Annotated in this window: 48 protein-coding genes, 4 tRNA genes and 1 pseudogene (1 of these 53 only partly in view); 20 read left to right on the plus strand and 33 right to left on the minus strand. The window is 34.1% G+C overall.

The genetic code is table 11. The features are described 5' to 3' along the window. Window positions 1-58: 58 nt before the first annotated feature. The 4 genes from J3U13_RS06405 to J3U13_RS06420 form a co-directional block, all read right to left on the minus strand. The gene (locus J3U13_RS06405) at window positions 59-958 is read right to left on the minus strand and encodes an endonuclease/exonuclease/phosphatase family protein (RefSeq protein WP_267340911.1); all 900 of its coding nucleotides are present in this window, start codon (window positions 956-958) and stop codon (window positions 59-61) included. Between the two features lie 768 nt (window positions 959-1,726). Continuing rightward, entirely contained in the window at window positions 1,727-2,557 is an 831-nt protein-coding gene (locus tag J3U13_RS06410) for a MetQ/NlpA family ABC transporter substrate-binding protein (protein ID WP_267340912.1), read from the minus strand. A gap of 326 nt (window positions 2,558-2,883) precedes the next feature. Continuing rightward, the gene (locus J3U13_RS06415) at window positions 2,884-3,846 is read right to left on the minus strand and encodes an aldo/keto reductase (protein WP_267340913.1); all 963 of its coding nucleotides are present in this window, start codon (window positions 3,844-3,846) and stop codon (window positions 2,884-2,886) included. Continuing rightward, entirely contained in the window at window positions 3,818-3,994 is a 177-nt protein-coding gene (locus tag J3U13_RS06420) for a hypothetical protein (RefSeq protein ID WP_267340915.1), read from the minus strand. Before J3U13_RS06420 ends, J3U13_RS06415 begins: the two co-directional genes overlap by 29 nt. A gap of 14 nt (window positions 3,995-4,008) precedes the next feature. On the opposite strand from J3U13_RS06420, the gene J3U13_RS06425 reads away from it, so the two are divergent. From J3U13_RS06425 to J3U13_RS06460, 8 genes are all read left to right on the plus strand, one after another. After that, window positions 4,009-4,890: a LysR family transcriptional regulator gene (locus J3U13_RS06425; protein WP_267340917.1), complete on the plus strand. Its 882-nt coding sequence runs from the start codon at window positions 4,009-4,011 to the stop codon at window positions 4,888-4,890. 843 nt (window positions 4,891-5,733) lie between these two features. Further along, a tRNA-Cys gene (locus J3U13_RS06430) sits at window positions 5,734-5,807 on the plus strand. 250 nt (window positions 5,808-6,057) lie between these two features. After that, entirely contained in the window at window positions 6,058-6,903 is an 846-nt protein-coding gene (locus J3U13_RS06435) for a MurR/RpiR family transcriptional regulator (RefSeq protein WP_267340918.1), read from the plus strand. 292 nt (window positions 6,904-7,195) lie between these two features. Further along, entirely contained in the window at window positions 7,196-7,627 is a 432-nt protein-coding gene (locus J3U13_RS06440; protein ID WP_267340919.1) for a PTS sugar transporter subunit IIA, read from the plus strand. 10 nt (window positions 7,628-7,637) lie between these two features. Then, window positions 7,638-8,111 (plus strand): PTS system mannose/fructose/N-acetylgalactosamine-transporter subunit IIB, encoded by a 474-nt coding sequence (locus tag J3U13_RS06445; RefSeq protein ID WP_267340920.1) that lies wholly within the window; start codon window positions 7,638-7,640, stop codon window positions 8,109-8,111. A gap of 41 nt (window positions 8,112-8,152) precedes the next feature. Next, window positions 8,153-8,959 (plus strand): PTS mannose/fructose/sorbose/N-acetylgalactosamine transporter subunit IIC, encoded by an 807-nt coding sequence (locus J3U13_RS06450; RefSeq protein ID WP_267340922.1) that lies wholly within the window; start codon window positions 8,153-8,155, stop codon window positions 8,957-8,959. After that, window positions 8,956-9,771, plus strand: coding sequence for a PTS system mannose/fructose/sorbose family transporter subunit IID (locus J3U13_RS06455; protein ID WP_267340923.1), 816 nt, complete (start codon window positions 8,956-8,958; stop codon window positions 9,769-9,771). The genes J3U13_RS06450 and J3U13_RS06455 overlap by 4 nt, the downstream gene beginning before the upstream one ends. 14 nt (window positions 9,772-9,785) lie before the next feature. Further along, on the plus strand, window positions 9,786-10,850 hold the full coding sequence (locus J3U13_RS06460) for a tyrosine-protein phosphatase (RefSeq protein WP_267340924.1): 1,065 nt from the start codon (window positions 9,786-9,788) through the stop codon (window positions 10,848-10,850). Between the two features lie 80 nt (window positions 10,851-10,930). On the opposite strand, the gene J3U13_RS06465 is transcribed toward J3U13_RS06460, so the two are convergent. From J3U13_RS06465 to J3U13_RS06510, 10 genes are all read right to left on the minus strand, one after another. After that, window positions 10,931-13,999: an FAD-binding and (Fe-S)-binding domain-containing protein gene (locus tag J3U13_RS06465; RefSeq protein WP_267363393.1), complete on the minus strand. Its 3,069-nt coding sequence runs from the start codon at window positions 13,997-13,999 to the stop codon at window positions 10,931-10,933. Window positions 14,000-14,810: 811 nt separating this feature from the next. Further along, window positions 14,811-15,518, minus strand: a complete 708-nt coding sequence (gene truC, locus J3U13_RS06470) for a tRNA pseudouridine(65) synthase TruC (protein ID WP_267340926.1) — start codon at window positions 15,516-15,518, stop codon at window positions 14,811-14,813. Window positions 15,519-15,528: 10 nt separating this feature from the next. Continuing rightward, window positions 15,529-16,347 (minus strand): pyridoxal phosphatase, encoded by an 819-nt coding sequence (locus J3U13_RS06475; RefSeq protein WP_267340928.1) that lies wholly within the window; start codon window positions 16,345-16,347, stop codon window positions 15,529-15,531. 68 nt (window positions 16,348-16,415) lie between these two features. Next, the gene (gene recR / locus J3U13_RS06480; protein WP_267340929.1) at window positions 16,416-17,021 is read right to left on the minus strand and encodes a recombination mediator RecR; all 606 of its coding nucleotides are present in this window, start codon (window positions 17,019-17,021) and stop codon (window positions 16,416-16,418) included. A gap of 204 nt (window positions 17,022-17,225) precedes the next feature. Continuing rightward, the gene (gene plsY / locus J3U13_RS06485) at window positions 17,226-17,828 is read right to left on the minus strand and encodes a glycerol-3-phosphate 1-O-acyltransferase PlsY (protein ID WP_267340930.1); all 603 of its coding nucleotides are present in this window, start codon (window positions 17,826-17,828) and stop codon (window positions 17,226-17,228) included. A 52-nt stretch (window positions 17,829-17,880) separates the two neighbouring features. Continuing rightward, window positions 17,881-20,712, minus strand: coding sequence for an excinuclease ABC subunit UvrA (uvrA, locus tag J3U13_RS06490; RefSeq protein ID WP_416380646.1), 2,832 nt, complete (start codon window positions 20,710-20,712; stop codon window positions 17,881-17,883). Between the two features lie 213 nt (window positions 20,713-20,925). After that, the gene (locus J3U13_RS06495) at window positions 20,926-21,861 is read right to left on the minus strand and encodes a sugar kinase (RefSeq protein WP_267340934.1); all 936 of its coding nucleotides are present in this window, start codon (window positions 21,859-21,861) and stop codon (window positions 20,926-20,928) included. Window positions 21,862-21,882: 21 nt separating this feature from the next. Beyond that, entirely contained in the window at window positions 21,883-22,353 is a 471-nt protein-coding gene (locus tag J3U13_RS06500; RefSeq protein ID WP_267340936.1) for a YhcH/YjgK/YiaL family protein, read from the minus strand. A gap of 1,016 nt (window positions 22,354-23,369) precedes the next feature. Continuing rightward, on the minus strand, window positions 23,370-23,702 hold the full coding sequence (locus J3U13_RS06505; RefSeq protein ID WP_267340937.1) for a DMT family transporter: 333 nt from the start codon (window positions 23,700-23,702) through the stop codon (window positions 23,370-23,372). Window positions 23,703-23,907: 205 nt separating this feature from the next. After that, window positions 23,908-23,983: transfer RNA gene (locus J3U13_RS06510), tRNA-Lys, on the minus strand. Window positions 23,984-24,257: 274 nt separating this feature from the next. Between J3U13_RS06510 and J3U13_RS06515 the strand changes: the two genes are divergently transcribed. Continuing rightward, entirely contained in the window at window positions 24,258-24,932 is a 675-nt protein-coding gene (locus J3U13_RS06515) for an OmpW family outer membrane protein (RefSeq protein ID WP_416380292.1), read from the plus strand. Between the two features lie 58 nt (window positions 24,933-24,990). Here the strand turns inward: J3U13_RS06515 and J3U13_RS06520 are convergent, their stop codons facing one another. The 6 genes from J3U13_RS06520 to J3U13_RS06545 form a co-directional block, all read right to left on the minus strand. Beyond that, complete coding sequence (locus tag J3U13_RS06520; protein ID WP_267340940.1) at window positions 24,991-27,849, minus strand: valine--tRNA ligase; 2,859 nt, start codon at window positions 27,847-27,849, stop codon at window positions 24,991-24,993. A gap of 196 nt (window positions 27,850-28,045) precedes the next feature. Next, on the minus strand, window positions 28,046-28,894 hold the full coding sequence (gene panC / locus J3U13_RS06525) for a pantoate--beta-alanine ligase (protein ID WP_267340942.1): 849 nt from the start codon (window positions 28,892-28,894) through the stop codon (window positions 28,046-28,048). A 4-nt stretch (window positions 28,895-28,898) separates the two neighbouring features. Continuing rightward, entirely contained in the window at window positions 28,899-29,753 is an 855-nt protein-coding gene (panB, locus tag J3U13_RS06530; protein ID WP_267340944.1) for a 3-methyl-2-oxobutanoate hydroxymethyltransferase, read from the minus strand. Further along, window positions 29,750-30,592, minus strand: coding sequence for a Rossmann-like and DUF2520 domain-containing protein (locus J3U13_RS06535; protein WP_267340945.1), 843 nt, complete (start codon window positions 30,590-30,592; stop codon window positions 29,750-29,752). Before J3U13_RS06535 ends, panB begins: the two co-directional genes overlap by 4 nt. A 305-nt stretch (window positions 30,593-30,897) precedes the next feature. After that, window positions 30,898-31,353: a DNA polymerase III subunit chi gene (locus tag J3U13_RS06540; RefSeq protein WP_267340947.1), complete on the minus strand. Its 456-nt coding sequence runs from the start codon at window positions 31,351-31,353 to the stop codon at window positions 30,898-30,900. A gap of 17 nt (window positions 31,354-31,370) precedes the next feature. Further along, the gene (locus J3U13_RS06545) at window positions 31,371-32,852 is read right to left on the minus strand and encodes a leucyl aminopeptidase (RefSeq protein ID WP_267340949.1); all 1,482 of its coding nucleotides are present in this window, start codon (window positions 32,850-32,852) and stop codon (window positions 31,371-31,373) included. 137 nt (window positions 32,853-32,989) lie between these two features. Here J3U13_RS06545 and lptF point away from each other — a divergent pair, with 137 nt between their 5' ends. Together lptF and lptG are read left to right on the plus strand one after the other, a co-directional pair. Continuing rightward, entirely contained in the window at window positions 32,990-34,090 is a 1,101-nt protein-coding gene (lptF, locus tag J3U13_RS06550) for an LPS export ABC transporter permease LptF (protein WP_267340951.1), read from the plus strand. Between the two features lie 11 nt (window positions 34,091-34,101). After that, complete coding sequence (lptG, locus tag J3U13_RS06555) at window positions 34,102-35,166, plus strand: LPS export ABC transporter permease LptG (RefSeq protein WP_267340953.1); 1,065 nt, start codon at window positions 34,102-34,104, stop codon at window positions 35,164-35,166. A 219-nt stretch (window positions 35,167-35,385) separates the two neighbouring features. Here the strand turns inward: lptG and msrB are convergent. The 3 genes and pseudogenes from msrB to msrA all read right to left on the minus strand — a co-directional run. After that, window positions 35,386-35,826: pseudogene (gene msrB, locus J3U13_RS06560) on the minus strand (peptide-methionine (R)-S-oxide reductase MsrB); the annotation flags it as partial. Window positions 35,827-35,870: 44 nt separating this feature from the next. Next, entirely contained in the window at window positions 35,871-36,398 is a 528-nt protein-coding gene (locus J3U13_RS06565) for a cytochrome b (protein ID WP_267340956.1), read from the minus strand. Window positions 36,399-36,413: 15 nt separating this feature from the next. Continuing rightward, window positions 36,414-36,947 (minus strand): peptide-methionine (S)-S-oxide reductase MsrA, encoded by a 534-nt coding sequence (gene msrA, locus J3U13_RS06570; protein ID WP_267340957.1) that lies wholly within the window; start codon window positions 36,945-36,947, stop codon window positions 36,414-36,416. Window positions 36,948-37,115: 168 nt separating this feature from the next. Between msrA and J3U13_RS06575 the strand changes: the two genes are divergently transcribed. After that, a complete protein-coding gene (locus J3U13_RS06575) occupies window positions 37,116-37,388 on the plus strand; it encodes a DksA/TraR family C4-type zinc finger protein (RefSeq protein ID WP_267340958.1) in 273 nt (90 codons plus the stop codon). A 55-nt stretch (window positions 37,389-37,443) separates the two neighbouring features. On the opposite strand, the gene J3U13_RS06580 is transcribed toward J3U13_RS06575, so the two are convergent. Then, complete coding sequence (locus tag J3U13_RS06580; protein WP_267340959.1) at window positions 37,444-38,106, minus strand: DUF421 domain-containing protein; 663 nt, start codon at window positions 38,104-38,106, stop codon at window positions 37,444-37,446. Window positions 38,107-39,223: 1,117 nt separating this feature from the next. Between J3U13_RS06580 and J3U13_RS06585 the strand changes: the two genes are divergently transcribed. From J3U13_RS06585 to J3U13_RS06600, 4 genes are all read left to right on the plus strand, one after another. Continuing rightward, complete coding sequence (locus tag J3U13_RS06585; protein WP_267340961.1) at window positions 39,224-39,457, plus strand: hypothetical protein; 234 nt, start codon at window positions 39,224-39,226, stop codon at window positions 39,455-39,457. 10 nt (window positions 39,458-39,467) lie between these two features. Next, the gene (locus J3U13_RS06590; RefSeq protein ID WP_267340962.1) at window positions 39,468-41,078 is read left to right on the plus strand and encodes a T6SS phospholipase effector Tle1-like catalytic domain-containing protein; all 1,611 of its coding nucleotides are present in this window, start codon (window positions 39,468-39,470) and stop codon (window positions 41,076-41,078) included. 16 nt (window positions 41,079-41,094) lie between these two features. Further along, window positions 41,095-41,826 carry a DUF2931 family protein gene (locus J3U13_RS06595; RefSeq protein WP_267340963.1) on the plus strand — a complete coding sequence of 244 codons (732 nt, stop codon included), beginning with the start codon at window positions 41,095-41,097 and terminating at the stop codon, window positions 41,824-41,826. 125 nt (window positions 41,827-41,951) lie between these two features. Then, a complete protein-coding gene (locus J3U13_RS06600; protein ID WP_267340965.1) occupies window positions 41,952-42,683 on the plus strand; it encodes a DUF2931 family protein in 732 nt (243 codons plus the stop codon). Window positions 42,684-42,955: 272 nt separating this feature from the next. Here J3U13_RS06600 and J3U13_RS06605 read toward each other — a convergent pair whose 3' ends face one another. From J3U13_RS06605 to J3U13_RS06615, 3 genes are all read right to left on the minus strand, one after another. Beyond that, window positions 42,956-45,088, minus strand: a complete 2,133-nt coding sequence (locus J3U13_RS06605; protein WP_267340967.1) for an ATP-dependent helicase — start codon at window positions 45,086-45,088, stop codon at window positions 42,956-42,958. Window positions 45,089-45,105: 17 nt separating this feature from the next. Further along, window positions 45,106-47,340: an AAA family ATPase gene (locus tag J3U13_RS06610; RefSeq protein ID WP_267340968.1), complete on the minus strand. Its 2,235-nt coding sequence runs from the start codon at window positions 47,338-47,340 to the stop codon at window positions 45,106-45,108. Window positions 47,341-48,822: 1,482 nt separating this feature from the next. After that, window positions 48,823-49,395, minus strand: a complete 573-nt coding sequence (locus J3U13_RS06615; RefSeq protein ID WP_267340969.1) for a TetR/AcrR family transcriptional regulator — start codon at window positions 49,393-49,395, stop codon at window positions 48,823-48,825. 176 nt (window positions 49,396-49,571) lie between these two features. On the opposite strand from J3U13_RS06615, the gene J3U13_RS06620 reads away from it, so the two are divergent. Continuing rightward, a complete protein-coding gene (locus tag J3U13_RS06620; RefSeq protein ID WP_267340970.1) occupies window positions 49,572-50,123 on the plus strand; it encodes an HPP family protein in 552 nt (183 codons plus the stop codon). Between the two features lie 365 nt (window positions 50,124-50,488). Here the strand turns inward: J3U13_RS06620 and J3U13_RS06625 are convergent. The 3 genes from J3U13_RS06625 to erpA form a co-directional block, all read right to left on the minus strand. Further along, window positions 50,489-50,564, minus strand: a tRNA-Gly gene (locus J3U13_RS06625). A 17-nt stretch (window positions 50,565-50,581) separates the two neighbouring features. After that, a tRNA-Leu gene (locus J3U13_RS06630) sits at window positions 50,582-50,669 on the minus strand. Window positions 50,670-51,048: 379 nt separating this feature from the next. Next, complete coding sequence (erpA, locus tag J3U13_RS06635; protein WP_267340971.1) at window positions 51,049-51,387, minus strand: iron-sulfur cluster insertion protein ErpA; 339 nt, start codon at window positions 51,385-51,387, stop codon at window positions 51,049-51,051. Between the two features lie 154 nt (window positions 51,388-51,541). Between erpA and hemL the strand changes: the two genes are divergently transcribed. Together hemL and bcp are read left to right on the plus strand one after the other, a co-directional pair. Next, a complete protein-coding gene (gene hemL, locus J3U13_RS06640) occupies window positions 51,542-52,840 on the plus strand; it encodes a glutamate-1-semialdehyde 2,1-aminomutase (protein ID WP_267340973.1) in 1,299 nt (432 codons plus the stop codon). Window positions 52,841-52,936: 96 nt separating this feature from the next. After that, on the plus strand, window positions 52,937-53,413 hold the full coding sequence (bcp, locus tag J3U13_RS06645; RefSeq protein WP_267340975.1) for a thioredoxin-dependent thiol peroxidase: 477 nt from the start codon (window positions 52,937-52,939) through the stop codon (window positions 53,411-53,413). A 22-nt stretch (window positions 53,414-53,435) separates the two neighbouring features. Here bcp and J3U13_RS06650 read toward each other — a convergent pair whose 3' ends face one another. Both J3U13_RS06650 and J3U13_RS06655 read right to left on the minus strand, forming a co-directional pair. Further along, window positions 53,436-54,524, minus strand: coding sequence for an AI-2E family transporter (locus tag J3U13_RS06650; RefSeq protein ID WP_267340976.1), 1,089 nt, complete (start codon window positions 54,522-54,524; stop codon window positions 53,436-53,438). 50 nt (window positions 54,525-54,574) lie between these two features. Beyond that, window positions 54,575-56,104 carry a helicase HerA-like C-terminal domain-containing protein gene (locus J3U13_RS06655; protein WP_267340978.1) on the minus strand — a complete coding sequence of 510 codons (1,530 nt, stop codon included), beginning with the start codon at window positions 56,102-56,104 and terminating at the stop codon, window positions 54,575-54,577. Window positions 56,105-56,269: 165 nt separating this feature from the next. Between J3U13_RS06655 and J3U13_RS06660 the strand changes: the two genes are divergently transcribed. Next, on the plus strand, window positions 56,270-56,500 hold the full coding sequence (locus J3U13_RS06660; RefSeq protein ID WP_267340979.1) for a YdcH family protein: 231 nt from the start codon (window positions 56,270-56,272) through the stop codon (window positions 56,498-56,500). 349 nt (window positions 56,501-56,849) lie between these two features. Here J3U13_RS06660 and mgtA read toward each other — a convergent pair whose 3' ends face one another. Further along, window positions 56,850-57,671, minus strand: the end of a protein-coding gene (gene mgtA / locus J3U13_RS06665; protein ID WP_267340980.1) for a magnesium-translocating P-type ATPase. It continues 1,887 nt past the right edge of the window; the window shows 822 of its 2,709 coding nt (coding positions 1,888-2,709); the start codon falls outside the window, past its right edge; its stop codon occupies window positions 56,850-56,852.

Consider the following 57,671-nt stretch of genomic DNA (forward strand, 5'->3'; position numbering starts at 1 on the left):
GCTAAAAATAGCCATGCTATTGCAGCATGGCGTATTGACAATTTAAATGGACTTAAGATTATTTATTAAAAATTGTCATTTGTACTGGATAATGATCGGAATAAGTATCAGTAAATTCATCTTTCAAAACGTTCACATCAATGACATTATTTTTAAGTTTCTCAGATACATAAATATAATCATAGCGCAATGGTGTTGATGCCTGATCATAAAATACTTTAGTTGGCGCAGTTGAAATGAATGATTTGTTTTTCAATTTTAAAGCATCAATAAAACCCGCATCAAGTAGATTTTGTTGCACAGTGTAACTTAATTGACCATTAACAAGATTATCTAAAATTGGACGTTTCTTTTGTTTCTCTTTGATATCTTCCAATAAATGACTGTTGTCATATTCAATTTTGTCTGCCGGTGAAAACGAATTTAAATCGCCAGCAATAATCCAGTTTCCTTTAGGATCGGAACTGTATTTGATTGAATCAATAATTAAATTGATTTCATCTATTCTTTTTGAAGTCCAAAATGGATTCATATGCGTTATGACAAAATGATAGTTACCCACATCCGCATACAAAGCACCATGCCATAGATTATCAACAACTTTATTGACGTTAACAATTGGGTATTTTGAAGTGATCGCTACAGGGAAGACAGCAGGATCATTAGGTGATTCTTTTAATAGTACGGCGTAATTGTGTCCATAACTCGCTGCAAATTTTTCCAATTTTTCACGAGTAAAAAAATTCATCTCTTGCCAAGCAATAATATCGGCATTTTGCATTTTGACCCAATCAATGAATTTTTGTTTCCCTTTTGACTCATCCAATTTCATGCCATTATAGACATTATAGCTAATGATTTTTAATTCTTTTGCTTCTTCAATTGATGCGAAAGCTGCCGAAGAACTCAGAATAATAGCACCGATAATAGCCGCGAATTTCAATTTAATGTTAATCATACGTTATTCCTTTCATTTATTTATACTTTTCATAGATATTATATTGAATGATTTATAAAGGAATCTTTTTTTATAATTTGTGTGATACAGTTCAATAATTTTATTCAAAATACATCGGATTGGTTGGATTATTTAACTTTCACTTCAAGCCTTAAATTCAGGAATACTGTAAACCTATTTTTTAAATATTACTGGATGATTATTTAACGGACTGGGATTTAATAAGGTTAAATAAACATGGGCATAAATTTAAACTGATTTATGCCCATTGAGTGAATTCTGATCGCCAATTGAAAACTGTGTTTAAGGTCTTCACCTCCAATTGAACAACTCCTGATTATTTTAGGATTTATGGAAAGTATCGCGTGAAGTTAACTGTGAATAAACATTACCGGATTGACGATCTGTTGTAGAATAAAATTCATGATAACCATTTGGTTGCAAAATCATAACTTCGCAACGCTCTTTAGATTCAATTTTATCTAAATCAATTGTTGATAATACCTGTTTTTTTGATTTCGGAAAACTGTCTAGGAGTATAGAAAAATCATTTTTTCATCTGTCTTTTCAAATTCATTGTAGCAAGGAAATCCTAGTCACCATTTAATTTACTTGTTTGCGCATGATAGGACTTTTCACCTCTAACCTTGACAAAATCAGGTCATTCTTAAACGATTGAAAAAAAACAAAATAGATAAAAAATGATTCAGTCTCTATTTTACTATTAATCATCACGCAACTTCTTCAAAAAAGTTTCAATGATCTAATCTACTGCTGAGGCCAAATGAATCGACCTTTAGCATCAGGATCTTCATTGATAAATCTTTTTAAAATCTCTGATTGATAAAGCGCTTTAACATCTTTAGCCCATATCGCGTTTACATTGTCTTTTTTTACAACTACCATTAATTCCAAATTAGGGGATAACTGTTCTTGAAATAAAACATTCTCAGCGGGTATCTTACTTAACCATGCTACACCACCAGGCATAATGGCATAATCCACTTCACCTAAGGTTCTCGGTATGATTTCGGATAATAATAATTTAAATCTCAAATCATACTTATTTTCAGCGATATCATTAATCGTTGCCGTACCAAATTTTGTGTCAGGTTTAAGTGTGATCCAATTTAACTTTTGCAATAATAATAGCGCTCTCGCTGTATTGGAGGGATCATTAGGGATTGCAATGATTTGATTTTGTGCAATCTCATTAATTGAATCATGCAATTGTGAAAACAGTGCAGCTGAAATGGATGGAATATGCACTAATGATACTAAATTGTTATTTGTTTCTTGATTATAAACATCTAAATACGCTTGATGCTGAGCCGCATTCATATCAATACTTCCCTCAACTAAAGCCGTATTTGAATCTCTTAAAGAACTGAAATTAACCAGTTTAACCACGTAGCCTTTCTGTTCGAGCTCTGGTTTTACTACTCGCTCCATCAAAATATTGTGCATACTCGGCGGTAAACCCACTGCAATTTCTTTTTTGTCAATATTATTGGTTTGCTCAGTAATTGATTTTTGCTCACAACCAAATAAAAAGAAACCAATCATCATTGAAATGACCAAATTAAACGGTATTCGCATTATTAATCCTTATATTTCCGTAGATTAAATCTATACTATGATATTTATTATTTCTATAGCTGACATTATAATGAGTAATACAGCAATAAGTTAATACCAAAAAATGATATGTTTATGCGAATTGGATATATAGGAACTAGAACTGGTTTAGATAAATAGAGTCACATTTCAACAAACGCTACAGCTATCAATAATTTATAATTGTACCCAAAACCCTTTAACCCTTGTCCAATGACTTTTCTTACTTATTTCAATTCAGTTAATCATTACCCCTAAAATGATATCAGACCCTGATAGGGGTAACGCATTGAATCAATTGATTCGAATTATAAAGCGCCTACGATAGGATGTGGCACATAAAGTTCCTCAAGATAAGTGACATCTTCTTGAGTTAAATTAATCTTCAATGCTCCTACTGCATCGTCTAGATATTGAGTTTTCGTTGCACCAATTATAGGTGATGCGACGCCTTTAGCAAACTGCCATGCTAAAGCCACTTGTGTCATAGTGACATCATAATTTTCAGCAATTTTATGTACTCTTTGTACAATGTTGGCATCTGTTTTTTGGTAACGGTCATATTTAGCAACCGCGGTTTTATCGGTTTTGCTGCGTAATGTATCAGTCTGCCATTCTAAACGTGATAATCTGCCCGCGGCTAAAGGGCTATATGGCGTTAATGAAACATTAAATTGTTTGCAAACGGGAATGAGTTCACGTTCATCTTCCCGGTACAATAAATTATAATGATTTTGCATAGAAACAAACTGCGTCCAGTGATTTTGCTTAGCCACTAATTGCATATTATGAAATTGATAACCATACATCGCTGACGCACCTAATGCACGAACTTTTCCTACTTTAACCAAATTATGTAATGTTTCCATGGTTTCATCTATCAGCGTGCTGTAGTCAAAACGGTGGATAATATACAAATCCACGTAATCGGTACCAAGACGTTTAAGTGATCCATCGATCTCTGTTTCGATCGCTTTTTTGGAAAGGTGACCTTCATTAAAATAAACTTTTGTGGCGATAACGACTTTGTCTCGGGCAATATTTTTTTTAATTGCACGTCCTACATATTCCTCACTCGTACCAGCAGAGTAAGTATTTGCGGTATCAATAAAATTGATGCCTAAATCAAGGGCATGTTTAATAATGCTCTCACTTTGATCAGGATTAAGTGTCCATGCATGCATTTGACTGGCCGGATCGCCAAAACTCATACACCCTAAACAAAACCGAGACACTTCAATGTTAGACGTGCCAAGTTTTATGTAATCCATAACTTCCTCCTTTCTTGCTACTAAATTGACTGAGGTAAACGTTAGCTTCAATAAAAGCCAATAATATTGTGTTGATAAGCTGATTGTAAACAGTAATTTTATTGAGATAAACAGGGTATTGATTTATAGTATCATGAATAAAATTCATTAATTCTGCCCAATATGTATAACTTTAATGAACTGAATTATTTTATCACCATCGCCCAGACAAATAGTTTTGTAAAAGCGGCAAAGTCTCTGCATGTCTCATCATCGGCACTGAGTCATAGTATACGTAATTTAGAAAACCGCCTTGATTTACGATTATTTAATCGTACAACCAGAAGTATGTCATTGACCGAAGCAGGTGAACAATTATTTAAACAAATTGCACCATTATTCAAGTCCATTAATGATGAAGTCAATGCTTTAGCGAATTTTCTTGATACACCCTCGGGAACCATTAGAATTAATGCAACCAATCTTGCAGTAGAAACGATTCTATATCCCAAATTACGCGACTTTTTAATTCAATATCCTCAAATAAAGATTGAAATTCAAGCTGACAATAATTGGGTGGATATTGTTGAGCAAGGTTTTGATATGGGGTGCCGTATAGGTAACGATCTAGCTAAAGATATGGTTGCGGTAAAAATATCAGAACCGTTGAAAATGGCATTAGTTGCCAGCCCAGATTATTTAAAAAACACAACAAAACCCAAAAAAATTAATGAATTAGATTGCCATAAATTGATAGGATTAAAGATCTCTTCTCATCATGGTGTAGAATTATCATGGGAATTTAACGACAATGGCAACACTGTGATTTATCAGCCTTCTTCACAATTAGTTCTTAATAATCATCTTCGCAAACAGGCTGCATTAGACGGTTTAGGTATTACTTGGGTCGGTCGGCGAGAAGTTGAGAAAGAATTAGCTGAAGGAACTTTAGTTGAATTATTAACGGATTTTGCCATCACCTATGAACCTTTTTATATCTATTATCCCAGTCGAAAAGGTCATTCAAATGTATTCAAACTTGTGTTAGAAGCATTGAAAGACTAAATCATGAGCGTTAAATACAAAAAAATCCAATTTTTTACTAAAACGTATATATAATCTGAAACTTTTTAACAAAACAATCTTAATACAACTCTATGATTTTTCGATGATTTAAATAAACCATCAATAAAGTTTAATTGTTCATAACCCATTAGGCAAGGATTTAAACTAAACTACTCCGGTAACAAATAAATCTGTAAAAAATATTTAGGAGTCTATACCGTTTCATTTTATTTTTTTTACATTCAAGTTGTAGATATACGCTGTTTTTAAATTTTTTATATAAAAAAATTGCTGATTTCATCACATGAACAAACAGCCCTGAATCATTTATATTGCAGTCAGTTTAACTTGACAAGTTGGGGGATTATTTTTTATTTTCAATTTCACAGAGTGACATAAAAAGATTTTTAACAATATTATGTTCAATCCTTAAACTACTCACTTCTGATTCGTATTTTTGACTTAAATCTAATCTACCAATCATTATAAAATGGATATCAGGGCTTACTATTGAAAATTCAGATGAACCAGAAAGCGTATATTTATATCTTCCTATTCAATAATTTTACTTTGACTATCTCAATCATCCATGTTTGCCGTAAAAGAATGGGTGAATTTATTTGAAATAAACGGAAAAACCATTTTTTGATTCGGTAGGATAACAGCCATTAGGGGCTCAAACTTGATTAATTAATGAAACGTTGGCATGACCTGAAGTTTTTTTACAAAAAAAACCTTCATTTTAAATCAATTTATTATGACTGCTGTAATTATAGCCTATTTAGCCTTGACGATTAATGAAGCCAATGCTAATATTTGCAGCCTGTTGAGACAGAGCACTACGGCGCGTTGGCAGAGTGGCCATGCTGCGGATTGCAAATCCGTCTACCTCGGTTCGACTCCGGGACGCGCCTCCACAAACATCTCAAAAGAGCATATCACTAATACCCACTTCCTTCGAGTTATTATTTATTTTCTTTATTTAGATGAAGGAACCGAATCAAACTGAGATAAACATCAATCAATTTTGTTACTCTAAGTATTATTAGGGTCAATAACAGATTCAATGTTGATTCTTACCTTCTTTGTAGGCAATTTAAAATATTTTTCAATTTTAGAACTTATTTACTATACTGACGTTTAAATATTTCAATTTCGAGGTGAGCTATGATTAATTTGAAACTCAGGGAAGTAAAAAATGATCTGTCGTTAAAAGAATTAGAAGTTGCACAGTACATTATGATCCATTCTCAAGCTGTAAAAAATATGAGTATTCAAACTTTAGCAAAACTCAACCATGTTAGTACCAGCACAATTTTAAGATTATGCAACAAACTGGGTTACAGTGGATTTAGCGATTTTAAAATTGATCTTATTTCGTCATCACCTCAAAAATTAAGTTCCGATATTTTACAAGATGATATTAATCTTAATGACACCTTGCAAGATGTGAATAGAAAAGTTCAGGCTATGGAAAAATCCTCTATCGATGAGACACACTCAATGGTAAATCTTAAAGCATTCGATAATGCTATTGATTTGATTATAGCAAGTAAAAAAATCGTTATTTTTGGTGTGGGCAGCAGCGGTTTAGTTGGAAAAGAATTGGAATATCAACTCATTAAAATCAAAAAAAATGTTAACTGTCATTTTGACGCGCACATCAGCCGAAATATTGTCAGCACACTTGGTAAAAATGATTTGATCATTATTATTTCTCATTCAGGCGAAACACCTGAATGCGTGGAATTATTAAAACTGGCTGAAAATTTAAAAGTGGCATCCATTGCCATCACTAAAATGGGGCAAAGTCAGATATCGTCCTTAGCGAACATTGTTTTACATACTACCTCAATGGAGCATGCTTCTCGACTGATTCCTATTCGCTCTAAAATTTCGCAAATATCGGTTATGAATATGTTACTGACCAATTTATTTATCAGAAAATACGATGAGCATTTGCTTGAGCAAACGCAAAGTCGCGAAAAACGTAAATATCCCCATCATAAATAATGGTTTTAAAGCAGAGTTTGACCATGACCATTTGAAAATACATTAGTGCTATTTACTGTATCGACTTTAATGTTGTTTCTTTTCCCTTCTCAATAAATCATATCATTAATATAACATTATGTTATTCAATAATTTTTCAAGTCAAACATGATCCAGTTCACAAATTCCTAAAAATTTTTAAAAAAAAGATGACTTAATTTGCACTTCGATGTAATTTTATTACTAAATAATAAATAATTTTAAGTAACATTATTACATCTTATTAAATGTGTTTGAATGAAGGAAATTTAAAATGGAACGACAATTACCCATTATTTTAGCCAGTCATGGACCCTTTGCTCAAGGCGCGCTTGAGTGTGCTCAAATGCTTATGGGACAACAGCAAGACATCGAAGTAATAACAGTTTTCGTCGATAGCAATATCGATCTTCTTCGGCAACAGATGGCAGAAAGTTATCAGCGCCTAAATAAAGGTGACGGTGTTATTATTCTTGTAGATCTCATGGGCGGCACACCATGTAATCTTGCTGGTGAACTTTTAATACAACATGGTAATGTACTACTCTTTAGTGGATTCAACATTCCAGTATTGCTTGAAGTTCTAAATCATCGAGCAGGCTCCCTTAACGACGTTAAATCTGCCATTGAAGAAGTTTTTTCGCAAAGCTGTGTTGACGTTGCGCAAGTACTGAATTCACAACGTGAACAATTTGCTGATTTGTAAGGAGAACAATATGCCAATTCATGTAGCAAGAATCGACGATCGTCTTATTCACGGACAAGTTATCACCACTTGGGTAAAAAACTACAATATAGAACAAGTCCTGATTATTAACGATAAAGTGGCTAACGATAAAGTTCAACAATCGGTATTAACCATGTCTGCCCCACCAGAATTAAAAGTGTTAGTTTTTGGCGTTCAACAATTTATTGAAATCCTCAAAAAAACGCCTATCAAAAAACGGACTATGTTATTGTTCACCAACAGCATCGATGTCAATACGCTTGTATCAGAAGGATTAGAGATCGAAAAGCTCAACGTGGGAGGTATGCGTATGCAAGAAGGACGCCATCAATTATCACGAGCTGTTTCCGTCACACCTGAAGAAGAACAAGCATTCAAAAGTCTCATTGAAAAAAATGTGATTGTTGAGGTTCAAATGGTTCCCAAAGATCCAGTTGTTTTGCTCAATACACTGATTAATTAATCTTAATTAGCTATTTATTGATTATATTTGGAGGTTAACCTATGTTAACACAGGCTATTTTTGTCGCCATATGGGCGGGAATTTGTTCATTGGATGACGTTGGTCCACAAATGTTACGTAGACCATTATTAACAGGAACTATAGCTGGCATTATTATGGGCGATCTGATTCAAGGACTTGCAATCAGTGCCACACTTGAACTTATGTGGATGGGTATTGGTAACGTGGGTGCTTATTCAGCACCCGATATTGTTGCAGGCTCAATAATTGGTGTATCGTTAGGCATTGCGACTCAAGGTGGAATTGCTGCGGGTGTTGCATTAGCGCTTCCTGTTTCAATACTTTGCCAACAGTTGTTAATTGTTTGGCGATCTTTTGCCTGTTTCCTAAATCCATGGGCAGAAAAAAGTATACAAAATGGCAGTTATAAGGGATTGGTCAAAATTCATTACTTTTCTTCACCAGTTTGGTTTCTAATTCGTGCTGTACCTTGCTTCTTAGCAATCTATTTTGGCAGCGATCTTATCAAAACCATTTTAGACGCTATTCCAAAAGATATCATTACTGGCATGGGCGTTGCGTCAAAATTAATTCCTGCTGTGGGTATCTGTATTTTATTACTGATGCTTTTAAAAGGCACCATGTGGTTTTTCTTTTTACTTGGTTTTGTATTAACCAGTTATCTTAAATTACCGATTATCCCGATTACATTTATAGCACTGGCGTTTGCGGTTTTGTATGACATGGCGTTTATGGCTGGTAAAAAGAATGAAAATTCAAGTAGTAAAACAGAGGATAAATCTACAGTCAATAATAATATTGCAGTTGAAGAGGAATACGATCTATGAATAACGACAAGAAAATTACTAAAAAAGATCTTAATCGTGTCTTTTGGCGTATACAAACCATACCTTTTTCTTTTAATTATGAAAAATTACAAACCATCGGTTTTGCTCATTGCATGATCCCTATTTTAGATCGACTGTATAAAGATGCGGATAAAGAAACACGCATCCGAGCTATGAAACGTCACTTTGAGTTTTTTAATACCCAAGTTAACGCAGGCGCATTGATATTAGGTGTTACCGCTGCCATGGAAGAAAAAACTACAGAAGAAGAAAAAGATGCGGTGATTTCTTTAAAAGCGGGTTTAATGGGACCTTTTGCAGGATTGGGCGATAGCTTATTAAAATTCACTTGGATGCCAATTTGCGGCAGCATTGGTGCTGCCTTTGCTTTACAAGGTAACGTGATTGGGCCGATCTTGATGTTCTTTATTTATAATTTAGTCAATATTTTTACCAAATATTTCTTTGTACATTATGGCTATAATAAAGGGGTTGATCTTATCGAGCAATCCAAAAATTCAAATATTATTCAAAGAATTAGCAATTTAGCCAATGTAGTTGGTGTTATGGTGCTCGGATCCTTAATTGCCACAACAGTAAAAGTATCAACGCCCCTATTAATAGAAGTGGGGGAACAAACAATCAAAGTACAAGATATGTTTGATAAAGTTATGCCAAATTTATTAACTATCCTTTTTGCATTAGGGGTGTTTTATTTGGTCAAAAAATTCCAAGGAAAATATACCGTTTCATTGATTATAGCGGTGATGGTAATTGGGGTCATTCTTTCGATGTTGGGTATACTACATTAATTAGGTAAAAAACAATGGAAAAACAAAATAAAGAAGCGGTATCAGCGGTACGAAATCATCAAGGACAAATTATTATAACTTTTGATCCATCAGATCAAAAATCCGTTGATCTTTATTGGACTGAAGAGACTGATGCCCATACCGAAAATAAAACATTGATTAGCAAAAATGTACAAAGTCCGGTGATTTTTGATGATCCGTTACACGCTAAAAAACGTATTTATTTTATTTTACATAAAGAAGGTAAATCTCCGTTAATATTTGGTGAAAGAACTCTACCAATAACAGGCTTAAACAATTTCCGTGATTTTGGAGGATATGTCGGAGCTAACGGTAAACGTGTTAAATGGGGACAATTATACCGCTCCAATCATCTTCATGGTTTGAAGCCAGATGCACAACAATACATTACTGCATTAAAAATTAAAACAATTATTGATTATCGCAGTGATAATGAAATTAAAACCAGTCCCAATTCATCAATTGGCGAAATAAAGACCTATCATTTAGATGCATCTGCGCAAACGGCTGAACTTGCTGCTCAATTTGCTGCTGACCCAAGCAATGAAGATCAAGCATTAATTGAAAGCGTGTTAAGAGATATTCCTCGAGAATTCGTCAACGGAGAAGGCGTACAAGTCCTTGAACAATATCGAGGCTTTGTATTGAGTGAAAAATCCAAAAATGCTTATCGACAAATGCTCAGAGTCGTTTTAGATGCCAACAACAGCCCAAGCCTTCAACACTGTCGTGGCGGTAAAGATAGAACTGGATATGGTGTATTATTGATCCAAATTATGCTAGGTCTATCGGAATCGGATATGATATATGATTATATGTTAACTCATGAGAATCGTTTAGAACGAAATAAAATCAAAATGGAAGCTTATCGTAAAATTACCGATGATGAAGATGTACTGGGTTATTTATTAAGTTTAATTGATACCCGTGTTAGTTTTATAATCGAAATTCTTAATACAATGAAAAAAGTTGCTGGCTCACCAGAGAATTACATTAAACAAGAATTAGGTTTTACAGATCAAGATTTTAAAACCCTGCAAGATATTTATTTGGAATAACAATTTTTATATTCATCATTTCAAAAGCGCAAATACCTTGCGCTTTTGCTTTAAAACTTAGGAAATTTTGACTCAATTAATTATTGATAATTTACTTGCATCATCGTTAATAATGCCTGGATAGGATGCTTTAAAATAAACTTATCAAATCGTTTAACCTGACTGCGACAAGAATAACCAGTTGTCAAACAACGTTCTTTAGGATAATGAGACAAGGCTTTTTGCCATGATAACTCATATAACTGTTTCGATGCAGCAAGATTATTAACTTCATGCCCATACGTACCTGCCATACCACAACACCCAACTTGGATGGGTTGCAAATCAACACCAAATTGCTTGAAAATCTGCTGCCACTGCTGATTACTGGCGGGTAATTGTGTCGTTTCACTACAATGACCAAGCAAATACCATTTTTCCTTATCTATTGTTCTTAATTGCATGCTGTCTGATAGGCGGACAGCAATATTGATTAACCATTCATGTGAAAGCAATACTTTAAAATCACTGTCGTTATCCCCAAGTATTAGTTTATATTCATCTCGATAGCAAAGTACCAATGCGGGATCGACCCCAACCATGGGTATGCCCAATTTAGCAATGTGTGATAAAACTCTTGACGCGGTTTGTACCGTTTTAGCAAATTGTTTTAAAAACCCTTTAATATGCTGAGCTTTACCGTTTGGTACAAAAGGTAACACAACGGGTTTATATCCTAACATTTCAATTAGACGGACAAAATCATAAACCACTTTGGCATCATAATAGCTAGTAAACGGATCTTGAACAACTAGAACATATTGAGATCGTTCCTCTTCTGAAAGAGTTTGTAATTGTTCAAGTTTAATATTTGCAGTGTTATGATTCACCATTTGTTTTTTTAGCGTTGGCACCGACAACATAGGTAAGCTGACCATGCCAACGGTTTTATTGGTAACATATTCGGTGAAAGGCATCTTGATAAAAAAATTAAAAAAACGTGGTGCTTTCGCCATCAAAGGTAGGTAAGATTCAATATTTCCAACCAAGTAATCGCGTATTGGTCTTAGATAACGGGTGTGATATAACTGCAAAAAACGCGCTTTAAAATCAGGTACATCAATCTTAATTGGACATTGTGTTGCACACGCTTTGCATGACAAGCAATGATTCATTGAGTCTTTGACCTCGTGAGAAAAGTCATATTCCCCAAATTTTGCTTTGACGGTGTAAGCCATTTTTTTTGCAAAAACAACTAATGTGCTATGTTTCGTAGGTAAAAGTGAATTAAGTTCCTGTTCTGTCATACCTGATTCAATCATTAAACGTAGCCACTCTCGCATTAAAGTTGCTCGACCTTTTGGTGAATATACACGGTTACCTGATAATTTCATCGATGGGCACATGGGGCTATTCACATCAAAATTAAAACAAAGACCATTACCATTGCATTCTGTTGCTCCATGAAAAACCTCTTTAACTCCCAGTGGAATTTGGCGATCATAAAAGCCTCGCGTAATCGAGTCGACCTTTAACATGCCATCGTTGTTGTGTAAAGGTTGACAAATTTTTCCTGGATTTAAACGATTATGAGGATCAAAAGCAGTTTTAATTATTCTCAGCCCCTGATATAACGCTTCACCAAAAAAAGCAGAACTGTATTCACTACGAAAACCTTTACCATGTTCACCCCATAATAATCCACCGTATTTAGCGGTTAAAACGGCAACTTGATCAGAAATGTTTTTCATCAATTTTTCTTGTTCAGGATCACACATATCCAATGCTGGGCGAACGTGCAATACTCCTGAATCGACATGACCAAACATCCCATAAGTTAAATGATAACTATCGAGTAAAGCACGAAATTCAGTTATATAATCTGCTAAATGTTTTGGAGGCACACAGGTATCTTCAACAAAGGGAATCGGCTTTTGCCTTCCTTTAGCATTACCAAGTAATCCCACTGCTTTTTTCCGCATAGCATAGATCTTTTCAATCTCATCTAAGTTTTCACACGTTTGATAGCCTAGGATACCTAAGGAATGATTAATTATGAGTTTGTCTATTTGTTTACCTAATTTATCCATTTTACCTTTAGTCAATTCATAATCATTACCAGCAAACTCAACAATATTGATACCTTGCATATCATGCCCGCGAACATCGGTAATTAACTCTTTAATCGATTGCCAGATAATATCTTCTTTAGCCAGTCCTAGAACCTTTGAATCAACAGTTTCAACAGACAATGCTTCAGCATTAACTAAAAAAGGAGCATTACTTAATGCAGATTGAAAAGAGTCGTATTTAATATTCATTAAAAAACGATATCTTGGTTTGGGCATAATGTGCAATTTAGCTTCAGTAACAAAGGCTAATGATCCTTCACTGCCGGTTAAAATACGTGTTAAATCAAATTCAGTTAGATTATCATTAAAAACATTTTTCAAATCATAACCCGTTAAAAAGCGATTTAATTTAGGAAATTTATTTAAAATAAGTTGACGATGATTTTTACAATATTCATATACCGTACGGTAAATCATTGATTGAGTTGCCAGATCCTCAACTTCAGCAATGCTTTTTTTACTCGTTTCAAGGATCTCACCATTGACTAATACGGCTTTAATGCATAAAGTATGATCAGAGGTTTTCCCATAGATCATCGATCCTTGTCCTGATGCATCGGTATTTATCATTCCACCAATAGTTGCCCGATTACTGGTGGATAATTCAGGTGCAAAAAAGTAATCGTACTGTTTTAAATATTCATTGAGTTGATCTTTAATCACTCCAGCTTCAACTTTGACCCAGCCTTCTTCAATATTGACCGCTAATATTCGATTCATATAACGAGAAAGATCAACCACAATACCACTATTTAAAGATTGTCCATTGGTTCCTGTACCTCCCCCTCTTGGTGTAAATTTCAGAGTTTGAAATGGTTCTTGGTTGGCTAACTGCATGATTAATTGAACATCATCAGTTGAACGAGGAAACACTATTGCTTGTGGCATTAATTGATAAATGCTGTTATCAGTCGACATGGTCAAACATGAAGCATAATCACTTGCTATATCACCCATAAAGCCTGAATCGTTAAGTGCCATTAAGTATGTTTTTGTGACCTCATCGAGTTGAGGCGAATTTGATAATCGAGGGATCATATTGAATCAAGTTAATAATAAATTTTACGCTTAGTGTAATCTAAGGGTTAAGCATCGTCAAAGTTTATTCAATTAATATTCAATAGTTTGTAAAGTCAATTTATTGTAAAATAATACCTCAATTTCATATTGGATATTAATAGTCTCATGTAATATCAAATGATTAGCACTAGCATTTGAAAATGTTAATCGCCAGTCAAAAATAGGCAAAGATTGTATTTCCTTTTATTACCTTTGCTGTTAATCAATATTCTTCAAATAAACGTTCTAGTTAAATTTCAATAATCTTTCATTGTTGTTTTCAACTGAAGTGCAATCTTCTATTTTTTAGGACTATTTCTGATACTAGCCTTTTTTTAACTATTGCTTTTATTTTTCTCCATTGGTATTGTGCACAAAAATACATTCAACTTTTTCATTTCAGCCTTGCTGTTTGACATCTTATGTTGCTTGACCTAAGGCTAATTATATGTTGTTTTTACTTATCTTTATATAAATCTCTCTCAGCTAACCTTCATTTGAGGAAACTTCAGCGGGCTGGTAACTTTATCAATATTTACTTTTATACAGAGCGTAATAAATTCTTTGATAATTACTGAGGGTGATTTTTCTATAGAATATGCAGTTGCCATAAGCACTAATAAAAAATGCATTAAAAAAATTTACCAACAATCGCATTTTTATTTCCAATAGGATTGATATAAGTTCATGCAATTCTTACTTGCTATACAATAAAAAATCACAATGAAGTATAAAAATCACACTATTTATTAGAATATTAGCAAACGACTTTGATGGTGATGTGATCTTATTATATAAAATTCTCAAGGATATCTTGCCATTGTTGATCAAACTTGGCTTCAATGACAATAGATTTATGATTAATTGGATGAATCATGTGTAACTTACTTGCATGCAACATTAGCCGTTTTATAGCAAAAAATTCGGCAAAGGCACGGTTTTGATGTAAATCTCCGTGTTTACTGTCGCCTAGAATTGGATGAAAAATGTGTTTCATATGCCGACGTAATTGATGCTTACGACCAGTTTTAGGTTTCAATTCAACAAAGCTGTAACGGGCTGTATCAAATTTGCCGACTTTAATTGGCACTTCAATTTTACTTATCCCTCGATAAGTCGTTACGGCGTCTTGAGCAACTTTATTGCTATCAGAAAATTTATCCGCAATTTTATCCAGTTCTTTAACTAAAGGATAATCAATAACAGCTTCACCTTCAACATAACCGCGCACAATGGCATGATAAGTTTTTTCAATCTGCTTTGTGGCAAATTGTTCGGACATTAAACGAGCAATTTCACTGGATAGAGCAAAGAGTAAAACACCCGAAGTCGGTCTATCAAGTCTATGTATCGGAAATACATGCTGACCAATTTGATCACGCAATGTTTGCATCACCACTACTGTTTCATGTTTATCTAACCAACTGCGATGCACAAGCCAACCACTTGGCTTGTTTATCGCAATTAAATCATTATCGTAATATAGAATTTCAAACATCGCGTTTTATTTATAAAAACAAATTTTCAAGTTCGGATGCTATACTTGGACGGTTGTTATCGCCTATAGCATAGCTGGCGTTGGCTTTGACTTCTTCATCGGCATTACCCATCGCAATCCCTAATCCAGCAGCAGATAACATAGTAATATCGTTATAGCTATCGCCAAAAGCAACGATTTCGCTTAAATCGATATTTTCAAGCGAGGCCCAATGTCTTAGACCATTACCTTTCGTATTGCCTTTTATTGCAATATCGGCACGATTTGACCAAGACCATTCGCATGAAAAACAACCAATCTCATCAACTGCCTTAGAAAAAGCTTGTAAAACTGGAATGTTATGACTACTGGTTGCAAACTTGTAAACGGCTTTAGCTTCGTCAATGACTTTTTCAAAACTCTCTACTTTGTCAATTTCGGGTTGTAAAAAATCGGGTAACGAATGAACCCATTTAAAAAATCCTTCAAGATGATCGTCAAGCACTTCATATGTCATCACTCTATCGGTATAAATTAAGGTATGAATACCAAATTGATGAATCAGTTCAAGTAGAGTTTTAGCCTGCTCTTTGGTCATTGGTTTGGCCGCTAATGATTGTTGTTTTTCGAAATCGTAAAGATAAGTGCCATTACAACAGATCGCCGGTGTTGATAATTGAAGTTGATAATAGTAAGGATAAATAACACTATGGTGACGACCAGATACTAATATCACTTTTACCCCTTTGGAACTGATTTTTTTGATCATGTCTGCTGTTTCAGGTAATACAAGCCGATCTGTAGTTAATAATGTACCATCCATATCGAACGCAACCGCTTTATACTTCATATAATCCCTCTTCTATCTTTCTTTTCTATCAAACCCGCTAAACATTTTATTGATAATTAATCATTCAGTTAAAATTCAATTTTTTGACGTCCAACAAATGAGTGCGATAAGGTTGTACCATCAACCATTTCAAGTTCACCACCAACTGGTACACCATGGGCAATTCTTGTTGCCACAACGTTAAATTCACCACACATTTGCGCGATATAATTAGCAGTAGCATCGCCTTCAACAGTTGGATTCGTAGCTAAAATCACTTCATTAATTGCTTCCGATGCTAATTTTTTTTTCAATAAATCCAGACCGATATCGCTTGGACCAATGCCATCTAACGGTGAGAGATGGCCTAATAGGACAAAATAACGCCCACTATACTGACCAGTTTGTTCAATAGCAACAATATCAGCAGGTGTTTCAACTACGCAAAGTTGTCCACTGCTTTGGCGACGAATATTTGCACAAATTGTACAAGTTTCTTGTTCAGTAAAGGTTCGACAATCATTACAATGACCAATATTAATCATTGCTTCATGAAGTTCATGAGCTAATTTAATACCACCTTGCCGATTGCGTTGTAATAAATGAAAGGCCATTCTTTGTGCGGATTTAGGTCCAACTCCTGGTAAACAGCGTAATGCTTCCATAAGTGAGTCTAATAATGGGCTAATTTGCATGAATCTATTTTGTTACCATATATTTTATTTAATATTAATGATACCTTGTTTCAATAATCTATAAAACAAGAAATACGCTATTATTTCAATTTAATTATGATTTGTTATGAAAATCCGTTGAAATAAAATTACATAAATTAAGTAAGTTGTTACTTGCAACATGACATAAAAAACCGTGACTCATGCTAATTGACAATAACTTCATTATTTTTTTTTGCTTTTGAAATGCAAACTTTTCGGTTCCTGCCCTTTGAAAAGTCGAATAATATTGCTGCTGTGACGAATTATAATAACACATGAGAGCATGGTAACGGGTAAAGTCAATTCTGGTTTAAACAGCCAAACAAACAATGGCGCAAAAAGAAATCCAACAATAGAAGCAACGGATGAATAACCCGTTACCAACAGTGTCAATAGCCAAGTTAAAATAAAACAACCAGTGAAATCTAACCCTATTGGCATCATCATGCCCAATGCGGTTGCTACTCCTTTACCGCCACGAAAATCAAAAAAACAAGGAAAAATATGACCAAGGCAAGCTGCAATTCCAACAATACCAAGGAAAAAAGGCGAAATTCCGATACGATAAGCAATGTAAACCGGTATTGCGCCTTTTAACATATCAAACACTAATACAATCATTGCCGGTAACTTACCATTGATGCGCAACACATTAGTTGCGCCAGGATTATGTGAACCATGCTCCGATGGATTGGGCAAATGCATTATTCGACTAATAATTAAAGCGCCTGAAAGTGAACCACTGAAATAGGCGATGATGACCATCAATAAAACTTGTAATGTCAAACTGCTCTCCTATGATTCACTTATTTTCTAATAACAATAAAGTTGATTTGCATTATTGTTTTTCAAGTAACGGTTTTAAATATTGTCCTGTAAAAGATTTTTTCGATTTTGCCACATCTTCAGGGGTTCCTTCAGCAATGATTTCACCGCCACCATTTCCCCCTTCAGGACCTAAATCGACAATCCAGTCAGCCGTTTTAACTACATCCAAATTATGTTCAATCACAACAATAGTATTGCCTTTATCGCGTAGCGAATGAAGTTGTGCAAGCAATTGTTTTACATCAGCAAAATGTAAACCTGTGGTCGGCTCATCTAAGATGTATAACGTACTACCAGTATCGCGCTTAGATAGCTCTTTGGCAAGTTTTACTCGCTGAGCTTCACCACCAGATAAAGTTGTGGCTGATTGACCAATAGTAATATAAGCCAATCCTACATCAATCAACGTTTGTAATTTGCGGGCAATCATGGGTACGGCATCAAAAAATTCACGACCTTCTTCAACCGTCATATTTAAAATTTCATTAATTGATTTGCCTTTATATTTGATTTCAAGGGTTTCACGATTGTAGCGCGCGCCATGACACTGATCACAAGGCACATAAATATCAGGTAAAAAGTGCATTTCTACTTTGATTAAACCATCGCCTTGGCAAGCTTCACAGCGCCCACCTTTAACATTAAAGCTAAATCGTCCTGGATTATAACCTCGAGCTCGAGCTTCGGGCACGCCTGCATAAAGTTCACGAATAGAAGTGAAAAAACCCGTATAGGTTGCTGGGTTCGAGCGAGGTGTACGCCCAATAGGACTTTGATCAATCGCAATCACTTTATCAAAATAGCTCAGTCCTTCAATGGCTTTATAAGGTGCTATGTCACTTTTTTCTGCGCCATTAAGTTCATTTTGTGCTAATGGATATAACGTGTCATTAATTAACGTTGATTTACCCGACCCTGACACCCCAGTAATACAAGTAAATAATCCAACGGGGATATTTAATGTCACATCTTTAAGATTATTACCCGTTGCACCAATGAGTGATAACATCTTTGTCTTATCGACTTTAGTACGATTAGTAGGAATTTCAATTTTTTGCTTTCCTGACAAATACTGTCCCGTCAATGATGATTTACACGCCATAATTTGTTTAGGCGTACCTTGTGCAACCACTTCACCACCATGTACACCTGCTCCAGGTCCGATATCAATAACATAATCTGCTGCCAAAATGGCTTCTTCATCGTGTTCAACCACAATTACGGTATTACCTAAATCACGTAAATGCATTAATGTATCGATAAGACGGGTATTATCACGTTGATGTAAACCGATAGACGGTTCATCAAGCACATACATCACCCCAACTAAACCCGCACCAATTTGGCTAGCTAATCGTATGCGTTGTGCTTCACCACCTGATAACGTTTCAGCAGAACGTGATAGGGTTAAATAATTGAGTCCAACATTGATTAAAAACTGCAAACGGTCGTTGATCTCTTTTAAAATCTTTTCAGCTATTTGTGCACGTTGCCCTGTTAATGATAATTTATCAAAAAAGTCTTTTGCTTGTTGAGTACTTAAATCACTAATAGTTGGCAAATTGGTGTCATTAATAAATACATGTCTTGCCGTTGTACATAACCTTGACCCATGACAGCAAGGGCAAGGACGATTACTAATATACTTTGATAACTCTTCTCGAATGGTTTGTGATTCGGTTTCTTTATAACGTCGTGCTAAATTATTAATAATTCCTTCAAATGGATGAACTCTTTTAACAACATCACCACGATCATTTGAATAGGTAAATTGAATTTCAGTTTTACCTGATCCATTTAATAAAATATCTTTAATTTTTTCAGGCAATTTTTCGTATGGCTGATCGATATCAAATTTATAGTGTTCAGCCAGTGATTTTAACATCTGAAAATAGTAAAAGTTACGACGATCCCAACCTTTAATTGCGCCTGCTGCTAATGAAACTTCAGGCATTTGAACGATGCGTTTAGCATCAAAATATTGTTGTACACCAAGACCGTCACATTCTGGACATGCACCTGCTGGATTATTAAATGAAAATAATCGAGGCTCTAACTCTGAAATACTGTAACCACAAATTGGACAAGCAAAATTAGCCGAAAACAGATGTTCCTCTGCATGTGGGTTATCCAAATCGGCCACTTTTACAATCCCATTGGTAATAGAAAGTACAGTTTCAATTGATTCTGCAAGGCGCAGTTTTAAATCATCACGAATACGAAAACGGTCAACAACAACTTCAATAGTATGCTTTTTTTGCAGTTCAAGTGTTGGCGGATCAGACAAATCATAGACATCACCATCGACTCTAACGCGTATGTAGCCACTCGCTGATAATTGCTCAAACAACTTAACAAATTCACCTTTACGCTCAGTCACTACAGGTGCAAGTAACATATAACGATTTTCAACCGGTAGTGCCATGATGCTATCAACCATTTGTGATACTGTTTGGGCAGCTAAAGGTAAATCATGTTTTGGACAGCGAGGTTCGCCAATTCGGGCAAAAAGCAGGCGCAAGTAATCATAAATTTCGGTAATTGTTCCCACTGTTGAACGCGGATTATGCGAAGTGGATTTTTGCTCTATCGAAATCGCTGGTGATAAACCTTCAATATGATCAACATCCGGTTTTTCCATTAAGGATAAAAATTGACGTGCGTAAGCCGATAATGACTCAACATAACGTCGTTGCCCTTCAGCATAGAGAGTATCGAATGCTAACGAAGATTTACCCGATCCCGAAAGCCCAGTTATCACTACCAGCTTATCTCTTGGAATGGTTACATTAATATTTTTTAGATTGTGCGTTCGCGCACCACGAATATCGATATCTTTGATTGACATAGATCTCTTCTTGTGTGTTTTAAACGAATTGAATTGGAAATAAACTGTATATTATACCAGTAATAATCGATTAAATATACCACATATGTACTACTACAATATATTTGTTATTATATACTCAAACGTATCGATAACCTGAAACTTTTTGACAAATCTACTTGCTAAAATAAAAACGGTCTTCAAAGACCGTTTTTTAGTTATTTGATATTAATCGATTAATTTTGGAGTTGCTTCTAAAGGAATAATTGCACCACGATATTGGATTACCGTACCGGCAACTAAATGCCCTTGTAATGCTGATTGTGAAGGGTTTCGACCGCTTAAGCGTGCTCCAAGGTAACCCGCACTAAATGAATCCCCTGCTGCTGTTGTATCGATAATTTTATCCTTAACGATTTTATTAGCGGGTATGTCAAAGCGACCCTCAACACAATCAACAATGCAGCTATCGCTACCTCGTTTAATGATGATTTCATTCACACCAAAGTTTTTAGTGCGCTCAATCACTTGCTCATAAGGTAATTTACCCCACAGCAAATCTTCATCATCTAACGTTAAAAATGCAATATCGGTATAGCTCAGAATATCACGATAAACGCTTCGAGCTAAATCAAGGCTACTCCATAAACGTGGACGGAAGTTATTATCGAAAATCACTTTACCACCGTTAGTTTTCACTCGTTTTAAAAGATCGACTAATTTAAGAATACTTTCCGCATCTAAAATCGCAATACTGATACCACTCAAATAGACATAATCACAATGAGCAATTTGTTCAGCTATTTTTTCTGTTTCGGCTGTTTTCAACCAAAACTTTGCCGCAGCATCATTACGCCAATAATAGAAAGAACGCTCACCCTGATCATCTGTGACAATTGAATAAAGACCTGGCATCTTATCCGGCATTCTTTGTACTAAATCAGTTTTAATGTGCTCTTTTTGCCAACTGTCCACCATCTCTTGACTAAAAGGATCAGTGCCTAATCCCGTTACATAGTGAATTATAAACTCTTTACCTTGTAATAAACGTGATAAATAGACCGATGTATTAAGTGTATCACCACCAAAACTGCGTGTTGTCGATTCTTGCTTCATCGACAATTCAATCATACATTCGCCAATAACAGCGATATTTGTAGCCATATTGTTGTATCCTTGACCTAATTATAAATAATCCAATGCGATTTTAACCACTACTTTACGAACCGTTGTAATCTGATTATTGATAGAACAAAGCGGTTTATGAACTTCGTTGGGTATAAAGACAATAAAATCGTTCGACTGTAATATTATCATGGTTTCTTCTGATGGTGTCTCGATAAAAGCAATATCATTATCAGCTAATTTATCGTCTAACACCTTAGTATGAGGTGGTAATGTACTTACTGCGATTCCCTCTTGTCCTTCCAATACAATTTGAACATCAAGGTATTTTTTGTGAAATTCAGGATTAGCCTCGTATATATGGCGTAAAGTACTATCAGACACCATAAAAAACACATTATCGCCATCAATATCATAACGTCCTACTGGTGTGTTAATGTTAACATTATCTTTAATGTATTCAATTGATTGCTTAATTCTGTCGGGTAAATATGGGACTAAATCCAAATGGTTAATATTACCTAAAATCATACTCAATGATCCTTTACAAATTGATGAAAACAAATATGGCTAATTGCATTACGCCAACAAAACAAGCCAAGATAAAGCAATTAAATTGATAAAGAGTATATACTTAAGTCGAGCTTTTTTGTAGAGCGAATAAATAAAAAAGAGTTTATTCTCTGCTAAGTTTAAAAATTCCGCTATTTTTTAATGAAGTGAAATCATTTTCTAAATGCGGTAAAACAGACATGTTTTTTCTGACAATAGGACGTTAGTCTGCAATGCGATTGAAAAAAGTTTGATGAAGATGATTGCCATTTAAGTTTCATCTTGAATTTTCAACTCTAACTTAATTAACTCATCATCTAATCAGAAATGTTTTATTGCTTTTATTACGAATTTAAGTACAACATTACTAAATAATTTTATCATTACAACTTATTTATAAGTTTCATTGGTGTTATATTATGCACTGCAAAAATAAACGATGAAAAAACCTTAGCAGTTTTTTTTACTACAACTAGCAGTAATACTGAAAAAACGTATTGATCACTGGTCTTGATAACCATCACGCATGACCCGACCGTTAATTGATTATTCCCGCATTTTTATGATGGTGAAATTGATGATTCAACTGATGCTAAAACCAACAATTCAACAAGGTAAATCGCTAATGCAATTAATAGTCTGTTCTTCAAAAAATGCCTTAACGGTAAAATAAAACCGGATAAATAACAGTCTGCCGGTAAGCGAAATGAGAATGGGTTTAGATTTAATGAATTTGCAGCTTATATCCATAGCTCTATCATATTGGTCATGTATTGATTTTTTGTACAATGACCAATCGCTTTTAGTTCTGTACACTGAAAGGTAAGCCATTAAAATTAATTCAACGTGAAAAATTACATCATGATCAACCAGATCTAATTCTGTATACCATTACCAGCATGTTCATATTACCAATATGAGACAACTGACACGATTATTCTACAAAATAATGATGAACATTAACAACTGTGCGATTAAATTACTTGTTTAAAAATTTAATGCCCAGACACATTCGAAAAAAGATTAATGATCACAACACCAAACATAATAAATCCCATACCAATTAAGGCGGCAAGATCTAAAGTTTGTTTCATAAAAATCCAAGCAATTAAACTAATAAGAACGATCCCGATTCCTGACCAAATCGCATAAGCAATTCCAACAGGGATAGTTTTTAACGCTAGTGACAGTACATAAAAAGAAGCACTGTATCCAATGATAGTAATGATAGAAAAAACCAAATGAGTAAAGCCATTGGATAACTTCAATGAAGAAGTCGCAATCACTTCACAAATTATCGCCAAAAAGAGAAAAAAATATGAGTTCATTCAGATACCTACATTGTTTAAAATGGTAGTCTTAATCCTAACTTTCAACAAATCAGATTTAAAAGCTTAAATTGTTCAATTTGATCACCCTAAAGGGTATAAAATCAAAACCTGCTAGAGTTTTACAACTATATTGTTATTTTAAATGATAAGTAAACTAGATAGCTGGTTAATTTTGAATATCGCTGAAAAGGAAGATTTTTAATGGTGGGTTGTGAGGGGATCGAACCCGCGACCAATTGATTAAGAGTCAACTGCTCTACCGACTGAGCTAACAACCCACTAAATATTTTTTTATTTTATCTAAGCTTTAAGATTAATGCAACCCATAGATTTTATATAAACTTTGATCTAACTCTCAGATTTATCGAATATTTTGTGATATTATCAAAAAATTGAATAGGTTATGATCTCCAAATCTATTCTTTATTTAGCTTAATATTAGCTTAATATGACATCAACCAAGTTATGAATGGACAACGAGTGAATAAAATTTTATAAAAGTTTCATTTAACGATCATCAAATTGTGAATTATAAGATAACATTAGGGGGAAATGGTGAAAATATCATCTATTGCAATGCTTATTTCAATGGGATTTGCCAGTTCAATGGTTTATGCCCATCAGGCGAATGAAATTATTATCCGTGGTGGTCCTGTTTATGTTCATCCAGAAGATAAGAGCGATCATGTAAAAGTCGGTGGAGCAAAAAGCGATTTAAAAGCAAAGGTCGATAATGACACGCAAATTGGTTTAAATTTTCAATATATGATAACCGATAACATCGGTATCGAGCTATTAGCCGCAACGCCTTTTAGCCATCAAGTTAAACTTGGCGGTGGTAATTCAACGGGGTTGTCAGGTGCTCATCTTGGTAAAATTAAACATTTACCACCCACATTAAGTGCTGTTTGGTATCCCCTTGATTCAAAATTTGAATTTCAGCCTTATGTTGGTGTTGGGGTAAACTATACTTTCTTCTTTGATGAAAAACTCAGTGGTGAAGCTAAAAAAGCAGGATTCCATGGTTTAGATCTTGATAACTCTTGGGGTTTAGCTGCGCAAATTGGGGTTGATTATTCCATTAATCAAAATTGGCTTATTAATGCACAATTACGTTATATTGATATTGAAACTAAAGCAACAACGCATTTAGGTAATACTAAAGTAACGGCTAATTATCAATTAGACCCATGGGTTGCAATGTTTGGTGTGGGTTATAAATTTTAGGCTTTTGGTAGAAAAATCTCTCGCTAATAAAATTAACGAGAGATTTTGTATTCCTAAATTATAGATTCTTGATTGCAGAATACTGCTCTTGCAGTTTTGCTTTATCCTCAATATAACCTTGTTGTTTTTCTTTTTCCTTAGCAACCACTACGGCAGGTGCTTTGTCAACAAAGTTGGCATTTGATAATTTATTCGCAATACGGGCTATTTCATTATCAATGCGAGTAATCTCTTTTTCAAGACGAGCTAATTCATCTTCTTTGTTGATTAATCCCGCCATTGGTATAAGTAGTTCTGCACCATCGACCAATTTAGTTACGGATAATGGACCATTTTCACCTTCATCAAGTAAAATGATTTCAGAAAGTCTAGCTAACGTTTTAATGAAACTAATATTATTACCTACAATACGATGAACTGTTGGTGAAGCTTGGCGAATCAGTAATTGCAATGGCTTACTTGGTGCAATGTTCATTTCAGCACGAATATTACGTACAGCAATCACAACATCTTTAATCCAATTAATATCAGCAACCGCTTCTTCATTAATATGCTTTTCATCGAATGCTGGTATTGGTTGTAGCATAATCGTATCAGCTTTGATATTCATTATCCCTTTCACATTTTGCCAAATTGCTTCAGTAATAAATGGAATAATTGGATGCGCAAGGCGCAATAACGCTTCAAGAACAGTAACCAAAGTATGGCGAGCAGCACGTTGTGCAGATTGTTCACCGTTAGCTAATACTGATTTAGTGAGTTCTAAATACCAGTCACAGAACTGATTCCAAGTAAATTCATATAAAATATTAGCGGCTAAATCAAAGCGGTAGGTATCAAATGCTTCACGATATGCTTTAACAGTTTGGTTAAATTCCGCTAAAATCCATTTGTCTGACAGTGAATAGTCTAAATCCCCACCTTTAAAACCACAATCATGTTCTTCGGTATTTATTAATACATAACGGCTTGCATTCCATAATTTATTACAGAAGTTGCGATAACCTTCTAAACGCTTTAGATCCCAATTAATATCACGCCCAGTTGAGGCCAGTGCCGCTAATGTAAAGCGTAGTGCATCAGTCCCATGTGCTTCAATACCATTTGGAAATTGCTTTTCTGTTCGTTTGGCAATTTTTTCAGCTAACTGTGGTTGCATCATATTGCCAGTACGTTTTTCTAACAGATTGGCTAATGAAATACCATCAATCATATCTAAAGGATCAATCACGTTACCTTTAGATTTAGACATTTTTTGCCCTTCTTCATCACGAATTAAACCTGTGACATATACCGTTTTAAATGGCACTTGTGGTTTACCATGCTCATCTTTAATAAAGTGCATGGTCATCATAATCATTCTAGCTACCCAGAAGAAAATAATATCGAACCCAGTTACTAATACATTAGTTGGGTGAAAGGTCGCTAAATCATCGGTATGTTCTGGCCAACCTAAAGTTGAAAATGTCCATAGTGCGGATGAGAACCAAGTATCAAGTACATCTTCATCTTGCCATAATTCAATGTCGCTCGATAAGTTGTTTTCACGCCGTACTTCTGCTTCATCACGACCTACATAGACATTACCTTGGTCATCATACCAAGCTGGAATACGGTGCCCCCACCATAATTGACGAGAAATACACCAATCTTGTATATCATTCATCCAAGAAAAATACATATTTTCGTACTGCTTTGGAACAAATTGGATATCACCATTTTTTACAGCATCAATAGCAGGTTCAGCAAGCACTTTCGCTCGAACATACCATTGATCTGTCAACATAGGTTCAATAACCACACCACCACGATCGCCATAAGGAATAGTGAGATCATGTGGTTCAATTTTCTCTAAGATATCTAATGCTTCACACTGAGCAACAATGGCTTTACGTGCAGCAAAACGTTCTAAATTTTGGAATTCTGCTGGAATTTCCGTCGTGTAAACAGTGCTTACCTCACCATTGGTATCAAATACTTCTGCTTGTGTACGAACATCACCATCAAAAGTGAAAATATTGATCATCGGTAATTGATGACGACGCCCTACTTCGTAATCATTAAAATCATGAGCTGGTGTAATTTTTACACAACCTGTACCTTTAGTCATATCGGCATGTTCATCACCAATAATCGGAATACGACGATTTACCAATGGTAATAAAACATATTTACCCACTAACTCTTTATAACGTGGATCCTCGGGATTAACTGCAACGCCTGTATCACCTAATAATGTTTCTGGTCGAGTTGTGGCAACAACTAAATAATCTTTGCCTTCTGCTGTTTTGGCACCATCAGCAAGAGGATAACGTAAATACCACATTGAGCCTTTAACGTCTCGGTTTTCCACTTCAAGATCCGATATCGCTGTACGAAGCTTAGGATCCCAATTTACTAGACGTTTACCACGATAAATTAAATCCTCTTGATATAATCTCACAAACACTTCTTTTACTGCATTGGATAAGCCTGTGTCCATAGTAAATCGTTCGCGATCCCAATCTACAGAATCACCTAACCGACGCATTTGTTTGGTGATACTACCACCTGATTCTGCTTTCCATTGCCAAATTTTATCAATAAATGCTTCACGACCATAATCATGACGAGTTTTGTTTTCTTCAGCAGCAATTTTACGTTCAACAACCATTTGAGTAGCAATACCGGCATGATCAGTACCTGATTGCCAAAGAGTATTATTACCCTGCATACGATGATAACGAATCAACGCATCCATGATAGTTTGCTGAAATGCATGACCCATATGTAAACTACCCGTTACATTCGGTGGTGGTATAGCAATACAGTAGCTTGGTTGAGATTTGTCGCCATTGGGTTTGAAATAACCGCTTTCTTCCCAATGTTTATAGATAGGTTGTTCAATTTCTTGTGGATTGTAAGTCGTGTTTTTCATAATTGATGCATAAATCCTAATTCAAGGCATAAAAATGCTTTATATTCTACAGTAAAATAGCTAAACAATAAATTAGCAGAATAATAAACTCGTTGATTTAATATATGATTAAAACTTTATCCAATTGATAATTGATATAAAAAACCGCTTATTGAAAAGCGGTTTTTTATATATGAATTTTAAAGTTAATATTGAATTAATCATGTTGATAAATCAAATTATCAATTAATCGTGTATTACCAATATAAACTGCTAAAGCACATAAACTGTCTTGAGCAAGTAAATCAATCGATTTCAGGGTAGCGAGATCGACAAACTCAATATAATCAACTTTTGCCAAAGGTTGTTTGCTTATTAGCTCTCGCATTGCTTGGATAAGGAGGCTAACGGATTTTTCACCTTGGTCAATCATCGCTTGTGCACATTCAATTGCTTGGTAAAGGCAAATCGCCGCTGCTCGTTCACTTTCAGACAAATAACTATTACGAGAACTTTTAGCCAGTCCATCAGATTCACGAACAATAGGACAGCCGATGATTTCAATATTAAAATTCAGATCCATTACCATACGTTTAATTACAGCTAATTGTTGTGCATCTTTTTGTCCGAAATAGGCACGATCCGGTTGAACAATATTGAATAATTTGGTTACAACTGTGCAAACCCCTTTAAAATGTCCTGGGCGTTTTTTACCACATAAAGATTCCGTCAATCCATTTACATCAACATAACTATCAAAATTAGGGGAATACATTTCACTGACGTCTGGGAAAAAAATTAGATCAACGCCCATCTGTTCACAGGCAATTTTATCTCGGTCTAAATCGCGTGGATAACTGGCAAGATCCTCTGAAGGTCCAAATTGAATAGGATTGACAAAAATCGTCACAATCACTTTTTGATTATGCTGTTTAGCTGCTTGCATTAAGCTTTGATGACCTTCATGCAAAAATCCCATTGTCGGCACCAACCCTATGCTATTCCCAGACTGTCGCCAAGTGTTAACTTGCTTACGAACCTCATTAATCGTTGTTACAACTTTCATCATTTTATCCTTTTTTGCTATTCAAAAATTCACTTTTCAAATTTTGCATAATTTCATCATCAATCGCAAACTCATGAATCGATGCAGGGTATTGTTGTTGTTTTACTTCTTGGCAATACTCACCAAATGCCTTCTTCATTTGTTCACCTACCGGTGCAAAGGTTTTAACAAATTTTGAAGATACGCCATCATACATTGACAACATATCTTGATAAACTAACACTTGTCCATCACATCCGACTCCCGCGCCAATACCAATGGTTGGAATATTGACAAGCTCTGTGATGAACTTAGCCAACTCAGCAGGGACACATTCTAACAAAAGTGCAGAAGCACCAGCTTGTTCAACAGCTAAAGCATCGAGCACAATATTTTTAGCGTCTTGATAATCTTTACCTTGAACTTTATAACCGCCTAAAGCTAAAACGGATTGCGGCATTAAACCGATATGAGCAATAACAGGAATAGAAGCTTGAGCAATCCGTTTGATATGATCACAAAACGCTTGCCCTCCTTCAAGTTTTATGGCTTGCGCTTGACCTTCTTTAATTAATCTCCCTGCATTATAAACAGCATCATAGGCGGATGTATGATAAGACATGAAGGGTAAGTCCGTAACAACCAAAGCCGTTTTAGCCGCTTTTGCCACCGCTTTTGAATGATGAATCATATCTTCCATGGTAACAGATACTGTACTTTCATAGCCCAGCATAACCATCCCTAAAGAGTCACCTACAAGTAAACAATCGACTCCACTTTCATCCATAAGTTTGGCCGTTGTGTAATCATATGCTGTTAGCATGGTAATTTTTTGTTGATTTTCTTTACGTTTTTGTAAGGTTATAATAGTATTTTTCACGAAAACAGCTCCAATTCTAGTTGTCGATAATCTTTATTAGGATGTTTTTTTCGACTGATATTAAGTAAAATGATTGATAATTGTTTATAAATCGGTCTTAATTCATCTGGCATGACCATGATATGTTGTTTAATAGTATTAATATCACCACGTTCAATCGGTCCAGTTAAAGCATTAATTACCCCTTTTTTGCAAGTACTCTTTGCATTACCCAAAAATAAAGGATGCCATGCTTGTTCGCTAAATTCACTCTTGAGCTCACATTGATTCAGTAATTCTATTCCTATTTGTACTAAAGCAATGACTTGGTTGCTGAGCATGACACAGGCTGCATGATAAAGAGGTTTTTTACTGGCAGAAAGGATTGCCAAAGGATTTTTCAACGGTGTAAACAAAGCTTGTAATTGCGGAATGATACGGGGATTGGCTTCCAGTGTAAAAGAGACACCCGGCATTGCAGAGTAACAGCCAAATCTATCATAGATAGCATATAAGGGGTGTAATGAAAAAGCAAAGGGATGAACAGTTTTATTTTGACTAAAGAGATGGGATGTGAGTAAACCGCTACAATGACCAATCCATTTATTCGCTATAGGTAACTGACAAAGCTCTTGCCATACACACAATATTTGACCATCAGATACAGTAACAAATAAGCAATCACAATCTTTAACTAAATCACTTATCGATAAATAAGCCTTACTTTGCGTGAAATCACCAGCTTTTTTTGCATCTTCATAAGATCGACTATAAAAACCAGCAAGATTAAAACCACATAATGAAAAGTACTTCGCTAAAGTACAACCAACTTTACCCGCACCTATAAAACCGATAATCATTATTATTCTATCTTTTTAAAAAAGATTGCATTATAGCCTAATCAGATTGATTTTCAATCCGATTAATTTTAATAAAATTAATGAGATTTAAACTTTAAAGGTGATTATGATTTTGTTGAGATGAAATAAAACTCACTTTTTTAAATGGCTCTTGATCTTTTTATTGGCTTCAATAAAGAATAACGTTATGTCGCCAATAAAACGATTTTATAAGCTTACTCTCATCGAACCAGCATGTACCATCACCCTTTCAAGTTAACCAATTTTATACCATCGCCTTTAGATTTAAAGGCAATGGTATAAAATCACTTGCAAGTAACAGGTATCGTTTTTAAATTGAATCCAGCTTCTTTATAAAATTTATACCTTATTCTTGCCAAATCCTTCAACTTTTCGTTTACTGGTACAAAATCCACAATATCAGAATACACAGCAGCAAATTCAGGAAACTGTTCTTGTAAATTAATCAATATATGTCGATGACCATTACTGCGTTTTTGCGGCCAACAAATCTCGACAGGAGACCCCCCTTTCAATCCTTCACCAGCTAAGTTATGTGGTACAAAATGATCAGTATCAAGTTGCCAAAGGTATTCATCTATACGTTCAGCCTGTTGCTGATCTTGGCAAGCAACTAAGATTCTTTTGTTAGCTTGCCAGATTTCAGCAATTTTTTCACAAGCGAGTTTTTCATGAAACAAAACACCCGATTCACTTGCCGGTTTTTGGTTCTCTAAAAGATAAAAAATCACTTTTTTCATAAAAATGAAAGATCAGTCTATTGCGTTAATAAATATTCAATTAACATTGCTACCGGACGACCTGTTGCACCTTTTTTTGCACCTGATTGCCAAGCGGTACCTGCGATGTCTAAATGAGCCCAATGATATTTTTCGGTAAAGCGTGATAAGAAACAAGCTGCAGTAATCGTTCCGCCATCACGACCTCCGGCATTGACAATGTCTGCACAAGTTGAGTTAATCTGCTCTTGAAAATTATTATCAATCGGTAATTCCCATGCTTTATCACCAGCTTTATTGGATGCTAAAACTAATTGGTTAACTAAATTTTTGTTATTACCCATAACCCCAGTATAGTGGTGACCTAATGCAACAATGCAAGCACCGGTTAAGGTCGCGATATCAATAACAGTTTTTGGATTATAACGTTCAACATAGGTTAAAGCATCACATAATACTAAACGCCCTTCAGCATCAGTGTTAATGATTTCGACCGTAGTTCCAGACATGGTTGTTAGAATATCACCTGGTCGATAACTGTTGCCATCAGGCATGTTTTCACAACCTGCCATTACCCCTACAACATTAACTGGAAGTTTTAGCTCAGCAACGGCCTGCATAACACCAAAAACGGTCGCAGCTCCACACATATCATACTTCATCTCGTCCATACCTGCAGAAGGTTTAATTGAAATCCCGCCAGAATCAAATGTTAATCCTTTACCCACAAGCACATAAGGCTGAGCTTTTTTATCTTTAGCGCCATGATATTCAATGACAGTCATTATCGATTCATTTGCAGAACCACGACCTACAGCTAAATACGCATTCATGTTTAATTTAGCTAACTCTTTCTCACCTAAGCATGAAACTTTTAAAGATGAGTGCTTTTTGCCTAATTGCTTGGCCTGATCAGCTAGATATTGAGCATTGCAAATATTTGATGGCATATTGGCTATCGTTTTTGTGGTACTAATAGCATTAGCAATAATTTGTCCTTGTAATAAACCGTTTGTTAAAGATTCATTTTGCTTTTTATCATTGCATATTAACGTAATTTTATCCAAACTTGGAATCGGTGATTTCTTTGATTTGAATTGATCAAAACAATAGGTCATATTATTAATAATTTTAGGTAGTTGTCTAATAATTTCAGGATTTGAAGATGATTTAACTGTTAACAAATCCCAATTCACACTTTTGACTTTTTTTGCTAATAATTCTTTAATTACCGATTGGATAACTTGTTTCGATTGGAAAGTATCAAATTCTTTTGACTTTCCACAACCAACAAATAAAAGCTCTTGGTTTAATTCAGATGAACAGGAATATAAAAAAGTAGTTTTACCGAGTTCAGCACTTATATCACCTGATTTGATCAGTTGACTCACTAGTCCTTTAGTCGCCGCATCAACTTCTTTTAATGTATCCAACTGATTTTTATCTGAATTTACGGCAATGACTAAACATGCTGATTTTGGTTTTGTAATTGAATTACTATTTTTGATGATAATTTCCATAGATTTTCTCTTTTATGAAATTTACGATGATGAGTAACATTCTATCCGTTCATTGAGCTATAGCAACAAAAAGATAACTAAACAAAGCAATTCCTATTATAATAGTCCAATTTATAAAAACTGAAGATAGGTAAAATGTGATAATTCGTCGATATTTAGTCAAAGAAACATTAAAAACACAAGGTGCAATATTATTTATATTATTGCTAATTTTCTTTTCTCAAAAGTTAATTAGAATTTTATCTAGTGCTATAGAAGGAAATGTTCCACGTGATTTAATCATGCCTTTGCTGGTATTAGGCGTATCAAATATGGCAGATTTAATTTTGCCATTAAGCTTATTTTTAGGCGTTTTAGTGACCTTTGGGCGTTTATATTCAGATAGCGAGATGGTCGCTATGCATGCCTGTGGCGTAAAAAAGAATTTGAACTACCAAGTGGTATTTTTTCTTTGTATTCTCACTTGCACATTAACCACAATCAATTGTCTTTGGTTTGGACCTTGGTCAAGCTTAAAACAAGACCAATTAGTTGAAAATGCTAAAATCAATCCGAGTTTAGCTGGTTTATTATCGGGCCAGTTTCAGCAAACCCCTGATGGAAATTCGGTGATCTATATTGGTAATGTCGATAAAAATAATTTGGAAAATATCTTTATTGCTCAAATTAATCCGAAAAACAATCAGCGACCTTCAATCATTATCGCCAATAAGGGGAGAACAGCAAATGATGCAGAAGGCAATCAAGTTATCACTCTTGATGATGCTAATCGCTATGAAGGTACGGCGCAACTAAAAGATTTTCGTATATCGAACTTTCACAATTATATGGGTATTATTAAACCTAAAGAACTCGATTCTAATAATGATGAAATCAGCAATGTTCAACAATTTGGTTTAACTGACTTATACAAAACAAAAACACAAAAAGCTCAAGCTGAGTTTTATTGGCGGCTAACCCTTATTATTTCTGTTCCGCTCATGGCATTTTTGGTGATTCCTCTTAGTGTATCAAATCCAAGACAAGGGCGATTAACACAAATTCTTCCTGCATTATTGCTCTATTTGGTCTATTTTTTATTAGCCAGTTCGATTAAAGCCAATGCAGGTAAGGGACGTTTAGATCCAGCCTTATGGTTTTATATTATCAATCTAGGGTATTTTGTTCTTGCCATAATGTTAAATTGTTGGGATAACTTATTTATGCGTAAACTTCGTTTAAAATATATTGCATCATAAAGGAGAAAAGGATGTTTTCGATTTTAGATCGCTATATTGGTAAAACCATTATCAGTACTATCGGCATTAGCCTGTTTTTATTAATTAGCCTATCAGGCATTATCCGTTTTATTGATCAGTTAAGAAAGATAAAAGTTGATTACGATGCTTTTGCTGTAGGTATTTATTCTCTATTGATGGTACCGAAAGATTTAGAAGTTTTTTTTCCAATGGCTGCATTGCTTGGTGCTTTAATTGGATTAGGAATGTTAGCTTCTCGTAGTGAATTGATAGTTATGGAAACGGCAGGATTCAGTCGTTTCAAAATTGCCCTAGCAGTCATGAAGACAGCGTTACCACTAGTACTTCTCACTATGGCTATTGGAGAATGGGTTGCACCTATTAGTGAGCAAACAGCACGAAATATGCGTTCAGAAAAACTCTATGGCAGTTCATTAATGGCACAACAAGGTAGCTTATGGACTAAAGATGGCAATGATTATATCTATATAGGTCATGTCAATGGCGACAGTTCAATATCCAACATTGATATCTATTCGGTAGATAATAATAAATTATTATCAATAACTCATGCCGATAATGGTGTATTCAAAAATAATGTTTGGATATTATCCCAAATTGAAAAAAGCGATTTAACTCAACAGAATAAAATTCAAACAAGCAACATTCTTTCCATGGAATGGAAAACCAATATTACCCCTGACAAGTTAAGCATTGTGGCATTTGATCCCGATTCTCTTTCTGCTTCTGGGCTATACCAATATTCACAATATTTAAAAAGCTCAGGTCAAGATACTAAAAATTATGATTTACTTTTTTGGAAGAAAATAATTAAACCGCTTTCGGTTGCTGTTATGATGTTGCTTGCACTGTCCTTTATTTTTGGGCCTTTGCGTAGCGTTTCGATGGGAGTAAGAGTGATCATTGGTATAAGTTGTGGCTTTATCTTTTATATTGCTGATAATCTTTTTGCCCAAGCTAGCATTGTAATAGGCATCTACCCTATTATCGGCTCAATGTTAACTAGCTTAGTCTTTCTTTTGATCAGCTATATTTTGTTTAAAAGAAAAAATTGAGCATATCATTAAATACTAGGGTATTTTATATAAACAGATAATTAAATATCTAAAATTTTATATGGGCTTTCTTGATTGAATGATTAACAATGCCGAATTGATAATCACAATAGCACTCAATATCAATGATATAGCTATGTTCCGTTTATTTAATCAACAAATATTCAGATAACAAATATTTAATGCATCCTAAACAATCTGTAGTACTGAGTGGATGCATTAAGTATTTTCAAAAAGCTCTAAATATTGACCATAACCGGCAGACTCGAGTTCTTCCTTAGGTATAAAACGTAAAGCCGCTGAGTTGATACAGTAACGCAAACCACCCAAAGCTTTTGGACCATCATTAAATACATGACCAAGATGAGAGTCACCTTTTGCTGAACGTACTTCAATGCGATTCATTCCGTGACTGTAGTCATGTTTTTCAATAATATTTTTGTTATTTATCGATTTAGAAAAACTTGGCCAACCACATCCAGAATCGAATTTATCAAAAGAAGTAAATAAAGGTTCGCCCGATACAACATCCACATACAACCCTTCCCGATGATTATCATTGAATTCATTATCATGGGGCGGTTCGGTTCCATTTTGTTGAGTAACATAGTATTGCATTGGTGTTAATTGTGATATCGCTTTTTCTTTTAATGTATTATTCATAAATCACCTTACCTATTTAATTAAGAATTTTTCAACAATAACTAATTTACTTTTAGCATGGATTGAAGAACTTTATCTTTAATCCAAAAGTAATGATATAAAGCACTTACAATATGTAAAATAAGTAAAACAATTAATAGATATGAACTCACTTTATGCAAAATATGAAACAATTGATACATTGCATTTGACATATCAATAGCTGGAATTGAGATAATCCCAAAAAAATTGAGCGATCGGCTGCTCATTAAGTAGCCTGATAAAGGTATCATTATCAATAAAATATAGATAAATCCTTGTGTTGATTTGGACAAAATACGCTGTAATTTTTGTTTTTTTGGTAAAACTTCGGGTACCCCATCTTCCTTGATAACAATGAAGCGCAAGATGGTTAACATAAATATCACCACTCCAAAGGATTTATGAAAGAGATAAACCATAAACATCCCGCCCAAATATTGTGACATCGTCACTTTGAATATTAACAAGATGAATTCCAAAAACACGAGTATAAAAGTTAACCAGTGGATCCATTTTAGTTTGCTATTATATTCTGGGTAGTTTTCCATAAAGTATGTATCCTTTTATTTATTTTTGGGCCAATGTTGAGCAATAAACTGGCTTCGCCCTGATCGTTGATAATACTGATTATAGTGCATAGGTTCTTTTGTGTAATAATTTTGGTGATAATCTTCTGCAGGATAAAAAGTTACCGCAGGTTCAATTGCCACTTCTATCTTTTTGCTAAATCGTCCACTGTCTTGCAGCGCTTGTTTTGATGCTAAGGCTTGTTTATGTTGAAATTCGTTGTGATAAAATATGGCAGGTCGATAAGAATCGCCCCGATCAGCAAATTGCCCTTGAGCATCAGTAGGATCGATTTGCTGCCAAAAAATATCAAGCAATTTTTTATAACTGATAACTTTAGGGTCAAATGTTATCTGTACAGCCTCGGTGTGACCTGTTTTGCCCGAACAAACTTGTTGATAGGTTGGATTTTCAACATGTCCGCCTGTATAGCCTGATATTACGTTTATTACTCCTTCGTACTGATCAAAGGGTTTTACCATACACCAAAAACAGCCACCGGCAAATGTTGCTTGTTCGAATTGTTGCATAATAACCTCCTGATTAAATTATTTTTGGCAAATTTATTCACTTTTATTTATTCTGTTTCAACACGTTGGATCATGCATTTTTTATTATTTATTACTCATATTACTTGAAATAGATTAAAAAAACACCATATTTTCACTGTATCGTAACAGTTTTAGGGGGTCTATTTTATGGCAAGTGGGTGGGCATCAGACGATGCTGTTAATCAACAAATCGAAGGTACTATTGCAGATGCCATCGAAATTGCAAGACGGCAATTAAAACATGGCACAATTAGTGCTTATTTTTGTAGTGAGTGTGGCGAGCCGATTGTGCAAGCAAGACGAGAAGCATTACCAGGTGTACAATTTTGTCTGTCTTGCCAACAAGAGATTGACAAGCAATTAGCTAAAACGGCTAGTCTGTATAACCGCCGTGGCAGCAAAGATAGCCAACTTCGATAATCTTAATTTGAGGGAAATTTCCGTTCCCTCTCATTGCATTTTACTGAATAATGATTTATGACTTTCGAGTTTTATTATTTTTACGAACATCATCATAAGGATAAACCAGCAGTTTATTATCAAACCATTCCGCACAAAAAATATCCTCGATATTATCATATCCCTGCTTTTTGATTTCATGCTTAACCCATGTCTCGCTTTTATGTAACTGTTCAAGATTATCCTCACTAATCGCACCATTTTCTATAATTAGCACAGCGATATCTTTATCCCCTTTTTTGATAATTGTTAATGAACCATTCAATTCATACCATACTTGCTTTAACTGGCTAAAAGCACATATACCTTGAATATTGATCAGCGTTTCAAAATCTCTGACAGGCAAATTCGCCTTAGCAAAATTGTCAGTAATTAAGTCACCATTTTTAACGAGTTGAATCGGCTCACCGTCTATGGCATCTCGTAATCGTGAGTTTTTGGATTTGATGAATCGAACCAATATGAGCAGCCCAGCCCAAATAGCAACTAACCCCGCGGATTGCCATGCAGAAACATTAGAATTAAGAAGTGCCCCACCCACTAATGCACCAATCACCATACTACCAACTTGATCCAATTGCGACATAGGGGCTATTTGGCTTTTGCCCGATAACTTAACATAAATAAGTAAAATGATAAGAGCGACTAAAAATTTTGGGGCCATTTCGAGTAAATACATGTCCAACCTCCAAGAATCTATCCGATTAAAACAACCAAAAGTTTTGTAAAATGAAATAAGCAGATAAATGACAGTTAAAAAATGAGTATCACGAACTAACTAAATTTTATTGAGTTGAAATCAATTTTAAAAATAACTTGAAGTGTAATTAAAACCACAATAGTTTACTCTAAAATGCATTTTAAAAAAATGTTAATTGAAAATTAAAAAAACTGTCTGATTAATAAAATTTTTTTATTTTATTAATCCGATTACTGATAAAATTAAGTCCATAAAATCCATTATTTACGCATATCAAGCGAAAGTTATTTTCTTATCAATCAAAATGATTTGATCAATATCGATTTTTGCCCTTCAATCTTACTGCTAACATCATTTAGCAACTATTAATAAAATGATAAAAAAGAAAGATGTTTTTTTTATGTTTCTTCTATTAAACATTTAAAACTTATTATTATGCTCATTTAAAAGCCATTTTCCGAGATAATCAACAAATAACAAACTGACTGATAATAAGAAAGATGCCGATGCATACAACACTTTACCAGACCTTTTGTTAACCGCTTCGTCTTTGATGATTGAAGGTAAGAACAAAATTGAGATGGTATACACTCCTAAATATTTTTTACAAATTAAATGATCATTCACTTATAAAACTCAATTTTCAAACAATCGATCGATCACACTAAAATTTCATTTATTGGCTTATCTTATTGGTCGGTAAAACCCATTTTTTATCACTTTGCCGTCCGTTATTTTGTCAAAAAGTTTGAGGAAAAGGGTATGTTTCAGTAAAAATGATGATTCAGTTTTTAAAACTGAATCAACGTTACGTGCAAAATGTTCAAAAACAATCGGTAAAATTTCAATTCGGTTTCTCCTTTTTTGATCATGCTCAGGCAACAAATCACAAGAGAATTTTATTGATTTATTAATGATATCAGTAAGTTATACTCCTAATTCAGAATTAAAGAATTTTAAAAAAAAAGATTGCAAAATATGCGAAACAGGGTATGTTATATTCTTTTTTAGATTATTTATTAACGTGAATTCAACTCAGGTATGACTCACGTTTATACATAAAACAAGCCATCATATTTTGTCAAAATAAAGTTAAATGAGTATTGATAACGATAAAGTATTATTAGCAAGCATGAAACCTATCTGGAATAATATGAATAAAGGATCCCCTCATCGGATAAATTTTTTAACGAATGGTTTAGCGCCCCATATTACCGTACGACCCGATAGTCACAAGCAGCAGGGTGTAACCGATAAAAACGGCCAAACCAAAGTCTTTTATGCAAATTCACCTAACTCAATTTATCTACAATTAACCCAACTGGTATAAGGAAATTTTTATGGACAATAACCAACCAGGCCCATTCACCACCGCCAGGACAAAAAAAATTGGTCCTAATGGGGAAGTTGCTGTACATCAACTAATCATTAAACGACCAGTTGAAGTCATATTGACCATTGGAATATTTTTTGACGGTACCGCCAATAACTCATTTAACATTAGCATGCGTGAAGAATATCAACAGGCGCTTGCCCGAGGCGAAACACCTGAAATCGCTTTTCCTGTATTCAGCACCAGTTACACCAATGACCATTCGAATGTCTACAAATTATATCAAATGTATGATACTGATGAGGATAAGGATTTTTCATTATTATCAAAAGATAAAAATGGTACGGTACATTATCAACTAAAAATCTATATTGAAGGTGTCGGTAGCCAAACCGGTAAAAGTGATAGCAATATTGGTTTTGGTACGGGATTAGGCTCGACTGGGATCAAGGGCAAAATTAATCGGGCAATCACCGAAATTGAAAAACAATTAAAGATTTTTTTAAGAAAAGCCCAGAAAATACGGATTCAGCAAATTCGCTACGACGTATTTGGTTTTAGCCGGGGGGCAGCCACCGCCCGTTATTTTACTAACTTTGTTGCCGATACACTCAACGATGGCAATAAACAAGGTCACAATAACCCGTTAACCCAAATGTTAAATCAAGCCTTAGACGGGAAAAAAAGCAACCATTGGCAAGGGACAGCGAATGGTCGAGTCCATTTTTTAGGGATTTTTGATACCGTAGCTGGGATTGCCCGTCCTGAAAATTTATTTGATGCGGGTGATGCCAACACTTTTGATATTGATATCCATATTCACCCCGATTCGACCGATGCCGGTTTACACATTCAAGCGGCACACGAATATCGGCATAATTTCTCGATGAACGATGTGCCTGATGATTTTAAAAAAATCAGCATGCCCGGTGCCCATTCGGATATTGGTGGTGGTTACCCCAATAACGATATTGAAGAAAACCTTTATATTACCGATGTGTATCAACATACTGACCTTCATTTAGGGCAACCAACTCATATTCAGCAAAAACTGCAAAAAGCCTTGGTGAAAATTCAGCAACATCCTGATTTACACTATCTATTTTATGGCTTGAACGAAGAAAACTTTTACCAATGGACCACCGCCGTGAAATACGATAACAGTAACTATACCAATGCTTATGGGGCGATTCGTGTCAAACGGCAAATTAAATTTGGTCTTGATCGCATCGCTTTAAGGGTAATGTATAACGAAGCGGTCAAACAAAATTGTAAATTTATGCCCTTTTTAGATGGTTATGCTATACCAAACGAACTGCAAAGTGTGGCAACGAAAATTATTAACGCCGCCGACCGTTATCAAACTTACCCATTAACCGATGCTGAAAAGCATTTAGTGTTAAATCACTATACCCACTGCTCGGCCGAATACGAACGCTTTTTTTACAGTAAACCGGCGGAAAAAGAACTGATTGAAAAAAATACTGGTCAAATAGTGAAAATTAGCTGGCCGGCAAAAAGTGAAAAAGAGTTCGTCAAAACACGTTTACTGCAAGTGCACCAACCGCACCTTAACCAACAGGGTGATTGGCAACGGCTCATTCACCCCGAACATTAACATAGAAGGACTGCTTATGTTGAAACACATTATTACCGTCGTCAGTTTGGTAATGCTTATCACCGGTTGCCATACCTCACGTAACACTAACCGAGTTGACCCCAATTTACCCAAAAAACCTTACGATGAATGGCGTATTGGTGGTCGTTATCCACTCTATTTTCAATCAACAGTTTTTTCAACCATGGTAAAAACCCAATCCAATAAATATAAAATTATTAATATCGCTGCTGGGGGTAATTACAGTCGGGATCCGGGTAAATGGAACACACGTTTTGGTATCAATGACCTGCCTGTGTATTCTGATTTACCGGAAGAATTTTATATTTGCTGGTCCTCTTTTGCCGATCAAACCTTTTATCGCACTAAATTAGTGGTGCCATTGTGGGCACGGCAAGAAATGGTAACGCCACATCACTACTATTCTGAAGCCTACGATCAAAATGAGATTGGTTATAATGACACGGTTATTATTGGTTTTGCCCCGGGTGGCAGTGTGACCGGTTGGCTCATAGGCGTTGCTCACCCTGATGCACCGTCAATAGAGTTTGGTAAAGGGATCACCGAACGGATACCGCAAGGATCTGATGTGTGTCCCAATCCTTACCCGAACGGAAAAATAACTGAAATCACTCCCGAAGCTAAAGCCTGGTTAAAAAAACACGGCATGCCTAAAGCGTGGCAAGAAAAGTACAATAACGTCACCATGGGACAATACCTGAAACTGAAAAATCCACCCAATTTTTAGGCTATGAGCAACCAGTCAGGGAAAACAATGGCTGATTTGCTGATCAATTGGGCATAAACTCGTTGCCAACTAAAGCGATTGGCAACGGCTCATTCACCCCGATCATTAACATAGAAGGACTGCTTATGTTGAAACGCATTATTACCGTCGTCAGTTTGGTAATGCTTATCACCGGTTGCCATACCTCACGTAACACTAACCGAGTTGACCCCAATTTACCCAAAAAACCTTACGCTGAATGGCGTATTGGTGGTCGTTATCCACTCTATTTTCAATCAGAGGTTTTTTCAACCATGGTAAAAACCCAATCCAATAAATATAAAATTATTAATATCGCTCCGGGTGGTAATTACAGTCGGGATCCGGGTAAATGGAACACACGTTTTGGTATCAATGACCTGCCTGTGTATTCTGATTTACCGGAAGAATTTTATATTTGCTGGTCCTCTTTTGCCGATCAAACTTTTTATCGCACTAAATTAGTGGTGCCATTGTGGGCACGGCAAGAAATGGTAACGCCACATCACTACTATTCTGAAGCCTACAATAAAAATAAGATTGGTTATAATAACACGGTTATTATTGGTTTTGCCCCGGGTGGCAGTGTGACCGGTTGGCTCATAGGCGTTGCTCACCCTGACGCACCGTCAATAGAGTTTGGTAAAGGGATCACCGAACGGATACCGCAAGGATCTGATGTGTGTCCCAATCCTTACCCGAACGGAAAAATAACTGACATCACTCCCAAAGCTAAAGCCTGGTTAAAAAAACACGGCATGCCTAAAGCATGGCAAGAAAAGTACAATAACGTCACCATGGGACAATACCTGAAACTGAAAAATCCACCCAATTTTTAGGCTATTCTTGCATATGAACATAATGATTTCTCAGGGTCATCTTATACAATTAGGTAAGTGAGTTTGAAGGTTTTAATTAAAAAAATCATATATAGCGTATACGTAAGAAATCATAATGCACTTGATAATATGGAATCTCTACAATACGCTAAAAAGTACAATCTATTTAACCTAAGTCGTTTGTTTGTTATTGAGTAGTATATGTCAGTTGCTTGCTTTTTTTTCAGTTCAAAACTCAAATGTGCCAATGGCAGTCAATGATTATTTTTATATTAATTAAATTGATTTATATCACCAAATACCATTTTAATACCTTCACTAATATCACATATATCATCCAGGTATAAAATATGTAGATTCTTCTTCGCACGAGAACAAGCCACGTAAATTAGATTCTGAGTATTTTCTATTTGTCCTTTATAGTTGATATTCCCCAATTTTTTATTTTGTTCCTCTGGAGTAGATTGAATATGTGAAAAATAATTTTTAAACTTATCTTTTCCAGGACCAGTACTGCCGAAATTATGTTCCATAATAATAGCTACATTATCATATTCGGATCCTTTAGTTCCATGATAGGTATGATAAATGACCTTCGTGTTAGTATCTCTATCTTCATTAATAAATGAAACCCATTTTAACCATTCAGTTAATTCAACGTTGAGAATTGTCTGAATTTTTTTGTCATTTTCGTGTTTTAGCTCTTCAACTTCGTTAGATTCTTCAAACATTGTTTTATAAATCATATCTCTGATATATGTATAAAATGAATTATATTTTTTGATTTCGGAATAAAGTTTTGAAAAAATGTTATTGAGACAATATTTAATTGCCAAATTAGTATCATCAACGTGATGACTTTGAATAATTTCCGATATATTTTTTAGTAACTCTTCCAAAGTATTCACTTTCATACCAGAAAATAAATTAATTACTGTTTTAGCATTATCAAATGTAATATCATTATTAGTCTTTCCAAACAGATCATAATATGTTGTATTCTCATCATTTAACTTTTTATAAAACATTACTAAATGATAAAAAATAAGCACAGCAGGATGAAGTTTTTCTAGTTGATGTGACAGAAGTTGAGAATTAATATCTTTATAGTAAATAATTTTAGAATCACTAATTGATTTATAAACATTTTCAAATCCTCCAAGACTGGCTAATGAACGATTTAGAGGAATCAAACAGTCAATTTTTTCATCTTGCGGAATTGTTCTATGATATTGGTCTATGAATTCTCGTATTTTACTAGTTTTATTTTCTTCATCCGTTTTCTTTAAATAGAAAAACTGGATGTCCCCCTTGTTACGGCTGGGATCTATCGGTTTTTGTTGGATACTGTCATTTCTAATTTTATTAATAATATCAATTACTTGAATATTGGATCGTCGATTAAATATCTTATCAATATTTTCAATTCCTAAATGAATTTTCTGAATATTACTACCGACGCCATCATCATAGATATTTTGTTTTGTGTCTCCAAAGTAACCAACTAGCCACCTTTTCATGTTTTTGAGCACATAATAGTGCAATATTTGAACTAACTTTATCACATTCTCGTGAGAATCTTGATATTCATCAATAAAAATATAGGGGTATTTATCCACAAGAATTCTTCTAAGCATTGGATGTTTATTAATCAACGACAGGCTATATTCCAATAATGTATCATGACTAAACCTCATAGAGGCTAATTGATCTGAATTAAATTTACTGTCATAAAGGATTGTAATCTTTTTTCGTTCTAGAGGATCATTAATTCTATCTAACGCATTTGTGTAACGCTCTTTTTTATAAAAAAGCTCTACAAGTTTTTTAAAGTTACTTACATTGTTTAAAGCTGAGGAGAGATAAGCGTGTTTAGATTGATAGCTTGTATAACATTGCTTAAATTTATCTGCAGAATAATCTCTATTTACATAAAAGCAATGTTTTGTTTCTTGAATTAGGGATAAAAATAACTCTAAGTTGTCATTAAAAATGGCTGATAGATTTTTATCCTTTTTATATTCTTCTATTTTTTTTTGAATATTAGTTAATTCAATTTCTAGCTTTTCCTTATGTAAGTCGATTAATTTGCTCTTTTGATATAATTTTATCTGTTCCCATAACATTTCATGAATAGTTGAAACTAAAACAAATTGTGTATTGCCAAGACGTTCTTTAATCTCATTAACGGCTACATTGGTATACGTTATACATATGATTTTTTGATTATTTTTTCTCAGTTCTAATTGTTTTGTATTTAGAATATATTTTATAGATTCGATAAGGGCATAAGTCTTTCCTGCACCTGCGCCGGCATTGAATCGAAAACATTTAAACTTGTTAATTGAATCAAAAATTTTATCTTGTATTTCACGCTCTTGTTTAAGATTTTGCTCTAATGTCATAACTTATACCTTATACCTTATACCTTATTGCTTAATTTATTTTCCAACCATATAAAACCATCTTTAATATATTTAGGTAATTCGCGTTTTAAACTGTTATCAGAGGTAATGAGTTCATAAAGTAACTGACTCGCAAATTCAGATTTACCATCATTATTGCTAAGACTTCGCTGTAATCTAAATGAATTCTGTATTAAGTTTTCCATTTTTTTTCCGTCTTCAGTAATGTCTTTATAAATATTTGGTCTAATATTAGATATTACTTTATGCAAAAGAGCATTTTGGTAATGAGTTAATATGATGGCTTCTTCTAAACTTGTTGCAAATTGCCCCTCGATGGGATCTTTTTGATAGACAGCATAGAGCAAACCTTCTTCGAAATAATCTTTTAACTTGTTGAGGCAAATGGTTTTATCAGATGTATCAGATGTATCTGATGTATCTGAGTTAATTAAATTTTTTAATAAATAAATTAATGTTGGATTAGTGGTATGTCTATTTTCTAGAGACGTTATTTGTGCATAATTTATTTGATCAGAATCTTGGTTAAAACAAATAGGGCATTGTTGATCTTTTTCTTTGTGTTTTTTATTTTTCTCGCAGCTATATCTTTTGATATCTAAATCAGTAATGATTAGGCAAGGAATATTTAATTTTCGAATTAAAGGCAAATAGACTTTACTATGAGCACCATCGATTCTAAATATTGAGATATAGTAATTATTTAATATCTTATTTTGTTCTAAATAATAATATAACAATGTTTCTTCTGTTACTCCTTCCACAAGGATAACCGCATCTGAAAAGAACAATTCAGATACTTTGTATTTAATATGTTTTTTTAAGAATAAAATATCATTCTCTCTCGTTGGGCTATCTTCTTCAAAAATATTCGTGTCATCTAAAGGTATCGAAACTGAATATTGATTTTTAATTGTTAAATAATTAATATTATTGAAAGAATTTGAACCATGAATTTTACTATTTACAATATGAGAGGAGTGCGTTGTTACTATGATTTGACATTGAAGTGTTTTCTTATTTTCTGACTCCTTATAAGCTAATTCTAAAGCTTTTTGAACGGCATTATCAATTCGAGAAATAAAAAACTCTTGCATTTGCGGATGCATGAATACTTCTGGTTCTTCAATAAATAATAAATTTATTCGACTTTGATGGCAATTTTCTTCATAAGTATCAATATAATGAATTATTTCACCGATGATATTAAGTAAGTTTATATAACCTAAACCAAATTGATCTTCGGGTATGAAATCATCACCATCAGTAAAGCTATATTTAATTAAATTTTTTAGAATACTTTTTTGTGTAACATTTCCTCTTAATTGCATGCCAACGTGATTTTCATGTTCGATCTTCTGTAAAATTGTAGAAACAGATTCATTTTTGTCTTGAACTCTTTCTGTAATGGTATCATTGATGGTTTTAATATCATTCTTAAATAAATCTTTATATCTCTCATCGTCGAATTGAGAAGAGACAATTCGTTGAAAAACACTTGTAAGTACATTTTCATTTAGATGACGATTCGCTCTGATATATCTAATTGAAAATAGGTTATGCAATGAAAAAGAATTAATATCAGTATCATTTTTATTTTTGTATGTAACTTTATATTCAATAACCGATTTATCATCAAGCAGCTCACATAGTTTTTCTAACAGTATATTATTTTTTGAATTAGTATTAATTTGATCTTCTTCAGTTTCGGTTTCTTTAATTATTTTTTTAATATGATCATGAAAAAGTTGGGTATCTTTTAATTCATATATAACTTTTATTTCAATTGCTTCTGCTATTCCATTATGACTTAATGTGATAAATTGGGAAAGGTTTGTAATAAGATCTTGACATCCATTAAAGTCGATTTTTACCCTAAGTATGAACTCTAACTCAGGAGTAGGAAGGTTTTCGAATGGTTTATCTGCTTTATAAATTTCTAGATACCTATTAAGTAATTTTTTTAAATAATAGATATTGAAATCAGACGATTTAAGAGATTTGTTTCTTTCTTCAGTAATGAAAGCTAACGCATTAGTAATTGTTGATTTTCCAGCATTGTTTTTACCAATAATTAATGTACTTGATGGAGAAATTAAAGGTTCTGATTTTCTATCTTCATCTTGATGATTGGATGAATGAGCGATCTGACTGGGATTGACAAAATATACTGTATTATCCTCTTCGCCAAACTTTCGATAATTTTTTATCGTAAAGCTCTCTAAATACATTATTTATCTCCTTATATACACTTATAAAATCAGTATGGGAATCCAATCTATCTTCACATGAAATATTTTTGTTTTAATTACGTAAAAAATTAGTTAACAAAAGGTAGATAGAGATTCTTTTAAATGAACAGATATTTTGCAGCTAGACCATGTAATCATTGGTTCATTCATTATTAAAACTCTTCCTTCCTATTTAAGAGTGTTATCTTATTAAATAATATCAGAAAATTTTCTAATTTGAAATTGATTATTTATCTTCACATTCTATTATTTTTTTAAAACGCTTCAAATATCTGCTGTTCGGTCAGTAGAGTCGAAACGAATTTTTGCTCGAGGCAGAATTCTTTATTTGCTCATATTTTGCAACAAAAATAATTGGAAAAAAAAAATAATATTCGACCTACTCTTTTTTCTTGCTCGTCCAATCTAGTTGCCTTAAATATCCCCGTTGAGCTTACTGAACTATCCTACACATATTCCCCAACAGTATCATGATGTGTAGTAATAATGCCTTACTTGCAATTCATTGAGTGCTATAGATGACATAAGATAGAATACCATGCTCAAATCCCTAGAAACCTGTGCCAAAACTTTCTGGTTTGTAAAACTTTGATTTTGATAATATGCTATAGCTTCTTGATCAAAATTATACCCGAGACTATGCGGTGAACGTTGAACTTTAGGATCAATGGTTTAAGAAGGATTGCACAGTAGTGCATTCCTACTGTCGATGAATAGGTTGGTATTAGTCAACATCATTCTTAAAATAAGGATTAACTTTGCCTTGCTGCCTATATCAATTTAAAGTAGTCGTTTGTAACTAGGTTTTTAACTTACAGATGAGTAATTAATCACTTTTTTATTAGGAACGATTAACCACATATTAACGCAGATGATTATTTTTAATTAATAAAGCACGTTGATTTGAAGAAGCACAATGCGTTTCATAATGTTATGATACTATTAATAAAAAAGGGAAAGTTGGTTAAAGATAATCTCCTTCCAAAAGACGGTTATTGTTGACGCACAAATAATAGGAAAGTCAATGTCGAAGCGAATTTTACGTCGTTGAAGATATTTTTTTAATTTCTATTTACTCTTACTGTAATAGGATTATGACAGTATCCCCCCGCTAGAGCGATAACTTATGTGGATTGTCTGTCTAACTGAATAGAGACGAAAACCTACCTCAGAATTAAAGAAGACCGGTCTAAATGTGGCACATTTTATTATGTAATAATGGATGATAGTCTTGTTGAATCAAACTACCTCAGGTTATGCTTAACAAGTCAGCGAATCATGCCTTGTTTATCCCGTCATCTTAAATAAAATCAACCTTTATTTTTGCTACCATTATCTGTTAACAAGAAAATAGGATATCAAGGAAGATATCTATAAATTTCTTTATTTTTAATGGAGATATTCGAAAGCATGATGACTTATTTTTATTAATTGGCAAGACTGTTGATTAATTAGAATAGTTTAAGTATTTATAGCATCAATATTGTTGATCAAGTCGAAAATGTATTTTTTATCATGTGCAAAATTGTGATTTTCTGTACCAAATAAGGAAGTGTAAGAAATCATCCCCTCTAATGCCAACATGATAAAATGAGAAACTTCTTCGCATGATTGTGTTTTGCCTAAACATTCTTGAATCGTAGTTTGAATCCAATATTTATGTTCTCGTGCAATTGTACAAATTTCTTCATTTTTATTTTGATATTCAGCTTGAGCACGAACAAACATGCAACCATGAAAATTATCACTATGAAACCATCGAATATACCATGAAATAATGGCATTTATCTTGTCAATTTTATCCGAAAAGACAGCCACCACATTGGTAAGAGACTCTCTAAAGAAAGCATCTCTTCTCAATAGCACTTTACATACTAACCCATTTTTATCACTAAAATATTTATAAAGTGTTCTTTTAGAGACACCTGCACGGTTTGCCACTAAATCTAAACTTATAGCACGATAGCCTTGTTCATTAAATAATAATTCAGCAGAATCCAATATATTATCTACAATCTCAGGTTTAAGTTTCATTACTCTACTCATTTCAAATTGGTTCGAAAACGACCTCAATTATATCACGATTATGATTATAGAATATTTTAAGAATAACATTTGATCATTTCTGACTAAATAACTACACTATGTAAACGATACAGTTTACATAGTGTAGTTATTTATCTTTTTTTATATAAATATAAGGAGCAGGCATGTTTAAAAAAATCGTTGGTGGGGAAGTTTTACAATCTAGACCCGATGTAAAAACAATACTGAGAGGTTTTGCAGGTGGATTTTTGGGGATTATCGTGTTACTTTTAATTACCCGTTTATATGGTGTTGTTTCAATTATGGCGCCATTAGGAGCGACGTGTGTTTTGTTATTCGCTGTCCCTAAATCTCCATTAGCTCAACCTAGAAATATTATTGGAGGGCATTTAATTTCTACATTAATAGGATTATTAACAATGAATCTATTTGGTGATGGAATGCTCCCTATCGCATTCGCTGTTGGTGCTTCAATTGCATTAATGCAACTACTGCGTGTTGTTCACGCACCTGCTGGAGCTAATCCACTCCTTATTATAATGTCAGGAACGACTAATTATTCATTTTTACTTACACCTGTACTTATTGGATCAGTATTGTTAGTTATTATTGCATTAGTGATCAATAATATTGGTATTGGTACTCGCTGGCCTTGTTACTGGTTTGGATATCAGCTAAGTATAAGTAAAAGGAAGATAAAATCAAAAAAGGAATAATCCACCCATTTTATTTCTAACCATTTCAACCGTTTGAGAATTAATTTCAGTACAACAAAGAGTTAAATTAATTAATTAATCGATTCATACTCATATTATCTTGATAAGAAATAAAATAAAAAACAAAAGGAATATAAAATTGAAAGCATAAAAAGGTCCACCTACTCAAAACAAGATAGCATCAAACTGAATCAGAAATGAATGTATCAATGTTCAAATTGCAAAGTAAGATACTTAAAAGTGTAAGTATAAGCCGGTATTTTAAATTCTCATCAATAGTTTGGTTTATAAAGATAAGTACGTAACGCTTTGATTACTTAGTATCTACTGGCATTATACGATGTTAGTAAATTAATAATTAGAATTGGAGCGGGAAACGAGGTTCGAACTCGCGACCTCAACCTTGGCAAGGTTGCGCTCTACCAACTGAGCTATTCCCGCATGAGAAGTGTTTTAAATGGTGCCCGGGGCGAGACTTGAACTCGCACGGCCAAAAAGGCCGAGGGATTTTAAATCCCTTGTGTCTACCGATTTCACCACCCGGGCTCAAAACTAATTACTAAATGTAATTGCGTTTTGGATGCTGTGCATTTTACTCATTTGAGAAATATCGTCAACTAAAAAATGAAAATAATTGTTCGATTGCTCAATGTTTATCACATTTGCGAGTTTATTAACCTTTTTTACTATTAACGATGTTTTTTAGATCCATAATCGGTAAAATTCAAATAGGCATAAATTTTCTTGAGCTAAATTAGAATATAGTTTTTAACGTCAAATTTTTCACGCTTGAAGATCAGAACATAAAAATATTTAGGTTTATTGTACATAAATTTATGTTCTGAATAGTGGCATTAGCAAAACGCTAGTTAACAATACGACGATTTTGCTACTACGAATGGATGATAAAAAAACGGTAGTTTAATTAAACACTAAAAGATGAACCACAACCACATGTGGATGTTGCATTAGGATTATCTACTACAAAACGTGAACCCTGTAAGCCTTCAACATAATCAATAGTGCCTCCAACTAGATACTGTAAACTCATTGGATCTACAACAAGTGATACACCATTTTTTTCGATAGCAAGATCATCTTCATTTACATTTTCATCAAAAGTGAAACCATATTGAAAACCACTACAACCACCACCAGTTATGTAAACTCGTAATTTTAGGTTTGGATTTTCTTCTTCTGTGACTAATAATTTAACTTTATTAGCGGCAGCATCCGTAAAGTTAATCGGAAAAGCATTACTCATTTTTTTCTCCCAATATTTGATAGCGATATTATATACCGTTGCTGATTGAAAATACAAAACGAAAACTTCTATTAAATAAATTTTTAATCGCTAACTTGAATTTATTTTGATTTTATGAATAAATACAACAAATTTTTTTACAGAGGTTACCTCAATGAAGCTAAATAAATTTAAGTCAGAAAAGTTGTATCATCAAGCATTATCTGTAATGCCTGGTGGTGTAAACTCTCCTGTGCGGGCTTTTAATGGTGTAGGTGGTACACCATTATTTATTGAACGCGCAAATGGCGCTTATATTTATGATGTTGATGGAAAAGCATATATTGATTATGTTGGTTCTTGGGGGCCAATGATCTTAGGGCATAACGATCCCGATGTAGCTAGTGCAGTTATTGATGCCATTCACAATGGATTAAGTTATGGTGCGCCAACAGAAATAGAAACCAAAGTAGCTAATCTTGTTACACAGTTAATGCCTTCAATTGAAATGCTACGTATGGTAAATTCAGGCACAGAAGCAACCATGAGTGCGATACGTGTTGCTCGTGGATTTACTGGACGAGATAAAATTATTAAATTTGAAGGTTGTTATCATGGGCATGCGGATTACTTATTAGTTAAAGCAGGGTCTGGTGCCCTCACCTTTGGTCATCCTACTTCACCGGGCGTCCCTAATGATTTTGTAAAACATACTTTAGTGTGTGATTATAATAATTTGGCATCCGTTAAACAACAATTTGAGCAATATCCTAACGACATTGCTGCGATTATTGTTGAGCCTGTAGCAGGAAATATGAATTGTGTTCCTGCGAGAAAAGAGTTTCTGCATGGATTACGGACATTATGTGATGAATATGGAGCACTCTTAATTATCGATGAAGTGATGACTGGATTTAGAGTCGCTTTGGGCGGAGCTCAAGATTATTATGATGTAGTGCCGGATTTAACATGTTTAGGAAAAATTATTGGCGGTGGCATGCCTGTCGGTGCGTTTGGTGGACGAGCTGACATTATGCAACAATTGGCTCCAACTGGACCTATTTATCAAGCAGGCACATTATCCGGCAATCCAGTTGCCATGGCTGCGGGATATACAACTTTGACTAAACTGATGGAAGTAGGTATCTATCAAGAATTAATGGATAAAACAGCAGTATTAGTTAATGGTCTAAAAAAAGCAGCCAAAACACATAATGTCCCCTTAGTAGTCAATCACGCAGGTGCCATGTTTGGACTATTTTTCACAACCGCTGATGAAGTAAGCAGCTATCAGGATGTTATGCAGTGTAATATTGAATTATTCAAAAAATTCTATCATTATATGCTCGCTGAAGGTGTTTATCTTGCGCCATCTGCATTTGAAGCAGGCTTCATGTCGATTAAACATACCGACAGGGAGATCAATCACACAATTGATGCAGCAAATCGTTTTTTTAGTAACTTAAACTTTTAGTTTATAAATTCTCTATTTTTAAACAAAAGGCATGACACTATTTTTTAATACACTACAGAGATAAAAAATTAAATTATTAAAATAGGTAAATATTATATGGTTAATCCTCTAAAAGAAGGTGAAAAAGCACCTGAGTTTTCATTACCTGACCAAGATGGAGAGTACATCAGCTTGAAAGATTTTAAAGGTCAACGTGTTTTAATCTATTTTTATCCCAAAGCCATGACACCCGGTTGTACAGTGCAAGCTTGTAATTTACGAGATAGTTCTGATGATTTCAACCAATACGATGTGGTGATCCTTGGCATTAGTACAGATAAACCTGAAAAGTTATCTCGATTTGTTGAAAAAGAGTTGTTAAATTTTACTTTGCTTTCTGATGAAAATCATGAAGTTGCCCAAGCATTTGGGACTTGGGGCGAAAAAGAATTCATGGGTAAAACCTATGAAGGTATTCATCGAATTAGTTTTTTAATTAGCAAAGACGGGAATATTGAAAAAGTTTTTGATAATTTTAAAACAAGCGATCATCATGAAATCGTTTTAGACTATTTAGAAAATCAATCTAACTAATTTTTCAAGCAGATTAAATTGTTTAATCTGCTTTAATTTCTTTTATTCCATTATTATTAATATCTTCAGGTGTTGGCCAAGCGTTAATAATAGCTTTAACTAATGTAGCCAATGGTATAGCAAAAAATATTCCCCAAAATCCCCATAATCCCCCATACACAATCACAGAAATAATAATCACTAACGGATGAAGATTTAATTTCTCTGAAAATAAACAAGGTACCAATAAATTGCCATCCAACGCTTGGATTAAAACATAACAGATCATTAAATAGGTAAATTCAGGACTTATTCCCCACTGGAAGATGGCAATTAGCACTACAGGGATCGTTGAAATAATAATGCCAATATATGGAATCAATACTGATAGACCGACAATCACTGCAAGCAACAAACCATAATCCAATCCAAAATACCAAAATGGAATATACACACAAACAGCTAAAATGATTATGTGTAACACATTGCCAACGATATAGTTTGAGATTTGCATATCCATTTCAGCGGCTACCTTATTTAAAATCGTACGATTTTTAGGTAAAATTTTAGAACAATAGGCTAATATCTTGGTTTTGTCCTTTAATAAAAAAAACATCATTATGGGTACCAAAACAGCGTTAATTGCAACGGATACAAACCCTAACAAAGAGACAATTGAAAATTGTAATAATGAGTTTCCTGTTTGCACAACTTTGCTCGTAATGCCTTGAATTATTGAGTCAAATAACCTAACATCAATTAATTCAGGATAATGTTGAGGTAAAGTTGTTAAGAAATTATTAGCAAAATTAAGCATGTTAGGAATATTAGTGATCAAGCTAATACTTTGCTGCCAAATCAATGGTAGTAAAATCATGATTCCGACAAGAACTACCATCATAAACAGTAATAAAACAATAATAACTGCTAATGTTCTTGGCAAACCTTTTCTATGTAAAAAATTAACAGGACTATCGAGTAAATAGGAAAGCACTATGGCAATTAATATAGGTAGCAGAATTTTATTGAAAAAATAGATGATAATAAATAAGCCGATAATCACCGCCATTAATGACACTACATGCGGATCACTAAAACGCTTTTTATACCATTCCATAAACATTTTTAACATCAAAATTCTCCTATCGTACGGGTTACTTGAATTATAAACTCTTTAATTGATTATTTTTTAAAACCACCTAATATACCACGGGTGATTTTTCGACTAATTTGATTCACTACTTGTCTAGTTGCACTTTTAGCTAGCTGTTGGGCAATACCATCATGTTGTCCACCTTTTGGTCCTGTGGAACCAAAGAATATTGAGCGGAAAAAATCAAGTAATCCACCACCGTTTTTATTTTGTTGATTAATCGGGTTGTTATTTACGCTTTGATCATTCTTATCAGACAGAGAGTTAGATAAGTTATTTAATGAAAATCCATTTTTTAATATCTCATAAGCAGATTGACGATCAATAGTCGATTGATATTTGTTATAATACTGGGAATGTTGGATAATTGCTGATTGGTTTTCTGGAGACATTGCCCCCATTTTCGATCCTGGTGCAATAACAAAACCACGTTCGACCATATTCGGACGACCTTTTTCATCTAAAAAAGAAATCAATGCTTCACCAACACCTAATTCTATTATCGCTTTCTCAGTATCAAAACTTGGATTAGCACGCATTGTTTGTGCAGCGGTTTTGACGGCCTTTTGATCTTTTGGTGTAAAAGCTCGTAAAGCATGTTGAACACGATTACCTAATTGCCCTAATACGGTATCCGGAATATCTGTCGGGTTTTGCGAAGCAAAATAAATACCCACCCCTTTGGAGCGAATTAAACGTACTACTTGTTCAATTTTTTCTAGTAAAGCTGGCGAAATATCATTAAATAACAAATGGGCTTCATCAAAAAAGAACACCAGTTTAGGTTTGTCTGGATCACCAATTTCGGGTAAATGTTCAAATAGTTCAGATAAGAGCCATAAAAGGAAAACAGAATACAATTTAGGTAAATTATATAATTTTTGTGCAGACAAAATATTGATAATTCCTTTTCCTTCTGCATTTACTTGTATTAAGTCTTGAATATCAAGCATAGGTTCGCCAAGAAAAAATTCAGCACCTTGTTGTTCAAGCGTCAGTAGTCCACGTTGAATTGCTCCTATTGACGAAAGTGAAATATTACCGTATTGAGTTATAAATTGTTTGGCATTCTCACCAACAAATTGAATTAAAGAACGAAGATCCTTGAAATCAAGTAACAATAAACCATTATCATCAGCGATTTTAAAAACCAATTGCAATACACCGGATTGAATATCATTTAGATTGAGTAATCGTGCTAATAAAATCGGACCTATATCAGATACGGTACTACGAACAGGTATCCCTTTTTCAGCAAAAACATCCCAGAGTTCAATGGGTGATGCATCAGGTTGCCAATTATTAACTTGTATATTATCTAAACGAGCCTTCAATTTCTCCGTTAAAATAGCCTTTTCCCCAAGACCAGTTAAATCGCCTTTCACATCAGCAAGAAAAACTGGTACGCCTATTTGTGAAAAACCTTCGGCCATTTTTTGTAATGTAACTGTTTTACCCGTACCTGTTGCGCCAGTAATTAAACCATGACGATTAGCTAATGCTGCTATAATGGATAAATCTTTGCCATGGCTTTTGGCGATTATGATCGATTCATTCATGGATTAACCTCTTGAAAAATGTTGTTTAATATTTGATGGATAAAAACAATTTACCTATTTTGTCAATTAAATGCTTTTTACTGTTAAAGTTTTAAAGAATATTGTATGCTGAATTAGCAGTAACCGCTATTTTTATTATCCATCTAGCCAATATAAGGAGCCGTTATGTTTCCAGAATATCGCGAATTAATCTCTAAATTGAAAAATAACGATTTACGTTTTCAAAAACTGTTTGATTTACACAATGAACTTGATCAAAAAATTAAAAATATTGAGTCTGGAATTACTGTTGATACGAGCGAAACGATAGATGAGTTGAAAAAACAAAAACTAAAACTGAAAGATGAAATTTATGATATTTTAAGAAAAACCAATGATAACCATTTAAAGTTATAGTTAATTAAATAGTTATTTTTAGACAGATAATAGATTCAAAAAATTAATGAATAAATAAAAAACCCCAATTAATGGGGTTTTTTATTGTATATTAACTTACCTAATTACACCAACGATTTTATTATAATATTGGTGATTATGCTTTTTATTACTTAATCAAGTGTCCTCGAGCCTTTTTTTGTTTGCGACTTTTGATTAGTACAATTAGATTTTTATGTGGTGTTTTCATGTGTTATTTCCTTTTAGTTGTAATTGTATGATTCACAAGATGTTTTATTAGATATAATTTTTAAGATATAAATTAACTATATAAATGAAATTTACATCATTTATATAGTTTTTAATCAAGCTAGAACCATTGGCCGAAACGTTTGATATAGATACGTTTCATTAATTGAGCAACACAGCAATAGCTGAATAATGTTGCTAATAGCCATGGGAAATATGACCAAGGTAATGGTTGCAATCCAATTAATCCACCTAAAGGTGAAAACGGAATATAAATACCCACAGCCATAATTAACAGTGTCATTACAATAACTGGGAATGCAGCTGTACTTTGCACAAATGGAATTTTTTGTGTTCTAAGCATGTGCACAACCAGCGTTTGTGATAACAAACCTTCAATAAACCAACCAGAATGGAACAGTGATTGGGCTTCAATATTATTAGCACTAAATACAAACCACATTAGTGCATAGGTTGTGATATCAAAAATGGACGATGTTGGTCCTATCCAAATCATAAAACGCCCAATATTACGAGCATCCCATTTACGTGGTTTTTGTAAAAACTCGTCATCCATCTTATCCCATGGTAATGAGAGTTGTGAAATATCATACAGCAAGTTTTGAATAAGTAAATGTATCGCTAGCATCGGTAAAAACGGTAAAAACGCACTAGCAACTAATACTGAAAATATATTACCAAAGTTAGAACTAGCCGTCATGTTCAGATATTTCATGATATTACCGAAAGTTTCACGACCACAAATAACGCCTTCTTCTAATACCATCAAGCTTTTTTCTAATAAAATGATATCTGCAGATTCTTTAGCGATATCCGTGGCGGTATCAACAGAGATCCCCACATCAGCATCACGTAAAGCCGGTGCATCATTAATACCATCGCCAAGAAAACCAACAGTATGACCATTATCTTGCAATAAACG

The sequence above is a fragment of the Gilliamella sp. B2887 genome (assembly GCF_026537015.1).
Lineage (GTDB): Bacteria > Pseudomonadota > Gammaproteobacteria > Enterobacterales > Orbaceae > Gilliamella.

What these genes read in the sequence shown, in the direction of transcription:
- J3U13_RS06420 (WP_267340915.1), bottom strand. Translation starts at nt 3,994, where the DNA reads ATGAATTTTATTCATGATACTATAAATCAATACCCTGTTTATCTCAAT.
- J3U13_RS06455 (WP_267340923.1), top strand. Translation starts at nt 8,956, where the DNA reads ATGAATAACGACAAGAAAATTACTAAAAAAGATCTTAATCGTGTCTTT.
- J3U13_RS06590 (WP_267340962.1), top strand. Translation starts at nt 39,468, where the DNA reads ATGGACAATAACCAACCAGGCCCATTCACCACCGCCAGGACAAAAAAA.
- erpA (WP_267340971.1), bottom strand. Translation starts at nt 51,387, where the DNA reads ATGAGTAATGCTTTTCCGATTAACTTTACGGATGCTGCCGCTAATAAA.
- J3U13_RS06540 (WP_267340947.1), bottom strand. Translation starts at nt 31,353, where the DNA reads ATGAAAAAAGTGATTTTTTATCTTTTAGAGAACCAAAAACCGGCAAGT.
- msrA (WP_267340957.1), bottom strand. Translation starts at nt 36,947, where the DNA reads ATGCAACAATTCGAACAAGCAACATTTGCCGGTGGCTGTTTTTGGTGT.
- J3U13_RS06410 (WP_267340912.1), bottom strand. Translation starts at nt 2,557, where the DNA reads ATGCGAATACCGTTTAATTTGGTCATTTCAATGATGATTGGTTTCTTT.
- J3U13_RS06545 (WP_267340949.1), bottom strand. Translation starts at nt 32,852, where the DNA reads ATGGAAATTATCATCAAAAATAGTAATTCAATTACAAAACCAAAATCA.
- J3U13_RS06575 (WP_267340958.1), top strand. Translation starts at nt 37,116, where the DNA reads ATGGCAAGTGGGTGGGCATCAGACGATGCTGTTAATCAACAAATCGAA.
- J3U13_RS06460 (WP_267340924.1), top strand. Translation starts at nt 9,786, where the DNA reads ATGGAAAAACAAAATAAAGAAGCGGTATCAGCGGTACGAAATCATCAA.
- recR (WP_267340929.1), bottom strand. Translation starts at nt 17,021, where the DNA reads ATGCAAATTAGCCCATTATTAGACTCACTTATGGAAGCATTACGCTGT.
- J3U13_RS06620 (WP_267340970.1), top strand. Translation starts at nt 49,572, where the DNA reads ATGTTTAAAAAAATCGTTGGTGGGGAAGTTTTACAATCTAGACCCGAT.
- J3U13_RS06615 (WP_267340969.1), bottom strand. Translation starts at nt 49,395, where the DNA reads ATGAAACTTAAACCTGAGATTGTAGATAATATATTGGATTCTGCTGAA.
- J3U13_RS06565 (WP_267340956.1), bottom strand. Translation starts at nt 36,398, where the DNA reads ATGGAAAACTACCCAGAATATAATAGCAAACTAAAATGGATCCACTGG.
- J3U13_RS06535 (WP_267340945.1), bottom strand. Translation starts at nt 30,592, where the DNA reads ATGATTATCGGTTTTATAGGTGCGGGTAAAGTTGGTTGTACTTTAGCG.
- J3U13_RS06425 (WP_267340917.1), top strand. Translation starts at nt 4,009, where the DNA reads ATGTATAACTTTAATGAACTGAATTATTTTATCACCATCGCCCAGACA.
- bcp (WP_267340975.1), top strand. Translation starts at nt 52,937, where the DNA reads ATGGTTAATCCTCTAAAAGAAGGTGAAAAAGCACCTGAGTTTTCATTA.
- hemL (WP_267340973.1), top strand. Translation starts at nt 51,542, where the DNA reads ATGAAGCTAAATAAATTTAAGTCAGAAAAGTTGTATCATCAAGCATTA.
- lptG (WP_267340953.1), top strand. Translation starts at nt 34,102, where the DNA reads ATGTTTTCGATTTTAGATCGCTATATTGGTAAAACCATTATCAGTACT.
- J3U13_RS06405 (WP_267340911.1), bottom strand. Translation starts at nt 958, where the DNA reads ATGATTAACATTAAATTGAAATTCGCGGCTATTATCGGTGCTATTATT.
- J3U13_RS06475 (WP_267340928.1), bottom strand. Translation starts at nt 16,347, where the DNA reads ATGAAGTATAAAGCGGTTGCGTTCGATATGGATGGTACATTATTAACT.
- J3U13_RS06440 (WP_267340919.1), top strand. Translation starts at nt 7,196, where the DNA reads ATGGAACGACAATTACCCATTATTTTAGCCAGTCATGGACCCTTTGCT.
- J3U13_RS06655 (WP_267340978.1), bottom strand. Translation starts at nt 56,104, where the DNA reads ATGAATGAATCGATCATAATCGCCAAAAGCCATGGCAAAGATTTATCC.
- J3U13_RS06450 (WP_267340922.1), top strand. Translation starts at nt 8,153, where the DNA reads ATGTTAACACAGGCTATTTTTGTCGCCATATGGGCGGGAATTTGTTCA.
- panC (WP_267340942.1), bottom strand. Translation starts at nt 28,894, where the DNA reads ATGAAAGTTGTAACAACGATTAATGAGGTTCGTAAGCAAGTTAACACT.
- J3U13_RS06415 (WP_267340913.1), bottom strand. Translation starts at nt 3,846, where the DNA reads ATGGATTACATAAAACTTGGCACGTCTAACATTGAAGTGTCTCGGTTT.
- J3U13_RS06505 (WP_267340937.1), bottom strand. Translation starts at nt 23,702, where the DNA reads ATGAACTCATATTTTTTTCTCTTTTTGGCGATAATTTGTGAAGTGATT.
- J3U13_RS06600 (WP_267340965.1), top strand. Translation starts at nt 41,952, where the DNA reads ATGTTGAAACGCATTATTACCGTCGTCAGTTTGGTAATGCTTATCACC.
- J3U13_RS06660 (WP_267340979.1), top strand. Translation starts at nt 56,270, where the DNA reads ATGTTTCCAGAATATCGCGAATTAATCTCTAAATTGAAAAATAACGAT.
- J3U13_RS06605 (WP_267340967.1), bottom strand. Translation starts at nt 45,088, where the DNA reads ATGACATTAGAGCAAAATCTTAAACAAGAGCGTGAAATACAAGATAAA.
- J3U13_RS06650 (WP_267340976.1), bottom strand. Translation starts at nt 54,524, where the DNA reads ATGTTAAAAATGTTTATGGAATGGTATAAAAAGCGTTTTAGTGATCCG.
- J3U13_RS06435 (WP_267340918.1), top strand. Translation starts at nt 6,058, where the DNA reads ATGATTAATTTGAAACTCAGGGAAGTAAAAAATGATCTGTCGTTAAAA.
- J3U13_RS06500 (WP_267340936.1), bottom strand. Translation starts at nt 22,353, where the DNA reads ATGATTTTAGGTAATATTAACCATTTGGATTTAGTCCCATATTTACCC.
- J3U13_RS06595 (WP_267340963.1), top strand. Translation starts at nt 41,095, where the DNA reads ATGTTGAAACACATTATTACCGTCGTCAGTTTGGTAATGCTTATCACC.
- J3U13_RS06585 (WP_267340961.1), top strand. Translation starts at nt 39,224, where the DNA reads ATGAGTATTGATAACGATAAAGTATTATTAGCAAGCATGAAACCTATC.
- J3U13_RS06515 (WP_416380292.1), top strand. Translation starts at nt 24,258, where the DNA reads ATGGTGAAAATATCATCTATTGCAATGCTTATTTCAATGGGATTTGCC.
- J3U13_RS06520 (WP_267340940.1), bottom strand. Translation starts at nt 27,849, where the DNA reads ATGAAAAACACGACTTACAATCCACAAGAAATTGAACAACCTATCTAT.
- truC (WP_267340926.1), bottom strand. Translation starts at nt 15,518, where the DNA reads ATGTTTGAAATTCTATATTACGATAATGATTTAATTGCGATAAACAAG.
- J3U13_RS06580 (WP_267340959.1), bottom strand. Translation starts at nt 38,106, where the DNA reads ATGTATTTACTCGAAATGGCCCCAAAATTTTTAGTCGCTCTTATCATT.
- J3U13_RS06610 (WP_267340968.1), bottom strand. Translation starts at nt 47,340, where the DNA reads ATGTATTTAGAGAGCTTTACGATAAAAAATTATCGAAAGTTTGGCGAA.
- J3U13_RS06445 (WP_267340920.1), top strand. Translation starts at nt 7,638, where the DNA reads ATGCCAATTCATGTAGCAAGAATCGACGATCGTCTTATTCACGGACAA.
- J3U13_RS06465 (WP_267363393.1), bottom strand. Translation starts at nt 13,999, where the DNA reads ATGATCCCTCGATTATCAAATTCGCCTCAACTCGATGAGGTCACAAAA.
- J3U13_RS06495 (WP_267340934.1), bottom strand. Translation starts at nt 21,861, where the DNA reads ATGGCTACAAATATCGCTGTTATTGGCGAATGTATGATTGAATTGTCG.